This is a genomic window from Mycobacterium colombiense, from assembly GCF_001665835.1.
GTDB classification, from domain to species: domain Bacteria; phylum Actinomycetota; class Actinomycetes; order Mycobacteriales; family Mycobacteriaceae; genus Mycobacterium; species Mycobacterium colombiense_A.
In genome coordinates, this window is record NZ_LZSX01000025.1 from 115343 (window position 1) to 173013 (window position 57671).

The following is a 57671-nucleotide window of genomic DNA, read 5'->3' on the forward strand; positions in this document are numbered from 1 at the left end:
ATGGCATGTCGGCGGGGGTGATCTTCCTCGACATCCAGACGATGTACTTCGCCGCGCTGCAGAGGGCGGAAAACCCGCTGCCGCCCGCCCCGAGCCACCGCGAATACAGCGCGAATCAGCATGCGTACACCAGCGGACTGAACGAGGAGTCGCCCGAAATCCAGTCGTGGCGGGCTTTTCTCGCGGCGAATAATGGAGCACTCCCGAAATTCCCGCTGGAACTGGGTGAGTCGAACGCGGACACGCCGGGAGCCATCGACGTGTTCGACCTGATCGATGACGACCAGGGCCGACGGTTCGAAGCGGTGTGCCGTGCAGCGGGTGCGCGTTTCAGCGGTGGGGTGTTCGCCTGCGCCGCGCTGACCGAACACCGGTTAACCGGCGCCGCAACGTATTTCGGGCTCACACCATTCGACAACCGGCGGGAGCCCGCGTACGCCACCGCGGTCGGTTGGCTGGCCAGTTTCGTCCCGCTGGCGATTCCGACCGCCGGTGCGTCATTCGATGAGGTGGTCAGCGCCGCCCAGGCATCTTTCGACGGCAACACCGCTCTGGGCGCCGTGCCCTACTACCACCTGCTCGAATCGACCGACCCGTCGTCGAACCCCATCGAGGTCCCCGACCGTCCCGTCCCGATGTTGTCCTACATCGACATCCGCAAGTTGCCGTTCGGCGATTACTTCGATGGCCTGCGCGCCGGCGTCTGGGGAGATAACCGGCTGTCGGAGACGGTGTGCATGTGGGTCAATCGCATGCACGACAAGACGCAGTTGGTGGTCGCCTACCCGGGCACCGATGTCGCCCGCAGGTCCGTCCTGCGCTACGTCGAGACGATGCGTGCCGAGTTCACCCGGGTGTGCGATGCCGGACTGCGTATCGATGCGTGATGTAGTTCCCGTCGTGGCGTCGCCGGAGGTCTCGGTATGAGTGCCCTGGTGGCACTCACCCTGCGAACGGTGTCAGCCTCTCGGCGCGACGCCGACCTGCTTTTCGCGGCGCTGGCACCGGTGGGCTGTTTCCTGGGGTTCACCCTGGTACTCGGCGGCCTCATTCACACCGGTCCGATGCGCTATCCGCAGTACGTCGTTCCGGTGGTCATCGTGCAGGCGATGCTGTTCGGGGCCATGACCACGGCCGACCGTGCTGCACGAGACCGGTTGTCCGGCTTCGGTTCCCGGCTTCGCACCCTGCCGGTGTCCGCAGCGGTGCCGCTGGGCGCGCGGATGCTCTATTGCCTGGCACGCGCGATCATCGCGTTGATCGCGGCCATCGCGGTCGGGTGGTTGTTCGACTTCCGGATGGAAGGTGGCCCGGGTGACACGGTTCTGTTCGTGATCATCGCGGTGGCGTTCGCGATGGCGGTCTGTCTCGGTGCGGATGCACTGGGTTCCCGGGTCGGCACCGTCGAATCGTCGAGCCAATTGCTGCTTCTCCCCCAACTGGTCCTGGTCTTGTTGTCCACCGGCATCGCTCCGGCGGAATCGTTTCCGGCATGGCTCGGACCGTTCATTCGCAACCAACCGATATCTCAGGTCACCGAGACGCTCCGCGCCCTTGCCACCGGTCACATCACCGGCCGGGATCTGACGGTGACATTGACGTGGTGCCTTGGCTTGCTCGCACTTTTCGGCGTTCTCGCGGTGCGGATGCAGCGACGCGTCAGCGCTGGGAGTTCGGGCGCACCTCTGATCGTCCGCAAGGCAGGTCAAGACGAGTTGCCGGCGCGCGATGCGTCCACAGATCAGACCCAGGTGGTTGTTAGTGACGTTGCACGGCAAAAGATTCCGTGCAATACATCGCTGACCGCCTTTGTCAGTCAAAGCGCCTCGGAGGCGGGACGGCTGCTGCGCCGCTGGCGGCGCGACCCGATTGTCGCGGTGCAAGCGCTGTTGTTTCCGACCTTTCTCCTCATCATCTACAAACTGCTGGTCGGCAAATCCGTCCTGGCCGCCACCGGACACGACAGCCTGTACGGGCTGGTCCCGATGTGCGCGGTGGTCGGCGCGGTGTTCGGAACGCTCGGCACCGGTCTGGCTTTGCCGTCCGAACGTGAGTCCGGTGTGCTGACCAGACTGTGGGTGCAGCCGGTTCATCGGGCGAGCACCGTCGCGGGGCGACTGGTCGCCGAGGCCGCCCGAACCATCACGTCCGCCATTGTGCTCACTGTCTTCGGGATCGCCCTGGGTCTGCGATTCAACTACGGCTGGATCGCAATGCTGGCTTTCGTCCTGATGCCCGTGGCGGTTTCGGCCGGCATGGCGACATTGGTCATCGCCATTGCTGCCCGTGCGGACGGTAAGGCGATGGTGACCTGGCTGGGTGCGGGGTGCGTAGTGCTGCTGTTCCTGAACACCGGTGTAGCACCCGCCGAGGTGTTTCCGGGCTGGCTGCAACCGGTGGTGCGATTTTCGCCCATCTCTCCGACGATCGAGGTGATGCGCGCGCTCGCGGAGGGCGGTCCGGTGCTGTCGCCGCTGTGGCAGGCCGGCCTGTGGGGCGGCCTGCTGGTCGCGGTGTTCGCTCCGGTGGCGGTGCGCGGGTATCGGGCTGCGGCCGAGGCAGGGTGCTAGTGGCGAGGCTGGCCCTGCTTGACCAGGCCGCGTTCCTACGGCTGCGCGCCACCGGTCAGGGCAGCACCGTGCAATCCACGTGGATCTACGACCGCGACGTGAACCTAGATGAATTGCGGGCCTTCAACGACAATCTCGGTGCCGGCTTGCTCGGACGCCGGATCGAGCGTTCGCCGCTCCCGTTCGGGCGTCATCGCTGGGTGCTCGACAGCCGCTCGCCCGACATCGCATGGGAGCCACCACGACCGCGTGGTGAGATTGGTGCCTGGCTCGAACGACGCGCCCGGGTGGGCGTCGATCCCGAGCACGGCCCGACGTATCATCTCGGCGTTCTGCCGTTGGACGACGGCGGTGCCGCGGTCACGCTGGTGGCATCGCACTGCGTGGTCGACGGCCTCGGGCTGGTATTGGCCGTCGCCGAAGCGGTCAAGGGAGAACGACGCAATCTTGGCTATGCGCGGCCGCATTCACGCGGCCGGGGGCGCGCGGTGTTGGACGACCTGGTCGATGCCCTTCGTGCCCTGCCGGCGGCGATCCGCGCGCTCATCGCTACCCTGCTGATTTTGCTCAGGGTCTCGTCCGATCAGCGGGGTCGTTCACAAGCGCAGCGGCCCCCGGGGCCCGTGCCGATTGACGACGACCCGAACACCTCGCCGTCGGTGACGATCCAAACCGACGCCGAGGCGTGGGAGGCGCGAGCGCGTTCCCTCAACGGAAGCGGCAACGCACTTTTCGTCGCGTTCGCCACTCGCCTGGCTCACCGGATGGGCAGGGTGCTGCCCGGCGGAAACTCCGTGACGGTGGTGCTTCCGGTCAGCGACCGCACCCCCGACGACGACCGCGCGAACGCGCTGAGCTCGATCACCCTGACCGTCGACGGGGCCGCGGTGGCCGACGACTTGAGCGCCGTGCGCGCCGACGTCAAGAGATCGCTGACGGCCCTGGAGCAAGAGCCCAACGAAATGCTCGCCGGACTGCCACTCATTCCTTTCACGCCACGCTGGCTGGTGCGGCGCGCCGAAGGCATCGCCATGTCGTCCGGCCAGCTTCCGGTGGGGTGTTCCAACCTCGGGAGCCTTGACAGCGCCGTCGGCCGCATAGATGGCGCGGATGCGACCGAGGTCTCCATGCGGCTGGCCGAGCAGGGCATCACCCAGGCCCGCATCGAGCAGGCCCAGGGCCAATTATTCTGCGGCACAGGCACTGTCAACGGCAGCCGGTTTCTCACCGTCGTTGCGTACCAGAGCGGCGCCGGCAACACGACGGCCACGCGCGAGCTCGCGTGTGCCGCGCTGGCCGACCTGCAGCTGTCCGCCACCACCGTTTACGAGGGCCGGAACTGATGGTGGACCTGGGCGTTAAGGCGGATCCGCGTGCCCGGAAGCGCCTTGTGGGTATCGGCGCCGCGATCGCGGCGTGGACCGCACTCGTGCTGTGGTGCGCGATCAAGGTCGTTCCGCTCGACGTGTACTGGATGTCGTATTACGCCGCCGACTACACGCACGGTTTCGTCCGCCGCGGGCTCGCCGGTGAACTGGTTCGGTTGGTCCCGGGACACTACTTCGGGGCCACACTCGGTCTGCGCTGGCTGTCGACCGCAGTCTACCTGTGCGCCCTGGCCACGGTCGCGGGTGTGGTGCTCTTCAGCCGCTATCGATCTGAGCGCCGGCTGTTGGTTGCGATGGTGATTCCGTTGCTGCCCTTCGGTGTTCCGTTCGCGGCGTTCTCGGCCCGCCCCGACCTGTTCGGCGGGGCGGCCCTGGCGCTGCTCAGCTCGGCGTTGGTGTTCACACGTTCTCGTGCGGTGGCGACCGGTTGGTGCGCGGCCTACGGCGCCGCGATCGCGGTGCTGACGCTGATGCACGAGGCGATAGGGCTGCAGTTCGCTTTGGGCGCGGTGCTGGCGATCATCGTCCTCGGCGGTGCGCTGGACTCCTCTCGGCGCCTTGGCGCACTCGTGGCTGTCACACCGGGGGTCATCAGCACGGCCGTGGTGGCGGTCTTCGGTCGTCACGACATCGCCTCTCGCCTGTGCGCGGCCGTGCCGCATCACCTGATGCCCAACCCCTTCGCGACGGTGACGTCACCGGAGACGCTGCTGCGCTTCGTGATCGATGGACGGTCCAGTCAGACGGACTATCACGACTGGGTGTGCCGCAACGTGATGCCGAACTACGACAACGGAATCGTGGCTGCCATCCGCACCGTCGGCCATATCGGAGCACTCGGCCTCACGGTCTCGTTGATTTTCGGTGCCGCTGCCGTCGCGGTGACGCTGTGGGGACTCGGCGAGCTTTCCGGCGTACCGCTGCGTGCGTTCGTCGAGGCGTTGCAGGGTCGGATGACCTGGGTTGCCGCCGGCCTGCTGTTGGTCGCACCGGTTTTCCTCACCGGCTACGACTGGACCCGCTGGCTGACGATCGTCGCGTTCGATATCGCCATCGTGTTCATTCTCTTCGCCGCACGTCGACCGGAGATCGAACAAGCCCCCACACCAAAAACCCTGCGGCTGTTCATTCTTCTCGTCATCGCATTCGCATTGATCCCGGTGGGCGCCGTTCCAGGTTTCGGCGGCCCGCTGATGGCTTGATCGGCCATCCCCCTGCCTGGACATGTTTGCGGCCATGCACGCATTATGTTCCAATCCAGAAGTAGCACGGTGCATTCCAGGAATTACACCCCGCAAACGTTGCTGTCGCGCTTGGTGGTCATGTCGACCTGCCCGGCGCCCGGTGTGGGATTGACCATGCCCTGGGTGCTGGTTACGGCCTCGTAAAACCACGTCGCGCGCTCGTCCAATTCGATGTGGGTGTCGGTCTCCTGCGCAATGTGGAAATCGAAGCTCTTGTACCAGGATGTCCCCGGCCAATAGGCCTCGGCGAAGCGCGGATTGACCTGCAAGTTCCGGTTCATCAGCTCACCCATCGCCGCGCCCTTGAGCAGGACGGACTGCTGGCGCTCATCCGGGTCGAACCGCTTACCCTTCTCGATGCCCAGCGGCAGCAGCATCGCCATCCACGCCTTATCGACCGGTCGTACCGGCTCCTCGTTGACGATGTCCGACAACAGCTTCCAGTAATCCAGCCCGCGTGGCGCGGTGGCGCTCCATTCGACGTCCTTGCCCGTGATGAAGCGGCAGGTACCCTGCCGGCCGTCCAACCGTGCCATCATGTAGGCCGAGGCGAACTGGTCGAAGTAGCCCGGCGTGGTGTCTAGGATGCGCAAACCGATGAAGATGTTGTTCGTCGCGCTCTGGAAGACGTTCACCCCGGCGCGCTGATATTGGGTCAATCGTTGTCGGGACCGACAACGATGTAGGTGGCGCCGCCACCGTTGTCCGGTCCGGTCAACCCGAGATCGAAGACCGGGCGCTGCCAAAAGTCCAACACCCCGCCAGCGGTCTTGCCGGGCGGGTAGGTGATCTGCAGGGGACCGTCCTCAAGGCTGATGAAGTTGAAGATGTAGGGCGTCGTCAAGTTGCCGGTGACGATGCCCCGTTTCTCCGTCAGCGATTCCAGGACCACGAAGTCAGTCTCGTCCTCCACCCCGAAGGCGTTGCCCTGGTTGTTACGCCATGCGGTGATGCTCACCAGCGGCATGGCCCAGATGTATGCCTGGCGGGCGCGCTGGTAGTCCATCTCGTCGAACAACCGCTGCGACGCCTCGTCGTCGAAATAGTTGTCAATCAATCGGATGCCCCCGATGGGGGTCTGCATCATCTCATCGCCACGCAGCGTGGCCAGTCCAAGCGGGACCTCTTCCATTTCGCCGGTTTCGTCGCTCATCGTCGACTCCCTTCGGGGCCATCGACCAGTATCGCGCCCCGCCGACCTCATCGGGAAGCCACCGCCCGCCTTACCGACCGACGGCACCCCAAGACAGGTGGATCAATTTTGCAGGAACCGCAAAGGGTCAATATTTTACGATCCGGCTACCGCCCTGCCTCACCGCGGCGCCGGGCGCGCAGCAGCCTCTGCATCGTGCGTAGCAGGCCGCGTGCCGCGTAAATGGCGGACACGACGGAAAGCAGAACCATGACGATGAACATCAGCAGCCAGTTCGCTCGGTCGTGGCTGACGTTCCACCAGACGATCGTGAATAACACGGCGCAGATGAAAACCAGACTGTCGCGCCAGTTTCCGCGATAAGAGAAGGCCGCCTCGCGTAGGGCACGGCTCGTCTCATTTGCTGCAATCATGTCGTCGATACGGTCGTTGATGCTTTGCTGCAGTCTTTCGCGTCGGTCCGCCTGCTCCTGCGGAATCCTTTCCAGGAGGTCAAGATCCTGCTTGATCAGGCTGCGGTAGTCCGGTCCCTTCAGGCCGCCTGCGGCGATCCCGAGCAACGCTCCGCCGGCGATGGGGGCCGCCCCCAATGTGAGCGCAGCTATTCCAGGCATCGTTCTCCTTCATGGTTATCGGCCGAGTATCCGCCGAACCTGCTGCGTTGCGCCAACACTCCCGACGTCGCGTCGCCGGTGCAGAAGATCTCGGCACGGATTTTCAACGATCGGTTCCGGATGTTGGGGCGCCACTCCCTCCGAAAGTCGGACGTGCCGGGATAGTAGTTCAACTCGTCGCGGTCCTTGCAATCGCTGGATATCGTCCGGCAGGTGTCGAATAATGCGTAGGCATGGAATTCTTCGACGAGACGCAGCCCGCACCCGTTGAATCCGACTCCGATCACGACAACATTCACCCAAAGGTACGGCGCCGCCACATGCTGGGCGGCCTCGCGGCTTTAGGGGTGGGCAGCGCCGGCGCTTCTGCGGTGGTCGCGGGGTGTCACGGTTCGCATAGCGGGAATCAAGGCGCCGAGGGACCCCCGAGCTACGGGACCGGGATCAACGAGGGCTTCAACGGCAAGATTGAACTCGACGTTCGCGACTCCAAACCCGACTGGGGCCCATTCGAACTCAAGCACGCCCCCGACGATGCACCCAATGTTTTGGTGGTGCTGTTCGACGACACCGGGATGGCGTCGTGGTCACCATACGGGGGACGCATCGACATGCCGACCATGCAGCGCCTGGCTGATAATGGGCTGACATACACGCAGTGGCACACCACCGCGTTGTGCTCGCCCACTCGGTCATGCTTGTTGACCGGCCGCAACCACCATGTGAATCGCTTCGCCTCGATCACCGAAGGGTCCGACGGATTCCCCGGTGCCGCCGCCCGCCTCCCTTCCCAGTGCGCAACCATCGGCCAGGTGCTCCAAGACAACGGCTACAGCACCTTCTGGGTGGGCAAAGACCACAATGTGCCCGAGGAGGACGTCTCCAGCGGCGGCAGTAAATCCGAGTGGCCGCTGCAGAAAGGTTTCGACCGGTTCTATGGGTTCCTCGGCGGTGAGACCAACCAGTGGTACCCGGATCTGGCCGAGGACAACAAATTCATCGAGCAGCCCTACAGCCCCCAAGACGGCTATCACCTGTCGAAAGACCTCGCCGATCAGGCCCTCCGGATGTTGCGCGACCAGCGGTCCAGCAATCCATCCAAGCCCTGGTACATGTGGTTCTGCCCCGGCGCCAACCACGCGCCGCACCACAGCCCCACCGAATACGCCGCCAAGTACAAAGGGCAATTCGACGACGGCTACGAGGCATATCGCGAGTGGGTTCTCGGCCGGATGATTGACAAGGGCATCATGCCCAAGGGCACCCAGCTGACGCCGATCAACCCATTGCCCACAGACGTTGCGGTGGAAGCCGATTCGGTGCGGCCGTGGAATTCGCTCAACCCCGACGAAAAGCGACTCTTCTCGCGGATGGCCGAGGTCTTTGCGGGGTTCTCCGAGTACACCGACGCTCAGGTCGGACGGATCATCGACTACTTGGAGCAGACCGGACAGTTGGACAACACCATCATCTTCTACTGTGCGGACAACGGCGCATCCGGCGAAGGCTCGCCGAACGGGTCGGTGAACGAAAACAAGTTCTTCAACGGCTATCCCGACGATCTGGCCGAGAATATGCAATATCTGGAAAAGCTCGGCACCCCCGACACCTACAACCACTACCCGACGGGTTGGGCGGTCGCGTTCTCCACACCGTTCCAGATGTTCAAGCGTTACTCCCAGTTCTCCGGCGGCACCTGTGACCCACTGGTGATCCACTGGCCCAAGGGCATCAAGGCAAAACGGCAAATCCGCCATCAGTATCACCACGTCACCGACATCGTGCCGACCATCTTGGACGTGGCCGGCGTCAAGATGCCGGAGGAACATCACGGCGTCAAGCAGTATCCACTCAACGGTGTGTCGATGCGGTACAGCTTCGACGACGCCAACGCGCCCACCACCAAAAAACGGCAGTACTACGCCATGCTGGGTACTCGCGGAATCTGGGCGGATGGGTGGAAGGCGTCCTCACTGCATGCTCCGCTGGGCGGAAAGGGTCATTTCGATCAGGACAGGTGGGAACTCTTCCACGTTGACGAAGACCGCTCCGAGTCGAAGAACGTCGCCGATCAGCACCCCGACAAGCTCAACGAGTTGATCAACGCGTGGAACGAGGAAGCCAGAGACAACTACGTCCTACCGCTGGATGACCGCTCGGCGACCGAAATGATCACCATCCAGCGACCGCAGTTCGAACCACCGCGAAATCGTTATCTGTACTACCCCGACACGTCGCCCGTACCTGAAGGCGTGGCGGTCAACATCCGCGGCCGGTCCTACAAGATCATTGCCAACGTCGATATCACGAACCACGCCCAAGGGGTGATCTTCGCGCATGGCTCACGCTTCGGCGGACACGCGTTGTTCATCAAGGACGGCAAGCTGCACTACGTCTACAACTTCCTCGGCATCAAGCCCGAGCAGGACTTCGTCTCCGAGCGACTCACGCCCGGTAAGCATTCGCTCGGCATGGAGTTCACCCGCGAAAGCTCCGGCAAAAATGGCGAATCCATCGGCACTACAACTCTTTACGTCGACGACAAAGCGGTCACCAAAGGCCCGATGCGGGCACAGATAGGCAAGTTCACCCTCGCCGGCGACGGGCTGTGCGTCGGCTTCGACAGCGGTGACAGCGTCTCCCAGCAATACCGCACCCCAGGAACCTTCACCGGCGGAACGATTCAAGGCGTCGCGGTCGACACCAGCAAAGAAGCCTTCATCGACCTCCAAAAAGAAGCCGCAGGCGCCCTGGCACGGGACTAGCACACCGTCAGGCTGCTAATACCTAGAGCCGCTTATCAGATTCTCATCTTCATGGCTGATCCGCCATTTCGATGTCCACGAAGATGAGAATTCCGCCCTCACGGGTGGTTTCGTCAGTGTGACTTCTTTCCCAGGCCCCGCCCTGCGAAACGGTGCTCCGGCACGTGGCCGGCGCGCTGCGAGGTGGCCACACATGCCGTGCACGCCACCTCGTGCGTCGGTACTATCGCTCCAAGCGGTCATTCCGGCAGGGCGACGCAGCCTACGAACCGGGACTGAGGCCTTGATGCGGCTATCGAAATCTTTGCTCCTACTCCATTTTTCGTGAGGACAGTTATGTGCGATGAACTTTTTTCCGGCTTCAGTGAAACCGGGTGGGATGAGGCGCCCTGGGACGTCGAACCAACATTCACTGCTGAGGAGTTGCAGATCCTTCTCAACCCGGCGTTATCGGTCACTGAGGCCGCCGACCGCGTGGGTTGCGCCGAACACGACGTCCGACGATTACGTCGGGCGTCCTGAGACAGCGTTCGCGCTGGGCAAAGCCGCCGGGCAGAGGGGACAGATCGTGCGAACACCATTGAACCGCACCGGATCTAAACTCTAAGGAGACCAGGGCAACCAGGGCGGGTGGCCCACTGCATTGGACAGTCTCGTCGCGGTCAGGCGTTGGTGGCGGATTTGGCCGGCGTCGGCCAGGCCGAGGGGACCGGGCGTTGCCGCACTCGTTGTGGCCACCAGAACCACTTGCCCAGCAGCGCGGCGATCGATGGCGTCATGAGCGACCGGATAATCAGGGTGTCGAACAGCAGACCCAGTCCGATGGTGGTGCCGACTTGGCCGATGACCGTGAGCTCGCTGACCGCCATCGTCATCATGGTGAAGGCGAACACCAGCCCAGCTGAGGTGACGACCGAGCCGGTTCCGCCCATCGCTCGGATGATGCCGGTGTTCAGGCCGGCGTGGATCTCCTCTTTGAAGCGCGATACCAGCAGCAGGTTGTAGTCGGCGCCGACGGCCAACAGGATGATCACGGACATTGCCAGCACCATCCAGTGCAACTCGATGCCGATCAGGTGCTGCCAGATCAGTACCGAGAGGCCGAACGATGCGCCGAGTGAGAGCAAGACGGTACCCACGATGACCGCCGACGCCACCACGCCTCGGGTGATGAGCAACATGATGATGAAAATCAGGCACAGTGAGGAGATTCCGGCGATCAACAGGTCGTAGTTGGCGCCGTCTTGCATGTCTTTGAACGTGGCGGCGGTGCCCGCGAGGTAGATCTTCGAGCCCTCCAGCGGCGTGCCCTTCAGCGCTTCGTAGGCGGCCTTCTTGATCGCGTCGATGTGCGAAATGCCTTCTTGTGACATCGGATCGCCGTCGTGGCTGATGATGAAGCGCACGGCATGCCCGTCAGGGGAGATGAAGTTCTTCATGCCCCGCTTGAACTCGGCATTGTTGAACGTCTCGGGGGGCAGGTAGAACGAGTCGTCGTTCTTGGAGGCGTCGAAGGCCTTGCCCATGGCGCTGGAGTTCTTCTGCGCCTCATTCTGCTGATCCTGCAGACCCTTCTGGGTCGAATACATGGTCAGCATCGTCGTTTTCATGGCCTTCATGTTCTCGATCATCGACGGCATCAGCGCCACCATCTGGGGCATCAGGGTATCGAGGTGATCCATGATCGGCAGCAGGCTCTCGATGTCGTCGGTCATCGTGTCGATGCCGTCGAGGGCGTCGAAGACCGAGCGAAGCGACCAGCACACCGGGATGTCATAGCAGTGCTTTTCCCAGTAGAAATAGCTACGCATGGGTCGGAAGAAGTCCTCAAAATCGGCCATGTGGTCGCGTAATTCGTTGATGTCGATGGTCATGTCGTGCATCTTCTTGACCATCACATGCATGTCGTTGGCCATTTGAGCGGTGATGCTGGACATCTTTTCCATGCTGTCGATGGTCGTCTGCATCATGTCGGCCTGGTGCAGCATGTCGGCCATCTGGTCTGCTTGGTACTTCTGGTTCATCTGCTGGGTGACGCCCTGCATGCTGATCTGGAACGGGATCGAGGTGTGCTCGATCGGCGTGCCCTGCGGGCGGGTAATCGCCTGCACGCGGGCGATTCCCGGCACCCGGAAGACGGTCTTGGCGATTTTGTCGATCACCAGAAAGTCCGCGGAGTTTCGCAGGTCGTGATCGCTTTCGATCATCAGCATCTCGGGGTTCATCCGCGCCTGCGAGAAGTGCCGGTCCGCGGCCGCGTAACCCTCGTTCGCCGGCAGGTCCGCGGGCAAATAGTGGCGGTCGTTGTAGTTGGTCCGGTAGCCCGGCAGCGTCAGCAAGCCGACCAGTGCCAGTGCGATCGCCATCACCAGGATCGGGGCGGGCCACCGGACGACCAGGGCGCCGATCTTGCGCCACCCGCGAATCCGTTGCGACCGCCTGGGTTCGAGGGTCTTACCGAAACGCGATGCCACCGAAACAACGGCGGGGCCGAGCGTCAATGCCGCCGCCACCACGACCACCATGCCGATGGCCAACGGGATACCCAGTGTCTGGAAATACGGCAGGTTGGTGAAGTGCAGGCAAAAGGTTGCACCGGCGATGGTCATGCCAGACCCGAGCACCACATGGGCGGTGCCCTTGTACATCGTGTAGTACGCGTCTTCTCGGGACTCCCCCATAGCCCGGGCTTCCTGATATCGGCCGATCAAAAAGATCGCATAGTCGGTGGCGGCCGCGATCGCCAGCGTCACCAGCAAGTTCGTGGCAAACGTGGAGAGCTTGATGAGTTGGTAGTAGCCCAGGAAAGCGACCATGCCGCGTGCGGCGGCCAGCTCAAGCACCACCATCAGCAGAGTGAGCAGCACCGTGATGATCGACCGGTAGACCGCCAACAGCATGCCGATGATCACCAGGAACGTGACGCTCGTGATTAATTGCAGACTGCGGTCGCCGGCGATGTTTTGATCGGCCGACATTGCTGCAGACCCGGTGACGTAGGCCTTCACCCCGGCGGGTGTGGGCACACTTTCGACGATGTTTTGCACGGCTTCGACTGATTCGTTGGCCAGGGTTTCGCCCTGATTACCAGCCAAATAGACTTGGACGTAGGCGGCTTTGCCGTCGTTGCTTTGCACACCCGCCCCGGTGAGCGGATCGCTCCACATATCCTGAACGTGTTCAACATGTTTGGTGTCGGCGCCGAGCTTTTTGACGACCTGGTCGTAGTAGGCATGGGCATCAGCACCCAGCGGCTTTTGCCCCTCCAAAACGATCATGGCTGAGCTGTTGGACTTGTACTCGTGGAAAACCTCACCGACGCGCTTTGCCGCGACGACTGATTGCGCATCATCTGGACTCAATGACACCGAGCGCATCTTCCCCACAGCGTCCAGCTGCGGGACCACGATGTTGAGCACCGCGATGATCGCGATCCAGCCAAGGATGATGGGTACGGCGAACGTGCGGATCAAACGCGGGATCTTCTCACGCACCGGCTCGTTGGCAGCCAAGAACTGGTCGGTGCGGACCTCGTCGACGGTTGTGCTCATGCGGATTTCACCAAACAGAAGGTCAGGGCGTGCACGCCGTGGGTTACGTTCTGGTCCTTGACTTCGTCATCGATGGTGATGCGACAGCCGAGGGAGTCGCCGTCACTTTGCGCCGAGAGGTTCGGAAAGACCGAGGGGGCCGTCGTGCTGAGCACCAGGGTCCACGGCAGTGGCGCACCGTCGACCCGCCTCGGGTCGGCGGACAGGTCCAAGTAGTTCACATTGGCCTGACTGGCCGAGCCGAAGACCTCGTACTTGACGACCTTGGGCTTGAATGGCTTGGAATCATCCAGCCGAGGGCTCGTCATGACACCGGTGTCGTGAGCGCCGAAGAACGACTTGACCCGAACCACGGCAAAGCCGCCGACCACCACGACCAGCACGATCAGTAGCGGCAACCACGCGCTGCGCACCACTTTCGAAATCTGCACCCGCGTGCATTCCTTCCTGCTGCTCCCTACCACGCAAAGTGGTGATGGCCTGCGGGCGGGGGTAACGCCCTGAGGCGCACCCGGTCCGTGAGACATACTTCCTTGCAACCAATTTCGTAACGGCAACAAGCGTCGAGTGCCCGCGCCTAAGCCTAATACATACACTGCACACTTTGCAGACTGTGCAACTATGCGTGACCTAGATAACTCTTAGGCCGTCTTCGCGTAGATGCTCTTAACCAGTGCGGCCGCATGCTCGACGTAGGGCATCGGCGTGTCCTCGGCGCCATTAATGGGCTCACCCCCGGCCCAACGCTCAAAGCCCAAACGCACCGCCGCCGACGCCAGCGCGGAAATCAAGGCCGGCATCTCATCGTCGCACCGCATCCCTTGGCGTCGGGCAACGATCTCGGTCAACTGCATCTGAAACCGCTCCAAATCGGCGAGGAACGCCGCCAACACCGCTGGCGTAGATTTAGCGAGTTCCAGCATGCCGGCGACCCGTTCGCGTCTTGGCGCCATGCCACGAAGATGGCCGGCCGCCAACGCGATCAACTCCTCCAGCACCGCGCAATGCAGCCCGGGGCCACGCGCTACAAAGTCGGCGGCCAGATCAGCGGGGATATCAGAGGGCCCGTAAGCGATCGCGGACTCCTTGCTGGGAAAATAATTGAAAAAGGTGCGCGTCGAAACCCCCGCCTCGACACAGACTTCCTCGATAGTCACCTCATCGAACCCGCGTTCCAACACCAAACGCACTGCGGCATCCCGGATTTCCCCGCTGGTCTGACGGCGACGCCGCTCGCGAAGACCCCACCCATTCCCCATACGCCCATCTTGCACGCAGCGCACACATTGCGGTCAACCAGGCCCCGGGCCGATTAGGGCATGGCGGCGCGACATACCTCGGCGCGAGGTTGCACGACACGGTCACGATCGGTGATGGCCCCGCCCCCCCGTGTGTCGTGAGCAGCTAAAAGCCCGCTGCAAACAGGTACGCGCGGCGATACTGGCATTCCGCGACGCGGCCGCAACATCGCCGGCACGTAACCATCTCTGGCCGCCACCATCAACCTCTCGGCAGCGCCGCGTTATTACGCTCGTACACAACAGAATTCGCTATTGCCGAGCAGGTCTACTTAAAGCCACCGCCGAATGAGATTGCGCGAGCAGCACCTACAGCCCCGCTACACAAGCACCTTGGACAAGTGGATCGACAATCTCGAGAAATAAGGACGAGACCATTGCGATCACGTCGAGGAGATCTAGGAGCGTTTCCAGGAATACCTGACTAATGCGCAGATCTATTTCGCAAGAACTATACCGACGTCTGCCAATTCATTTGCGTGGGCATGGTTGGTGCCGATGGAGTAGCGTTATTGCGCATGCAAAGCAATCGCGGAGCAACGTGGCGACGGTTGTGAGTATGGCGGACGAGACAGAATCAGCGACGGCGATGGAGCCGCACTTCGAAGAGGTCCAGGCGCACTACGACCTGTCCGACGATTTCTTCGGAACCTTCCAGGACCCGTCCCGCACCTACAGCTGCGCGTACTTCGCCCGCGACGACATGTCGCTGGAGGACGCACAGCTCGCGAAGATTGATTTGTCATTGGGCAAGCTGGACCTGAAACCCGGCATGACGCTGCTCGACGTCGGATGCGGGTGGGGCTCGGCGATAAAGCGTGCAGTCGAGAAGTATGACGTCAACGTCGTCGGCCTGACGCTGTCCAAGAATCAGTGCAAGTTCGCTCAGAAGTTGCTCGATGGGCTGGACTCCGAGCGCTCGCGTCGCGTCTTGCTGCGGGGCTGGGAGCAGTTCGACGAATCCGTTGACCGAATCGTCAGCCTCGAGGCCATCGAGGCGTTTCCCCAGGAGCGATACGCGCCGTTCTTCAAGGCGTGCAGCAGAATGTTGCCCAGCGGCGGGCGGATGGTGTTGCAGGCGATCCTCGGACACCCGCTGAAGCGCTGGCCAGAAATGGGCATTCCTATCACGATGACCGACCTGCGGTTCATGCGGTTCATCGCCAAGGAGATCTTCCCGGGCGGGTCGATCCCGTGCGATGAGGACATCATCAACCTGTCGCAGGACGCCGGGTTCACGGTCGAGCAGAAGGAACTCCTGAGCGAGCACTACGTCCGCACTCTCGACCTGTGGGCCTCGGCACTGGAAGCCCACCACGACGCCGCGGTCGCCGCAACCTCCGAGGAGATCTACGAGCGGTACATGAAGTATCTGCGGGGCTGCAGCGACTTCTTCGCGCGGGGAATCAGCGAGTTGGGGCAGTTCACGCTGGTCAAGGGGTGATCACGGCGCACCGAACACCCACGCCGCGCTGTGTCGGCCGAACCCGAAGCTCCAGCAGGAACCGGGGCCCGGCTGATGGGGCCGCGCTTCGCGACAAGCAGGGCCGAGCCTCTCTGCAGCCCTGCGACTCTCCAGTCGGCGATGCTCACGTGCTGTCCATCGGTGTGAACGTCACAGAGTAGCGTCCACGATCACGGGTGTTCCGCCCTCCAGCCAGGCCGTGTGCAGTTCGATGATCTTGGTCCGGGTTGGTAACCCTTTGCGATGAAGCAGGTTCTCTCCATAGTCGAACGGGTGCGGGCTGCCGCAAAAGGCGTCATGGGCTGCTTGGCGTTCGGCGTCATTGCGCGGGTCGCGAGCAATTCCGGTCAGCGTGTCTCGCCGGAAACGCAGTGTCACTCTAGGGTGTGCGCGAATGTTCTTCAGCCACAGGGCATGTTCACCCGTAATGGAGACGAGATAGGACTTGCCGGCTCCCTCTACGGGCGATTCCCCGATTGTGGTTCGCGGTGTGGATGCCGACGAATGTCGCCGCCTTGACCACGACAGGACGAAAGTCCAGAAAACCGCGGACGACCTTCGTCCGCGCGTACCGTGACTTGCCGCTGCCGCAAAGCTGCCATTGACCAATGTCACCATTTGGTGTTGACTGCATTTTATGACGGACGGCGTTCCGGCTCGCGGGTCGTTGCGATCCCGCTGCGCGGCAGCGGTAAGTACGTACACCCTTCGGCCGATCACCAGCGTGATCCCGCCCGAACGGCCATGGGGGCTCTGGTTATCGCGCCAGATCATCGCCAGGATCATGGGGACTTTCGGCCCCTCGCTCGCGGGCACCCGCGTCGAATCGGTCGACGTCAAGCTGCCCGACGGCCGCCGCGTCAAGGGTGAATGGGTCTATGGGCCGCGAACGCCCACAAGCGAAACCGAACGCTCCTCAATCAGCCAAGGTGCGATCTACTATGTGCATGGCAGCGGGTACGCCGTGTGCTCGCCAAAGACGCACCGCCGCTTGACATCCTGGCTGTCGGCCCTGACCGGCCTACCGGTGTTCTGCATCGATTACCGACTCGCACCGCGTCATCGCTTCCCCACCGCGGCCGACGACGTCCGCACGGGCTGGGACTGGCTGGTCGAAACCTGCGGCGTGCCACCCAAACAGATTGTGATTGCGGGTGATTCGGCGGGCGGTCACCTGTCGGTGGACTTGCTGCTGCAGCCTGAGGTCGGTCACCCCGCCGCAATGGTGCTGCTCTCTCCCCTGTACGACCTCACGTTCGAGCTGTCGCTGGCGCGCGAACGGATACGCCGCGATCCCGCCACCCGGGCGGCGAGCGCGGGCCGCCTGGTCGGCCTCTACCACAGCGGCATCGACCTCACCCACCAACGGCTGACGCTCGACGTCCCGGGCGGCGGAGCGCTTCCCCCAACGCTGATCCAGGCCGGTGGTGCCGAGATGTTGCAGGAGGACGCGCGCCAACTCGCCGCCGACATCCGCACCGCCGGCGGCCGATGCGAACTGCAGATCTGGCCGCACCAAGTGCATGTCTTCCAGGCGTTGCCACGCATGACACCCGAGGCCGCCAAGGCCATGGCCTATGTCGCGCGATTCATCGCCCACGCCCTGCAGGATGCACGCGCCGTCGCCGAGGAGATCCACTGACCATGTTCGGCCCCGTAGACAGACTGCTCAACCGGTCGAAAACCAGCCGCGGCGCCTCGGCCGTGGTGACCGGCGCCGGAAGCGGCATCGGTGCCGCCTTCGCCATCGAACTCGGCAAGCGCGGCGGCGCGGTGGTGTGCAGTGACATCGACGAGACGGCAGCGCAGCGGACGGCCGACACCATCACCGAGCACGGCGCCAAGGCGGTGGCAATCCGTTGTGACGTATCGCGATTCGAGGACGTGCAGGCGCTCGCCGAACAGTCGCAGTCCTGGTTCGCGGCGCCACCCACGCTGGTGATCAACAACGCCGGCGTCGGCGCGGGCGGCGCCGCCATCGGCGAGGCGCCGCTGGACGACTGGCTATGGACCTTGGGCATCAACCTGTGGGGTCCCATCCACGGCTGCCACGTGTTCGCCCCGATCCTGCGCGAGGCCGAGCCGTCGCACGCGCCGCGGGGCATCATCAACGTGGCCTCGGCGGCGGCGTTCGGTGCGGCGCCCGGCATGGCCGCCTACAACGTCAGCAAGGCCGGTGTGCTCTCACTCTCGGAAACCCTCGCCGCCGAACTGGCCGGCACGCCGGTGCGAGTCACCGTGCTGTGCCCGACCTTCGTCAAGACCAACATCCTCGAATCCGGTCGCATCAGCGAACAATCCAGCGAGCTGGCCGGAAAACTGATGCGCTGGACGGGATTGTCCGCGGAGAAAGTCGCGCGCACCTGCTTGGACGCCCACGACCGCGGCGAACTGTACTGCATGCCGCAATACGACGCCAAGATCGGCTGGAACATCAAACGGCTTGCCCCGCAGACCTATACACGTGCGGCCGGCCTGGTGTCCCGCATCAACCTGCCCTGATCATCCGACGAAAGGAGCTACCGGTGGCCATCGACATGGAAGCCATGCTCGCCAAGATCAAGGATCGGCAGTGGGCGCTTGCCGACATCGATTGGGACGCGCCAGGCGCCGAAATGATTAGTGATGAACAGCGGCCACAGCTCAAGGCTTTCATGGCCGACCTGTGCTGGATCGAGAACATCGGCGCCAGGGGCTTCGCGGCGCTGGCGAAGAAGGCACCCACACCGACCATCGCCGAGATCTACCGATACTTCCACGCCGAGGAGCAGCGCCACGCCAACGCTGAACTGGCGCTGATGAAGCGCTGGGGCATGCTCGAGGACGGTGAGATTCCCGAGCCGAACGTGAACATCCGACTGGCGATCGACTGGTTGGACCGCTGGGCCGACGACATGCCGCTGTCTCTGCTCGGCACCGTCATTCCGATGCTCGAAGTCGCACTGGACGGCGCCCTGTTGAAATTCCTCCTCGACGAGGTGCACGACCCCATTTGCCACCAGGTTTTCGAGAAGATCAATAATGACGAATCACGCCATCTGGTGGTCGATTTCGAAGTTCTCGATATGATCGGGCACGCGAAGATCCGACGGCTGTTGATCGACTTCGTCGGTCACAATGCCACTCCGGGTCTCATCATCGGTGCGATCATGGGCGCACCGCTGATCAACAGGATCCGCAACGAGATCACCGCCATGGGTATGGAGCCAGAGCGGCTTTACAGGGCTGTGAAACGATTCAAAGAGCTTGGTGATCGCGGCGAACGGACCAGGCGGGTACCGACTTATCGTTTCCTGAGGCGCTACGCCGGAGTGGTCACAAATCCACGCCACCCGTACCACCTGCTGGCGAATTCGATGGTGTGGCTTTCCGACCGATATCCGCGGCTCCTGCTTCCGTCGGTACCGACTTGGGTTGCAGAACTCACCCACGAGCCGGCGGCGTGACCATGGCGAACAACCGCGCCCATGCGGCGCTCATCATCGGAGCCGGCTTCACCGGACTGGGGGCGGCGATCCGCCTGGCCGAAGCCGGAGTCGACGACATCGTGATGCTGGAGCGCGCCGACCGCGTCGGCGGAACCTGGCGCGACACAACGTATCCCGGTGCAAGCTGCGACGTCCCGTCGCTGCTGTACTCGTACTCCTTCGTCAAGAACCCGACCTGGTCACGTACCTACTCGCCCGCGCCCGAGATCTACCGGCATCTCGAGGACATGGCGAACAGGTTCGACATCCGCAGCCGCATTAAGTTCGGCCACGAGGTCAAGGACTTGAGCTTCGACGAGGAAGCCGGCGTCTGGACCGCGACCACCAAGAACCGCAAGAAGTTTCGCGCCCGCACCGTAGTGCTGGCCTCCGGCCCGCTGTCCGACGTCAGCTTCCCCGACATCCGGGGCCTGGACAGCTACCGCGGACACAAGATCCACAGCGCACGCTGGGATCACGACTACGACTTCACCGGCAAGCGCGTCGCGGTCATCGGCACCGGCGCCAGCGCCATCCAGATCATCCCCGAACTGGTCAAGCAGGCCGGGTTCGTCAAGGTATTCCAGCGCACGCCGTGCTGGGTGCTGCCGCGCCTCGACGTCGCCACCCCGCCGGCCGTGCAATCCCTGTTCGCCAAAGTCCCTGCCACCCAACAGCTTGCGCGTCAAGCACTGTACTGGGGCCACGAAGCCAGCGCGACGGCGCTGGTGTGGGACACCCCGTTGACGTCGCTGGTCGCCCGGCTCGGCCGGGCGCACCTGCGCGCCCAGGTCAAAGACCCGTGGTTGCGGCGGCAGTTGACGCCGGACTTCCGGCCCGGGTGCAAACGCATGCTGGTGTCCAGCGAGTACTACCCCGCACTGCAGCGCGACAACTGCAAGCTGATCGACTGGCCGATCGCCACGTTGAGCCCGGCCGGCGTTCGCACCAGCGACGGCATCGAGCATCATCTCGATTGCATCGTGTTCGCCACCGGTTATGACGTGCACCTGACCGGTCCGCCCTTCACCGTCACCGGACTGGACGGCCGGTCGCTGGCCACCGAATGGGCCGATGGCGCACAGGCTTACAAGAGCATCAACGTGCACGGCTATCCGAACCTGTTCGTCATGACCGGCCCCAACTCCGGGCCTGGCCACAACTCGCTGCTGGTGTACATCGAGGGCCAGCTGGACTACGCGGTACGCGGGATCACCACCGTCCTCAACGACGACCTGCGTTACCTCGACGTGCGCGACGAGGTCCAGCGTCGCCACAACGAGGGCCTGCAACGCCGACTCACCAAGACGACCTGGATGTCGGGGTGCCGTAGTTGGTACCTCACCAAGGACGGATTCAACGGGTCGATGTACCCCGGTTTCGCCACGCAGTATCTTCGCCAAATGAGGGATTTCCGGTACGAGGACTACCAGGCGGTGGCACATAACACCCAGACGCAAGCCTCCGCGTCGGCCTGAGATGCCGCACTGACATGGCCACCGACCGCGCATCGCGGCCCGAACCCGGCACCATCGCCAGCGTGCTGTACAACGTGCGGCGCGCACCCAAACGGGTTCGGCGCCAATCGCGGGAGTACCGCCAACTCATCGAGGGGGCGGTGTCCCAGCTTTTCGACGCGGCCGCCCGGCACCCGCACGGCGCCGCAAACTCCGGTGAGTACCGGATCGACGACCTGGCCCGACTGGCCGGCACCACCACCCGCAATATCCGCGTCTACCGGGACCGCGGGCTGCTACCGCCCCCACTGCGGGTGGGACGAATCGCGCTGTTCAACGACACACACCTGACCCGGCTGCGCCTCATCACCTCGATGCTCGACCGCGGCTACAACATCGCACACGTGCGAGAGATGCTCAGCGCGTGGGAGGAAGGCAAAAACCTCGGCGACGTGCTGGGCCTGGAAACCGCCATCGTTGGCACCTGGACCACCGAAAAGCCGGAGACGGTGGCGCTGGCCGACGCCCAGCGACTGGTCGACGACGCGCAAGCATTCGACCGCCTGGTGGCGCTCCAGGTGATCCGGATCGAAGGGACGCAAGCGACCATCACCCGCCCGAAACTCATCGAAGCGTTCAACGAAATCCGGGGCTACGGCGTCAAATTCGACAGGCTCATCGACCTCCACGAACAGATTGTCCCGGAGATCGACAAGATCAGCGACATGCTGGTGCGCGCCGGGGCCGAACACGTGCTGGATCGCATCAAGCCCGGCGAACCGCTGCCGGCCGACGCCGAAATCGCCGAGCTGATCACCATGCTGGTGCGCTTCCGGACTCAAGCCGTGGCGACCGTCACCGCCACGCTCGCATCGTCGATCGAATCGAATATCGAGTCGCTTGTCGGCCGCATCTTGGCCGACTATCTCGAATCGAGCTCTTCGGTCTGAGTCTGGTCGGCCGCCGGCACCTCGTGCGCTGAGCGCAACGCAAAAGTGCCGGCGTGCTAAGTGGTGACGACGGTAGCTATTGGCGCGCAATCAGATAGGGCGCGAGCGTGGACAGCTTTTCGCAGGTCTCTTCGAACTCGCGGTCGGGTGTGGACTCTTCGATGATGCCGGCACCCGCCCGCAACCACGTCTTTCCGTCACGTTCGTAGGCAGCCCGCAGCGTTAACGCCGCATCAAGCCCGCCGTCGGCCGAAAGCATCACCACCGCGCCCGAATACAGCCCGCGCGGTCCCTCGTCGAGGCGCATGATCGCTTCGACGCCACCGGCTTTCGGGATGCCCGACGCGGTGACCGCAGGGAACAGCGCTTCGAGCGCATCCATCCGGTCGTTGGATGTGCCCAGTTGGCCGCTGACCGTGGAGCCCAGGTGCTGCACGCTCCCCCGTTCCCGCACCGTCATGAAATCGGTGACGACGGCAGTGCCCGGCTCGGCGATCTCGGTCATTTCCTGCAGCGAGCTTCGCACCGAAATAGCATGCTCGACAATCTCTTTGGAATTCGACTCCAGGTCGTCGCGAGCCTGGCGGTCGCGCACCTCGCCACGCCCGAGCGCGCGGGTGCCCGCCAGCGGCTCGGTCACCACAACGCCGTCGTTATCGACGGCCGCGACCAGTTCGGGGCTATAGCCCACGGCTCGAATTCCGCCAAGCCGCAGCAGGAACGACCTCACCGGGGTGTTGTGCCGACGGGCCAGGCGGTAGGTGGACGGGAAATCGAGCGCGAAAGGCACTTCGAGAGAACGGGAAAGAATCACTTTGTGGTAGCGGCCGGCGGCGATCTCACCAACGGCCGACGCGACACGATCACGGTAGTCGGACGGGTCGGCGACGACGTCTACCGCCGAGGCCTCGCGCACATCGGGCACGCCGTCGCCGAGTACGCCGAGGACGTCGTCCCGGTGCCCGGCCGAGGCACCGAACAGCCGGACCTCATCCCGGGTCACCACGATGCGGCCATGCGGCCAAAACACTCGGGCCAGTGGGGTTCTCGGCGCCAGCCGCTGCTGCAGCCCATAGCGGTACACACCGAATTCGAAGGCGATCCAGCCGAAGAGCTGGTCGGTTTCCAGCAACAGTCGGTCAATGGCTTCACCGAGCACTGGGCCGGGCCTGCCCGACCATCGTTGGCTCTGGGTCACTCCGTCGCGGATCACTCGCAGCTCGTCGCTGTCGAGCTCGACCATCGCGCGCACACCGGTGGCCAGCACCCATGCACCGCCGCGCTCGTAGAGCAGATACTCTTCCCCGACGCGCTCGGACAGCACCACGGCCAGCTCGGCCGCCAGGTCCGCCGGATCGACGTGCAGGGGAAGCGGAATCGATGGCGACTCAGAGCCTGCGGAACTCGTCTCGACGCTGACCTCGGTCACGATTAGTAAATGTAGCCTAACCTATGTAGCTGCGCGCAACCGATCCCACGAACTTCCCCCTCGATTGCCGCATTCAGCTAAAACTCCCGCAGAGTTAAAGCGCCGACCGGCAGGGCGCGTCCGCTCGAAGCCTGGCGAGGCGCGACCCGTATAGACCTGTTTGTGCAGGTAGAGCCCGCTAAACTTCCGCAGTCGAGGTGCAGATCCCGCCGCGCGCTGTGAAGATCGCCACTCCAAAGGTTTCCCAACCGTTTACGTCGCGGTCGCACACCAGGCGCCTCCGGCAGCCAGACTTTTCCTAACGCCCACCGCCCGCCCGCCGACCCCGCTGGATTGGAGGAACACCGTGTTCATAATCCGGCTTTTCAACGGCGAGGAAGTGCACGCAAGCGAAGGCGACGAGCTCGAAATCAATCCACAGACCGGTGTGCTTTCGGTTTCGCGGGTCGACGGTTTCGAGGAAATCACGACGCATTACTCACCGTCGGCGTGGCTTTCGGTGACGCACCGCAAAAAGGGAGCAGGCGTCAGGCCCTCGCTCGTCCCGTCGGCGCGTTGACCCCGTATTGACTCCACAGTAAATGCACAGCACTTTCACACCAAACTAGGGGCAGCGATTGCGGGCCCGCGTACGGACTTTCGCTCGGGTGATTTCGCTGTGACCTGCAGGTTTGTCGCTTATCACCAGCCACGCGGGCGTCCGACACCCTGTGTGCTGCCAACTGGCGGCGGGCCCGCGGCGGGGATAAATTCTTGACGGTCGTCGGGATGTTTCGTGGTTGTTCCGCTTGCGGACGGTGCTTCCCCAGATCAGCGCTATAACCAACGGAGGCATCGATGCTGCAAGAGTTCTGGCACAACTTCACCCATAACTTGTTCAAACCGCTTCTGTTGTTCTTCTACTTCGGGTTCCTGATTCCCATCCTCAAGGTGCGGTTCGAATTCCCCTACGTCATCTATCAGGGCTTGACCATGTACCTGTTGCTGGCCATCGGCTGGCACGGCGGGGAAGAACTCGCGCAGGTCAGCGCGTCCAGCGTCGGGGTCATCGTGGGCTTCATGGCCCTGGGCTTCGTGCTGAACTGTCTGATCGGCGGCCTGGCCTACCTGGGCCTCAGCCGCCTGAAATCACTCCGAAAGGTCGACCGCGCAACGGTCGCCGGCTACTACGGGTCGGACTCGGCGGGAACGTTCGCCACCTGCGTGGCCGTCCTGGCCGCGGTGAACATCGCCTTCAACGCGTACATGCCGGTGATGTTGGCCGTAATGGAGATCCCGGGCTGCTTGGTGGCGCTCTATTTCGTTGCCCGACTGCGGCATCGGGGCATGGACTCCGCCGGCTACATGCCCGACGAGCCCGGTTACACGCCGCCGGTCAAGGTCGGGGTCGGCCCCGGAACCGCCGCGCGTCCGCCGCACGGGCAGAGTCTGGAGAGCCAAGAGGAAGCCGCCATCGAGCAGGAGCTGGAGCTCTCGCTGGAAAAGCTGGAGCACCCGGATTGGGAGCCCGACCAGAGCCCGGCGCGCCCCAAGGGCAAGAAGATGCCCATTTTCTCCCGGGAGCTGTTCCAGGAGGTCTTCCTCAACCCCGGCCTGGTCCTGTTGATGGGCGGCATCATCATCGGCCTGGTCAGTGGACTACAGGGACAGAAGGTCGTTGCCGACGACGACAAATTCTTCGTCATCGCCTTCCAGGGCGTGCTGTGTCTGTTCCTGCTCGAGATGGGGATGACGGCGTCGCGCAAGTTGAAGGATCTCCGCGCGGCCGGTCCCGGATTCATCGTCTTCGGTCTGGTGGCGCCGAATGTCTTTGCGACACTGGGCATTATCGTCGCCTGCAGCTATGCTTCGCTGACCCACACCGACTTCAAGACCGGAACCTACGTCTTGTTCGCGGTCCTGTGCGGTGCGGCGTCTTACATTGCCGTTCCGGCGGTGCAGCGACTGGCGATCCCCGAAGCGAGCCCGACGTTGCCGCTGGCCGCCTCACTGGGCCTGACGTTCTCCTACAACGTCACCGTGGGGATCCCGCTCTACATCGAGATCGCCCGCATCTTCGAGCATCTGTTCGGGGTCTGACCACGCTCAGAACACCGCTACCCCAATAGCGTTCGCACCACGGCGTCGGCCAGCAGCCGTCCCCGCGGGGTCAGGACCAGCCTGTCACCGTCGGACACCAGCAACCCGTCGGCGACCACGCCCTCGGCGCGCTCCCGCTCGGCGGGATTCAGCAATTCGACTGGGAGTCCTTGGCTCAGACGGGTTTTCAACAAAACGTCCTCGGTGTGCAAGGCGTCGGCATCCAGCTGCTCGAATCCGGCCACCGGCAGCGCCGCCGCGCTCAACCGTTCCGCATACGCGTTGGGGTGCTTGACATTCCACCAGCGCGTCGTACCGAGATAGCCGTGCGCGCCCGGCCCCGCGCCCCACCACTGGCCACCATCCCAGTAGCCGAGGTTGTGGCGGCACTCGCCGCCGGGCCGCGACCAATTGGACACCTCGTACCAAGACAATCCCGCCTGCGACAGCCGCGCATCCACCAACTCGTAGCGGTGGGCCAGCACGTCGTCATCGGGTGCGGCCAGTTCGCCGCGCCGGACTCGCCGGGCCAGCGCGGTGCCTTCCTCGACGACCAGCGCATAGGCGGACACGTGATCCACGCCGGTCTCGACCGCGGTCTCGACCGAGCACAACAGGTCGTCGTCGGACTCCCCCGGGGTTCCGTAGATCAAATCGAGGCTGACGTGCTCGAAGCCGGCGGCCAGCGCCTCGCGGGCGGCGGCCGCGGATCGGTTCGGCGTGTGGATGCGGTCGAGGACACCCAATACCCGCGGCGACACCGACTGCATCCCCAGCGATACCCGGGTGTAGCCGGCCGCGCGGATGGCGTCGAAGAAATCCGGCCATGCCGACTCGGGGTTGGCCTCGGTGGTGACCTCGGCATCGGGTGCCAGCGTGAAGTGCTGGCGCACCATGCCCAGCAGCGTCGCCATCCGCTGGCCGCCCAGCAGGGAGGGTGTCCCGCCACCGACGAACACGGTGTTCACCGGCGGCGCCTGCAACCTCGCGGCCGCCAGTTCCAGTTCCTGTCCCAGTGCGCTGAGCCAGGCGTCCGGATTGACGCCACCCAGCTCGGCCGGGGTGTAGGTGTTGAAGTCGCAATAGCCGCAACGGGTTACGCAGAACGGCACATGCACATAGATGCCAAACGGCTGCCCGGCGACCACCCCGACGTCGGGCAGGTCGACCGGTTCCTCGCGTATGGCCATGCCAAATGATCCCACGACGGTCCGGGCTACGCCGGGGCGTCGATCCCGGCCGCAACGACGACCGGCAGGCCGAGAGCGCGGTCTCATGAATTTCTCGGGCTTTGCCGGTGGATCTGCCAGGATTGGGCGGTAGTTTTAATCACCGTGAGCCAAGATTTGACCTGCTCGCATGGCCCTTCGGCATCCATGGCACAATGGTGGGCGTGATTGTCGACCGGCCCAGCCCGCACATTGTGCTAGTGGCTCGACGGCACATTGATCTCAAGCGCGTTTGCAGCTGTATCTGTCTGCCTTGACGTGGTAGACCCAGGCCCCCTGTGTCTCCAGCTGGCCGACGGTTCCGCGCCGCCCGAAAGTGCCGGTGAACTGTGCTGGCCGCGCTGGCGATCTTTTTAGAGGAGAGAACTTCCGATGACCACCGCCCGAGCCGCAAAGCCCCGTAACGAGGGCCAATGGGCACTGGGAAATCGTGAGCCGCTGAATCCGAACGAAGAGATGAAGCAGGCCGGCGCCCCGCTCGACGTGCGGGAGCGCATCGAGACCATTTACGCCCAGAACGGTTTCGACAGCATCGACAAAAGCGACCTGCGGGGGCGTTTCCGCTGGTGGGGCCTGTACACCCAGCGCGAACAGGGCTACGACGGCACGTTCACCGGCGACGACAACGCCGAGTTGCTGGAAGCCAGGTACTTCATGATGCGGGTGCGGTGCGACGGCGGCGCGCTGTCGGCGGCCGCGCTGCGCACCGTGGGCCAGATTTCCACCGAGTTCGCCCGCGACACCGCCGACATCACCGACCGCGAGAACGTGCAGTACCACTGGATCGAGGTGGAGAACGTCCCCGAGATCTGGCGGCGGCTGGCCGAGGTCGGACTGCAGACCGCCGAGGCGTGTGGTGACTGCCCCCGCGTGATCCTGGGCTCGCCGCTGGCCGGTGAGTCGCTCGACGAAGTGCTCGACCCGACCTGGGCGATCGACGAGATCGCGCGACGCTACATCGGTCAGCCCGACTTCGCCGACCTGCCGCGCAAGTACAAGACCGCGATCTCCGGTCTGCAGGATGTGGTGCACGAGGTCAACGACATCGCGTTCATCGGCGTCAACCACCCCGAGCACGGCCCGGGACTGGACCTGTGGGTCGGTGGCGGGCTGTCGACCAACCCGATGCTGGGCCAGCGCGTCGGCGCCTGGGTGCCGCTCGAAGAGGTACCCGAGGTGTGGCACGCGGTGACCTCGATTTTCCGCGACTACGGCTATCGGCGGCTGCGGTCCAAGGCGCGGCTGAAGTTCCTGATCAAGGACTGGGGCATTGAAAAATTCCGTGAAGTCCTGGAAACCGAGTACCTCAAGCGTCCGCTGATCGACGGCCCGGCTCCCGAGCCGCTGAAGCACCCGATCGACCACGTCGGCGTGCAGCGGCTCAAGAACGGCCTCAACGCGGTGGGCGTCGCCTCGATCGCGGGCCGGGTGTCGGGCACCATCCTCACCGCGGTGGCCGACCTCGCCGAGCGGGCCGGTTCGGACCGGATCCGGCTCACCCCCTACCAGAAGTTGGTAATCCTCGACGTGCCCGACGACAAGCTCGATGAGCTGATCGCCGGCCTGGAGGCGCTGGGCCTGCAGTCACGGCCGTCGCATTGGCGCCGGAATGTGATGGCGTGCACGGGTATCGAGTTCTGCAAGTTGTCCTTCGCCGAAACCCGGGTCAAGGCGCAGTCTTTGGTGCCGGAGCTGGAAAGCCGCCTGGCGGACATCAACGAGCAGCTCGACGTGCCGATCACCGTCAACATCAACGGCTGTCCGAATTCATGCGCCCGCATCCAGGTCGCCGACATCGGGCTCAAGGGCCAGATGGTCGACGACGGTGCGGGCGGCTCGGTCGAGGGTTTCCAGGTGCACCTGGGCGGCAGCCTGGGCCTGGACAGCGGCTTTGGCCGAAAACTGCGCCAGCACAAGGTCACCAGCGACGAGCTCGTCGACTACATCGAGCGGGTCACACGTAACTTCCTGAAATATCGCGGCGAGGGTGAACGTTTCGCACAGTGGGCTATGAGGGCAGACGAGGACGATTTGCGATGAGCGAACGAACAACCAAACTTCCAGAAGCCGAACTGCGGGCGCTAGCCGCCCGCGGGGCGGCCGAGCTGGAAGGTGCCAGCGCCGCCGACGTACTGCGTTGGACTGACGAGACGTTCGGCGGCATCAACGGACCACGCGGCTGGGCCACCTGCAACTACGTGGTGGCTTCCAGCATGCAGGAGGCCGTGTTGGTCGATCTGGCGGCCAAGGTGCGTCCGGGCGTTCCGGTGGTGTTCCTGGACACGGGTTATCACTTCGTGGAGACCATCGGCACCCGGGACGCGATCGAGTCCGTGTACGACATCCGGGTGCTCAACGTCACCCCGGAACACAGCGTCGCCGAACAGGACAAAATGCGTGGCAAGGACCTCTTCGCGCGTGACCCCGGTGAGTGCTGCCGGCTGCGCAAGGTCGAGCCGCTGGGCAAGACGCTGCGCGGATACTCCGCGTGGGTGACCGGGCTGCGCCGGTCGGAGGCGGCGACACGCGCCAACGCGCCGGTGGTCGGCTTCGACGAGGGCTTCAGGCTGGTGAAGGTCAACCCGATGGCGACGTGGTCCGACGAGGACGTGCAGAACTACATCGACGACCACAGCGTGTTGGTCAATCCGCTTATCTACGAAGGCTATTCATCGATCGGCTGCGCCCCCTGCACCGCCAAGCCGCTGGCGGGCGCCGACCCGCGCAGCGGACGCTGGCAGGGACGGGCCAAGACCGAATGCGGGCTGCACGCGTCGTAGCAACAGACGTGCGAGAGGACGAATCCGGCCGTCAGGCCGACGTCAGCGTGTTCTCGTCCTCGTCGGCCTGATCGGCGCGGCGGGCGGCGGCCGCGGCCTCGAGGGCGATCGGCGGAACCCGGGTGGCACGCACGTAGACGGTGTCCCCCTCGCGCAGTGCCAGCGCCTCGGCGTCGCCGCGCGTGATCTGGGCGGTGAAGAAACCGCCGGTGGCGGCGCTGGTCAGCTCGACCCGCACCTCGAAACCCAGCGTGACCACGCGGTCGACGACGGCGCGCACCACCCCGACGGACTCTGCGGTGCCGTCCCCGCCGGCGATCGCCATCTCGGGATTGCGCCCCACCCGGATATCGTGCGGGCGCACCAGGGTTCCGTTCAGGGTGGACACCGCGCCGAGGAACGACATCACGAACGCGTTCGCCGGGGCGTCGTAGACGTCGGTCGGGGATCCGATCTGCTCGACGCGGCCCTGGTTCAGTACCGCGATCCGGTCGGCGACGTCCAGCGCCTCCGCCTGGTCGTGGGTGACCAGCACCGTGGTCACGTGCACCTCGTCGTGCAGGCGCCGGAGCCACGCCCGCAGGTCCTCCCGCACCTTGGCGTCCAGCGCGCCGAACGGCTCGTCGAGCAGCAGCACCTGCGGGTCGACCGCCAGCGCCCGCGCCAGCGCCATCCGCTGGCGCTGACCGCCGGACAGCTGGTTGGGGTAGCGGGCCTGAAACCCGCTCAGCCCCACCACTTCCAGCAGGTTGTCGACTTTGGCTTTGATCTCGGCTTTGGGCCGCTTGCGGACCTTGAGCCCGTAGGCCACGTTGTCGCGGACGGTGAGGTGCTTGAACGCCGCGTAGTGCTGGAACACGAACCCGATCCCGCGGCGCTGCGGCGGCACCCGGGTCACGTCACGACCGTAGATCGTGACGGTTCCGGTGTCGGGCTGGTCGAGGCCGGCGATGGTGCGCAGCAGGGTCGACTTGCCCGAACCGCTGGGACCCAGCAGGGCCGTCAGCGAGCCGGTGGGCACGACGAAGTCCACGTGGTCGAGGGCGACGAAATCGCCATAACGCTTGTTGGCGTCACGCACGATGATGGCGAGGTCGTCGCGGTTGGTGCCGGCGTCAGTCACGGTCATTCCCCTCGTCAGGCCTGTCTGGCCGCTCGTGCGCGGCGGGCGTCGAGCACCACCTGGAAAACCAATACCAGCACGGCAACTCCCATCAACAGCGTGGACAGCGCGTAGGCGCCGTACTCCGCGCCGCGGTTGTAGCGGTCGGAGACAAGCAATGTCAGTGTCTGCGACTTCCCCGGCAGGTTCGACGACACCATGAGCACGGCACCGTATTCCCCCAGGGTACGTGCGATGGTCAACACGATGCCGTACGTCAGACCCCACCGGATGGACGGCAGGGTGATCCGCCAGAAGGTCTGCCACCAGCCCGAACCCAGGGTGGCCGCCGCCTCCTCCTGGTCGGTACCCAGCTCGTGCAGCACCGGCTCCACTTCGCGCACCACGAACGGCAGCGTGACGAAGATGCTGGCGAGCACGATTCCCGGCAGGCCGAAGATGATCTTGAACCCGAGGTCTTGCTCCACGAACCCCAGCGCACCGGCCGACCCCCACAACACGATCAACGCGACGCCCACGATGACGGGCGAGACCGCGAACGGCAGATCGATGACGGCCTGCAGCACGCCTTTGCCACGAAACCTGTTGCGCGCGAGCACCAATGCCGTGGGGATCCCGAAGACGACGTTGAGGGGCACCACGATGGCCACCACCAGCAGCGTCAGATTCAGCGCCGATATCGCGGCGGGGGTGCTCACCCAGGCGTAGAACTGGCCGAGCCCGGGCTGAAACGTCCGCCACAGGATCAGTGCCACCGGAACGACCAGCAGCACGAAGATGTATCCGAGCGCGATGAACCGCAGCCAATAGCGCACTCCCGCAGACGATGTCATGCGGACAGCTCCTCTCGCTTGGCCGCGTGTCCGCCCACGATCCGCAGGACGAGCAGCACGACAAACGAAATGGCCAACAGCACAATCGAAATTGCGGCGGCGCCGATGCGGTCGTCGTTCTCGATCAGCGTGCGTATCCACTGCGACGACACTTCGGTCTTGCCCGGCACCGCACCGCCGATCAGCACCACAGATCCGAACTCGCCGATCGCCCGTGAGAAGGCCAGGCCCGCACCGGATAACAACGCGGGCAACAGCGACGGCAGCACCACGGAGGTGAAGATCTTCGGGCCGCTGGCACCCAGCGACGCCGCGGCCTCCTCGGTTTCGCGATCCAATTCCAGCAACACGGGCTGGACAGCGCGCACCACGAACGGCAGCGTGACGAAGGCCAGCGCCACCGTCACACCCCATGACGTGTGCTGTAGGTGCAGGCCGATCGGGCTGTTGTTGCCGTACAACGCCAGCATCACCAGGCTCGCGACGATGGTGGGCAGCGCGAACGGCAGGTCGATGATCGCGTCGACGAGCCGCTTGCCCGGAAAGTCGTCACGCACCAGCACCCACGCGATCACCAGGCCGAAGACCAGGTTGAGCACGGTGACCCCGGCCGAGATCGTCAGGGTCACCCGGAACGACTCGACCGCGGCATTGGAGGAGACCGCCAGCCAGAAGGCGCGCCAGCCGCCGCCCGCGGATTGCCATGCGATCGCGGCCAGCGGCAGCAGCACGATCACCGACAGCCACACCGTGGCCGCCCCGACCCGAAGGGCGGTGGTCCCGCGGCCGCGCCCGGGAAGGGGCCCCGGTGGCGTATCACCGCTGAGTTCGGGCCGAATTGCCAGCGGGTCCGGCGTGATGGCCGTCATCAGGTGGCCTTCGTGTAGATCTTGGTGATGCTGCCGGTGTTCTTGTCGAACAGCTGCGGATCCGCGGTGGCCCAGCCGCCCAGGTCGGCGATGGTCCACAGCTTCGCCGGCGCCGGGTACTGGTTTCGGAAGTCGGCGGCGACGGCGGGATCGACCGGGCGGAAACCGGCCTGCGCCCAAACCTTTTGGGCCGCTGCCGTGTATTGGAAGTTCTTGAAGGCGACGGCGGCATCCAGGTGCGGGCTGGTGTTGACCACGGCCACCGGATTGTCGATCCTGAAGGTCTGTGGCGGGTTGATGTGTTCGACCGGCTTTCCCGCCCGCTCGGTGGCGATGGCCTCGTTCTCGTAGCTGATCAATACGTCACCGCTGCCCTGCACGAAGACATCGGTGGCTTCCCGCCCCGATCCGGGACGCAGCTTGACGTGCTCGGTCACCAGCTTCTTGATGAAATCCACACCGGCGGCGCTGTGGGCGCCGCCTTCACTTTTGACGGCGTACGGCGCGAGCAGGTTCCACTTGGCCGATCCGGAACTGAGCGGGCTGGGCGTGATGACCTCGACGCCCGGCCGCAACAGGTCATCCCAATCCTTGATGTTCTTTGGGTTACCCTTTCGCACCACCAGCGTGACCACCGAGCCGAACGGAATTCCCTTGGTGGCGTCCGTATTCCAGTCCTTGGAAACCTTGCCCGCCTTGACCAGTCGAGCGATGTCGGGTTCGACGGAGAAGTTCACCACGTCGGCCGGCTTGCCGTCGACGACGCCTCGGGACTGGTCGCCGGATGCCCCGTAGGAGGTGACCACCTGCACGCCCTTGCCCTCGTCGGAGGCGTTGAACGCCGGAATTACCTTGCTCCACCCCGGTTCTGGGACCGAGTAGGCGACCAGGGTGATGCTGGTGCGCGCGTCGGACAGCCCGCCGCCACCAACGGCATCGCTGGCCCCGCCGTGGCATCCGGCGATGAGGCCGGCAATCAGGGCAAGGGCAAGGACGGGCCGCCAGTGCAATGCGGTCCTGATGTCCATTGAGGGCCTTCCGACGCAGAACGTATGGGATTTCGGTCCCGTTTCTGCGGATAGGCACCTAGAACTTCAGGAGGGTTCGAAAACTCCAGACCAGACCGCGCACGGGTTTGGGAGTCAGCGACAACAGTGCACGAAGGCATAGCACCCCTGAATGCCAAATGCCACGCGCATGGCGGGAAGCCTAACAGGAATTGGGGTTGCCGCCACCGCGACGGTGGCTGAGCAAACAGCGATGCCGGCTAGTGGTGCATCAGGTAGGTCACCAACCACGTGACGACCACCAACGCCACCAGGATGACGAGAACCAGCGTCACGTGCGACCGGGGCATGGGCGTTACTCGGGCGTCCCGTCGGCGTGGCGGGCACGGCGCATCAGCTCGATGCCCTTGCCGAGCACGCCATCCAGCGCGGCCGCTGTGGCGTAGGCCACCACCAGCACGACCGGCACCACCACCATGGCCTGCAGGACGAAAGGGAGCCCCGAGAGCCACAGCTCGTTGCCGTCCCACCAGTTGAGGAACGCGTTCACGGGCTCACCCTATTCGGCCCTGCTGTCGAAGACCAATGTGTGAACCGCGGCGCACGGCTGCGGCTCCGGATGTCACGGCCTGCTGATTGCCGGGGTCGGACCGGCGGGCATGGTGCCCGGCCTGCTGTTGGCCCGCGCCGGCGCCAACGTCACAGTGATCGAAAAGCACGCCGACTTCCTGCGCGAACGGATAGGCGCACGCCACGCCAGCTAGCCGAAACGTTGGACGCGAGATCGCTGAGCAGCGATGATGTCCAGATGGTTCTGCACGCCCAACCCGAAGACCAGCCGGCCGACGCTATGCCCGAGGACGCTTATCAAGCCGCCTCCGCAGCGTCGATGTCGTCGTCCATCGATTTGCGCACGCCCGGGCCTCTCGCTCCCAGCGCCGCCTTACGCAACCCATTCCCGCCGATCGCCGACTATGCGTTCCTGTCGGACTGGGAAACCACCTGCCTGATCTCCCCGGCCGGGTCGGTGGAATGGCTGTGCGTGCCCCGGCCGGACTCCCCCAGCGTGTTCGGCGCGATCTTGGACCGCAGCGCGGGTCACTTCCGGCTGGGGCCCTACGGCGTCTCGGTGCCGTCGGCCCGCCGGTACCTTCCCGGCAGCCTCATCATGGAGACCACCTGGCAGACCCACACCGGGTGGCTGATCGTGCGTGACGCGCTGGTCATGGGCCCCTGGCACGACCTGGAGCGGCGGTCGCGGACGCATCGGCGTACCCCGATGGACTGGGATGCCGAGCACATCCTGCTGCGCACCGTGCGCTGCGTCAGCGGCACCGTCGAATTGATGATGAGCTGCGAGCCGGCGTTCGACTACCACCGCGTCGGCGCCGCCTGGGAGTACTCCGCCAACGCGTACGGCGAGGCCGTCGCACGTGCCACCAGGGAACCCGACGCCCACCCGACGCTGCGGCTGACCAGCAATCTGCGGATCGGGCTGGAGGGCCGCGAGGCACGCGCGCGCACCCGGATGAAGGAGGGTGACGACGTGTTCGTCGCCCTGAGCTGGACCAAGCACCCGGCGCCGCAGACGTACCAAGAGGCCGCCGACAAGATGTGGCAGACCACCGAGTGTTGGCGGCAGTGGATCAACATCGGCAACTTCCCCGATCACCCGTGGCGGGCGTACCTGCAGCGCAGCGCGTTGACGCTGAAGGGCCTGACCTACTCGCCCACCGGCGCGCTGCTGGCGGCCAGTACCACCTCGCTGCCGGAAACGCCGCAGGGCGAACGTAATTGGGATTACCGCTACGCCTGGGTACGCGACTCGACGTTCGCCTTGTGGGGTCTCTACACCCTGGGGCTGGACCGCGAGGCCGACGACTTCTTCGCGTTCATCGCCGACGTCTCCGGCGCCAACCACAACGAACGGCATCCGCTGCAGGTCATGTACGGCGTGGGCGGCGAACGCAGCCTGGTCGAAGAGGAGCTGCACCACCTGTCGGGCTATGACCACGCCCGCCCGGTGCGGATCGGCAACGGCGCCTACGACCAGATCCAGCACGACATCTGGGGCTCCATCCTGGATTCCTTCTACCTGCACGCCAAGTCACGCGAGCAGGTTCCGGAGACGTTGTGGCCGGTGCTGAAGAAGCAGGTCGAAGAGGCGATCAAGCACTGGCGCGAGCCGGACCGCGGCATCTGGGAGGTGCGCGGGGAACCGCAGCACTTCACGTCGTCGAAGGTGATGTGCTGGGTGGCGCTCGACCGCGGGGCCAAGCTGGCCGAGCGGCAGGGCGAGAAGAGCTATGCCAAGCAGTGGCGGGCGATCGCCGAGGAGATCAAGGACGACATCCTGATGCACGGCGTGGACTCCCGCGGGGTGTTCACCCAGCGCTACGGCAGCGACGCGCTGGATGCCTCGCTGCTGTTGGTGGTGCTGACGCGGTTCCTGCCGCCGGACGACCCCCGGGTGCGAAACACCGTCCTGGCGATCGCCGACGAACTCACCCAGGAGGGCCTGGTGCTGCGCTACCGGGTCGAGGAAACCGACGACGGGCTGTCCGGCGAGGAGGGCACCTTCACGATCTGCTCGTTCTGGCTGGTGTCGGCGCTCGTCGAGATCGGCGAGGTGCGGCGCGCCAAGCGGCTGTGTGAGCGGCTACTGTCCTACGCCAGCCCGCTGCACCTCTACGCCGAGGAGATCGAGCCGCGCACCGGCCGGCAGCTGGGCAACTTCCCGCAGGCGTTCACCCACCTGGCGCTGATCAACGCGGTGGTGCACGTCATCCGCGCCGAGGAGGAAGCCGACGGCTCCGGGATGTTCCAGCCCGCGAACGCACCGATGTAGAGAGTTGCATCGCGTAAGCCGCGTCAGCTGCGGGCGCTGAGTTTGTCCATCAGCGCGCGGGTGAGGTGGCCGACGGTGGTGTTGATGTCGCCGTTCCCCGCATCTCCCGGACTAAATATGGGCATGAACTCGACCGTGACCTCGACCAAGTAAGGCCCCTTGACGCCGAGGGCCCGAGCCGTGGGGATTGCGTTCAAAACTGAGTGTGGGCCGGATCCCATCGAAACCTTAGCCGCGACAACCGAATCCCGGACGCGTACGTCGGAAATGTCGTCCGAACCCCATGCATCGATGGGCTGCACGGTCAGTGTGGTCCCGTCGCACTTCTGCCACTGCGCGGTGGATTTGGCGAATAACGCGTTGGCGTCCGCGTCCGTCCGCAACGCGACGATGCCTTGCTGGACGCTGCCGACCTTCACGGAATCACCTTTGTGCACCCACATTTCGGTGGCCGGCGTGACGTCAGCCCAGGGCGCTGACTCTGTCCATCAGGGCGTGCGCGACGTCGATGGCGCTGGAATCGATGTTGGCCGATCCCGGGTCGGAGGACCGTCGTCCGCCGAAGAACACCACCTGAACCTCGACGAGGCAGTTCGACCGGATGCCGATCGCGCGTGCCTGCGGGGTGGGCCGCAGGGGCGGCATGTTGGGCAGGACCGACGTCGCGGTTTTGGTGGCCGCGATGGTGGAATCCGTGGTGCGGACATCGCTGATGACGTTCGTGGTGCTGATCGGGCCGCTCTGTTCCGACGTCGTCATGCCGTTGCACTGCTGCCACTGCTGGGCAAAGTGCGCGAACAGCGCCTGGGCCTGTGCGGGCGACGGAAGCGTGACCACACCCTCCTCGACCACGATCACCTGCGCCGGCTCGCCGTTGTTCCACCACGATTCCGACGCAACGTCTTTCACGTCGGCGGACTGGTACACACCCTGCTGCAGCATCGCCGTCACGCCCAGGCAACCGGCCTGCGACATCGATCGCTTGACCTGGTACAGCTTTTCGGGCCCGCCGAATTCGGCCGGATCCCGCGCCACGAACGGCTGATTGAGCATCCGCGACAGCGTCGGGCCGTCGAGAAGCACCTGTTTGACCGTCGCACCGCTGAGCGGTCGCGGCTTCAGGTTCGGCGCCGGCTTCGCCGTGCCCGCCACGACCCCACCGCAGCCCGTCGCCAACGCGGCGACCGCCATCAGCGTCGCCGCCATCGCCCGTATCCGCATGGTTACTTCTTGCCCTTGTCCCCCGCGGCGTCGGCGGACAGCGCCGCGACGAACGCCTCCTGCGGGACATCGACGCGCCCGATGGTCTTCATCCGTTTCTTGCCTTCCTTCTGCTTTTCCAGAAGCTTGCGTTTACGGGTGATGTCACCGCCGTAGCACTTAGACAACACGTCCTTTCGGATAGCGCGAATGTTTTCGCGCGCAATGATTTTCGATCCTATGGCGGCCTGGACGGGCACCTCGAACTGCTGGCGCGGGATCAGCTCTTTGAGCTTGGTGGTCATCTTGTTGCCGTACGCCGATGCCCCGTCCTTATGGACGATCGCGCTGAACGCGTCGACCGCCTCGCCTTGCAGCAGGATGTCGACCTTGACCAGCTGCGCCTCCTGCTCGCCGGCCTCCTCGTAGTCGAGGCTCGCGTAGCCGCGGGTGCGCGACTTCAGCGAGTCGAAGAAATCGAAGATGATCTCGCCCAGCGGCATGGTGTAGCGCAGCTCGACACGTTCGGGTGACAGGTAATCCATGCCGCCCAGCTCGCCGCGGCGCGACTGGCACAACTCCATGATGGTGCCGATGAATTCGCTGGGCGCGATGATCGTGGTCTTGACCACCGGTTCGTAAACGGTGCGGACCTTGCCCTCGGGCCAGTCCGACGGGTTGGTCACCACGATTTCGGTGTCGTCTTCCTTGACCACGCGATAGACGACGTTGGGCGACGTCGAAATCAGATCCAGGTTGAACTCTCGTTCCAGGCGCTCCCGGGTGATCTCCATGTGCAGCAGACCCAGGAAGCCACAACGGAATCCGAAGCCCAGCGCCACCGACGTCTCCGGCTCGTAGGTCAGCGCCGCATCGTTGAGTTGCAACCTATCCAGAGCGTCACGCAGAACCGGATAATCGGAGCCGTCCACCGGATACAGGCCCGAGTAGACCATCGGCCTGGGTTCGCGGTATCCGGTCAGCGCCTCGGTGGCGCCGTGCCGGGCCGCCGTCACCGTGTCACCCACCTTGGATTGGCGGACGTCCTTGACTCCGGTGATCAGGTAGCCCACCTCTCCCACGCCCAGGCCGCCGCTGGCCTTCGGCTCGGGCGAGACGATGCCGACCTCGAGCAGCTCGTGCGTGGCGCCGGTGGACATCATCGCGATGCGTTCGCGCGGCGTGATCTTGCCGTCCACCACCCGGACGTAGGTCACCACACCGCGGTAGATGTCGTAGACCGAGTCGAAGATCATCGCCCGCAGCGGTGCGTCGGCGACACCCTGCGGGGGCGGCACCTCGCGCACCACGTGGTCGAGCAGTTCGGCGACGCCGTCCCCGGTCTTGCCCGAAACGCGCAGCACGTCGCCCGGCTCGCAGCCGATGATGTGGGCGATCTCGGCGGCGTAGCGGTCCGGGTCGGCGGCGGGCAGGTCGATCTTGTTCAGCACCGGGATGATGTGCAGGTCGCGATCCAGTGCGAGGTAGAGGTTGGCCAGGGTCTGCGCCTCGATGCCCTGCGCGGCGTCGACCAGCAGCACCGCGCCCTCGCAGGCCTCCAGCGCGCGGGACACCTCGTAGGTGAAGTCGACGTGGCCCGGGGTGTCGATCAAGTGCAGCACGTAATCGGTGTCGCCGACCCTCCACGGCAGGCGCACGTTCTGGGCCTTGATGGTGATCCCGCGCTCTCGCTCGATGTCCATCCGGTCCAGGTACTGGGCGCGCATGGACCGCTCGTCGACGACGCCGGTGAGCTGGAGCATCCGGTCGGCCAGCGTGGACTTGCCGTGGTCGATGTGGGCGATGATGCAGAAATTCCGAATCTGCGCCGGCGCAGTGAAGGTTTTGTCGGCGAAACTGCTGATGGGAATCTCCTGGTGCACTGAAGCTTGCGTGGTGCGTCGCGGCCGTTTCCGGGGCGGTTCGCGGGTATGTCCAGCGTATCCAGACAGGGCCGCCGGAACCTACTTGGACACAATCGCAGCCCGCCGCTCGCGTCTATGCTGCGAATATGGCGTCTCCCCGGAAATCCCAGTGGAAGACGTTCCAGCGGTTCGCGGAGAATCTGGTGTTCAACGGGGCCCCGCGCCTGGTCCGGCAAGTGCAGAATTCGCAGACTGTGCTGCGCGAGTTACAGCAGGCCGTGCGGATCACCGCGAACGTCATCGCCGCGGTGGCGCCGCCCCCTGCCGAGGCGCCCGTCACCGGCCGGCCGGTGACCAGCGGCAGCCTCCCGACCGCGCACCGCGCCCGCAAACTGGTGTACGCGCCGAGCCTGGACGGCCGGGCCGATCCCGGTGAGATCGTCTGGACGTGGGTGGTCTACGAGGACGACCCCACCCGCGGCAAGGACCGCCCGGTGCTGGTGGTGGGGCGGGATCGCAGCGTCCTGCTGGGGTTGATGGTGTCCAGCCAGGAGCGTCACGCCGCCGATCACGACTGGGTCGGAATCGGTTCCGGCCCTTGGGATTACGAGGGCAGGCCGAGCTGGGTCCGGCTGGACCGGGTGCTCGACGTGCCCGAAGAGGGCATTCGCCGCGAGGGCGCCATTCTGGATCGCGAGATCTTCGATGCGGTGGCCGCCCGGCTGCGGGCCGACTACTCCTGGCGCTAGTGCGCCGACGAGCGTGCAGTCAGGGCGAGAAAACGCGAAAATCTTCGCCGTGAGTGCACGTTCGGCGAGTGGGGCTAGTCTGCCGCCGGGGGATCAGCCCTGGGTGATGTAGGACTGCAACTGCTGCTGCTCGGCCTCGAGCTCTTCCATCCGGGTCTTCACCACGTCACCGATGCTGACGATGCCGATCAGCTTCTTGCCATCCAGCACCGGCACGTGCCGCACCCGGTTCTTGGTCATCAACACGCTGATGGCGTCGACCTCGTCGGTCTTGCTGCAGGTGGCCAGCATCGACGTCATGATCTTGGACACCGGGCGGGACAGCACGCTGGCGCCATGCGTGTGCAGCTGGCGCACCACATCGCGCTCCGACACGATGCCGACCACGCCCTCGTCGCCCACCACGACCATGGCGCCGATGTTTTGGTCGTTCAGCCCCGCAAGCAGCTCGCGAACCGTCGCGTCCGGGTTGATGGTCACCACCGCCGCGCCCTTGTTCCGCAAGACGTCCGCTATCCGCATCGATGCCTCCAGCCGGGTCGTGATCCGCTTCACATCAGGCTACGGCTAACTCGCGCGGCGGAAAAGCCACTAAGAGAACCTGCAAACAGATCGTGTCCAAACGGTGAAAGCCGCGCGGATCGGCGGATTGGGCCACCACGGCCACCGCGGGCTTGCAAGATAGGCCCATGATCGAGGTCACGCTGCTGGGAACCGGAAGTCCGATCCCCGATCCGAACCGGGCCGGACCGTCCACGCTGGTGCGTGCCGGCGGGCAGACGTTCCTGGTCGATTGCGGGCGTGGCGTACTGCAGCGCGCGGCCGCCGTCGGGGTGGGCGCGGCCGGCTTGACGGCCCTGTTGCTGACCCACTTGCACAGCGACCACATCGGCGACCTCGGCGACGTCCTCATCACGCGGTGGATCAGCACCTTTACCCCCGATCCCGCGCCGCTGCCGATCATCGGACCGCCGGGCACCGCGGAAGTGGTCGCGGCGACGCTGAACGCATTCCGGCACGACATCAGTTACCGGATCGCCCATCACAGCGACATCAATGAGCCGCCGGCGGTGGACGTCCACGAATACACCGACGGCGCCGCCTGGGACCGCGACGGGATAGCCATCCGGGTGGCGCCCACCGATCACCGACCGGTCGCCCCGACCATCGGCTTCCGGATCGATTACCAGGGCGCCTCGGTGGTGCTCGCCGGGGACACCGTCCCGTGCGCCGGCCTGGACAAGTTGGCGGCGGGCGCCGGCGCGCTGGTGCACACGGTGATCCGCAAGGACATCGTCGCCAACATCCCCCAGCAGCGGCTGCAGGACATCTGCGACTACCACTCCTCCGTTGAGGAAGCGGCGGCCACCGCAGCCCGCGCGGGGGTGGGCACCCTGGTCATGACGCACTACGTGCCGGCACTGGTGCCCGGCCAGGAAGAACAGTGGCGGGCCCTGGCGGCCGCGCAGTTCGGTGGCCGCATCGAACTCGGTGACGACCTGCACCGGGTCCAGGTCGACGCGCCTGCGTGACGCCGCGGCTCACCGGGCTGCCGAATTTCGTTGTGCCGCAGGGGATAGCGCAACCGCTGCCACCATCAGCCAGGTCAGCGCCAGTACCCGCGCGATCGGCAGGATGACGCCCAGCGCCGGCCAGATCAGGACCGCCGTCGTCGCTTCGGCGAGGGCAGCCGTCACCAGACCGATCCAGGCGATCGGCCGGGGCAGCAATCTTTTGCCGGGCGCCGCGAGCGCACCGACCAGCAGGCCCAACGCCACGATGTGTCCTGGGCCGCCGGTGAGAAACACCAGCAGGTAGAGCGCCCTGACCACCGCCGCGTTCGCCGCGACGTCCCGTATCGACAACGCCCAACCCAGCAGCCCGGCCAGGCCGAGCGCACCGGCGGCCAGGGCGCCGCCGGTCAGTGCGACCGCGGCCGACCCGGCGCCCGCCCCGAGCCGGCGCAACCGCGCGGCCGCGATCGCGGTGTAGAGCGCCAGCGGCACCGACGACGCGAACGTCGCGACCGCGATGATGCGCACGGCTGTCGGCTGGGCGCGGACGTAGCTCACGACGGCGCTTGGCGGGCCGTAGGGCAACGGCATCACGCCGCCCACGGCGACCCCGATCGTGATGCCGCCGATGAGCAGCCCGATGCAGACCAGGGACAGCACGGCCAGGGACAGCACGGCCAGGGACGAGCCGCCCAGCCTCGGTCGGTTCACATCGCGCCGGGCCCCGCCGACGGCTGAATCGCTCATCCCTGCAACGGTATCGCTGCGGCTAGGCGAGCCGACGACGGCACGCACCCCGGCTAGGCGAGCCGGGTCACCTCCACGATCACGTCGAGGTCGGTGGCGCCCTCCCCGGAGTAGATGCCCTTCAATGGGGAGACGTCGGCGTAGTCGCGACCCGCGCCTACGCCCACATACTGCTCGGTGATGTCGGCGTCGTTGGTGGGGTCATAGCTCCACCACGCTCCCGTCCACGCCTCAATCCAGGCGTGGCTTCGCCCGTCCACCGTGTCACCCACGACGGCATCACGTTTGGGATGCAGGTAGCCCGAGACGTAATGCGCCGGAATTCCCATGCTGCGCAACAACATCAGCGACAGGTGGACGAAGTCCTGGCAGACACCCTTACCCTCTTTGAGCGCGTCCAGCCCCGACGAGGCCACGCTGGTGGTCCCGGGAAGGTATTCGAGTTCATCACGCACCCAATTGGCTGCGGCGACAACGGCTTCGGCCGGCTCGTGGGTCTTGCTGATCTTCTTGCCCACCGATGCCACCCGCTTGCTGGCCGGGGTGTGCTCGGTGGGGCGCAGCAGGTCGTAGTAGCGATCGATTACGGCGTCCGACTGCAGGTCGCTCCAGCCCACCTCCGCCGAGAGCGGCTCGGCCCGTTCGGTTTCGACGACGGAGGACGACATCACCGTGAGGTCGGTATGGGGAGCGTGCAAGTCGAACGCCGTGACCGCGGTACCCCAGTAGTCGATGTAACGGTAGGACCGCGTCGCCGGGATGGTCTCGACGCGGTTGAGGATGACGTTCTGCCGGGTGTTCGACCGCGGGGTCAGCCGGGCCTCGTTGTAGGAGGCGGTCACGGGCGACTGGTATGCGTATCCCGTGGTGTGCACCACCCGCAGCCGCCACATCAACCGTCCCCTTTCCTGCTGACCAGCCGGGCACGCTGGCCCGCGTCCGACCACGCTACCCAGGGCGTCACGTGGAAGTACTGCAGCGCCAACGCTTCTCCGACGTCATGGCAGGTGCTCTGCAGCCCCGCCAGGCGGCTCTCCAACGATTCCAGCAGCACGCCGGGCTGGACGAACTCCAACTCGCTGCGCGCCTGACCGAGCAGCCGCTGCGCCTCGGCCGTGGCCCCGATCCGGCTCTGCCGGTTGCGGACCAGTTCGTCGAGGTTGTGTTCGGCCAGCCGCAGCGAGTAAAACACCGAACGCGGAAATAGCCGGTCCAGCAACATGAATTCGACCACTCGGCCCGCGTCCAGCACACCGCGGTAGGTGCGCAGGTAAGTGTCGTGTGCACCCGCCGAGCGCAACAGCGTCACCCACGCCGGCGACGAAGCGCTGTCTCCGACCCGCGACAGCAGCAGTCGCACCGTCATGTCCACCCGTTCGATCGCCCGGCCCAGCACCATGAACCGATAGCCGTCGTCACGCGAAAGCGTAGAGTCGGCCAACCCGGCGAACATTGCCGCGCGTCGCTCGATGAACGACAAGAAGTCGTGTGGCCCAAGGCGTTTGGCGGCACTTTGGCGTTCGGGCAGGGCGTGGTAGGTCGTGTTGAGGCACTCCCAGATTTCGCTGGACGTCACCTCACGCGCCGACTTCGCGTTTTCCCGCGCGGCGGTGATCGCGTCGACGATCGAGCAGCCGCCTTGGGTGTTGGTGTTATAGGCCACCAAGTCGGTCAACGACCACACATCCAAGTCGTGATCCGGCGGGTCGATGCCGAGCACCCGCAGCAGCACGCGCGAAGCCTGGTCGGGGTCGACGCTGGAGTCCTCCAGCAGTTGGTGCAGTGCGACGTCCAGGATTCGTGAGGTGTCGTCGGCTCGCTCGACGTAGCGGCCGATCCAGTAGAGCGCCTCGGCGTTACGTGCCAGCATCAGCGCACCGCCTTTTGTTGTTGGTGTTGCTTGGACTTCTCGCGCTGGGGCTGGTCGGTGGGCTGCGGCTGCTGCGAGGTCACAGACGTCAGCCGCGGCGAGTCTTCCAGCGGGTCCGGCATCGAGTCGGGCAACGACCGCACCACCTCCGCCGCGCCGAGCTCATGGTCGCCCGCCGACGCCCGTGACGCCAACACCCAGGTGTCCTTGGACCCACCGCCCTGGCTGGAGTTGACCACCCGCGACCCCTCGACCAGGGCCACGCGGGTCAGCCCGCCGGGCAACACGAACACGTCGTTGCCGTCGTTGACCGCGAATGGCCGCAGATCCACGTAGCGGGGCGCCAGGGTGTTACCGATCTGCGTCGGCACGGTCGAGAGCTCCATCATCGGCTGCGCGATCCAGCTGCGGGGATCGTCGCGAATCTTCTTGGCGACGGCAGCGAGCTCTTTCGCCGACGCCTCCGGACCGAACACGATCCCGTAGCCGCCGGAACCCTCAACCGGCTTGATGACCAGCTCGTCGATGCGGTCCAGCGCTTCTTCACGCTCGTCATCAAGCCAGCAGCGCAACGTCTCCACGTTGGCCAGCAGTGGCTTCTCGCCCAGGTAGTACTCGATCATGGTGGGCACGTAGGTGTAGACGAGTTTGTCGTCGCCGACGCCGTTGCCGATGGCGCTGGAGATGGAGACGTTGCCGGCGCGGGCCGCGTTGACCAGACCGGCCACGCCCAGCATCGAGTCGGCGCGGAACTGCAGCGGATCGAGGAAGGCGTCGTCGATGCGCCGGTAGATGACGTCGACCTGACGCTCGCCCTCGGTGGTGCGCATGTACACCTGGTTGTCGCGGCAGAACAGGTCACGCCCCTCGACCAGCTCCACACCCATCTGACGGGCCAGTAGCGAATGCTCGAAATACGCCGAGTTGTAGACGCCCGGGGTCAGCACCACCACCGTCGGGTCGGCCTCGTTGGTGGCCGCGGAGTTGCGCAGCGCCCGCAGCAGGTGCGAGGCGTAGTCGTCGACCGCGCGCACCCGATGGGTGGCGAACAGGTTCGGGAAGACCCGCGCCATGGTGCGCCGGTTCTCCATGACATAGGACACACCCGACGGCGAGCGCAGGTTGTCCTCGAGAACCCGCCAGACGCCCTTCTCGTCGCGGATCAGATCGATGCCGGCGACGTGGATCCGCACGCCGTTGGGCGGGACGATGCCCATCGCCTGGCGGTGGAAATGCTCGCAGGAGGTGATCAGGCGACGCGGAATGACGCCGTCGTTCAGAATTTCCTGGTCACCGTAGATGTCATCGAGATACATCTCGAGCGCCCTGACCCGCTGGGTGATGCCGCGCTCCAGCCGGGTCCAGTCGGCGGCCGAGATAACCCGTGGCACCAGGTCCAGCGGAAATGGCCGTTCCTGGCCCGATAACGAGAAGGTGATCCCCTGGTCGAGGAAGGCGCGCGATAGCGCTTCGGCGCGAGCTTTCAGCTCCGAGGCGTCCGATGGCGCAAGCTCGGCGTAAATGCCCTTGTAGGGGCCGCGGACGGTGCCCTGGGCGTCGAACATCTCGTCGAACGCCATGTCGTAGGCGTCCGAAGACCCGTTGTAGCCGCCGAAAATGCGCTCAGAACGCGCAGCGCGAAGTCCCCGCTTGCTGTCGTCAAGCTGGTTCGTAAGACTCACTGTTCAGATGCTGCCTCAAGTCGACGTTCTGGCAGCCCAGGTGTTCCCGTTTTGGGAGAAAACGTAACTCACTGATAACCTGGGCAATCGCTGTGGTGTTATCCGGCGACCCGCAAAACGTCTAATCGAAGAAGGAACTCCCGCGTGGCCAACATCAAGTCGCAGCAGAAGCGCAACAAGACGAACGAGCGCGCCCGCCTGCGCAACAAGTCGGTGAAGTCGTCGCTGCGTACCGCTGTCCGCGCGTTCCGCGAGGCCGCCCACGCCGGCGACAAGGAGAAGGCCGCCGAGTTGCTGGTGTCGACCAACCGCAAGCTGGACAAGGCGGCCAGCAAGGGCGTGATCCACAAGAACCAGGCCGCGAACAAGAAGTCGGCGCTGGCGCAGGCCCTCAACAAGATCTAAAGGTCCTACCGGCCGACGCCGTCCCGTCCCTAGTGGCCGCGCTGGGCGGCTAGTTCGGCGACCTGCCTGACCGCGGATTCCAGGGCGTAGTCGGCGTCCACCACCGCCCCCTTGACGTTCGCATTGAGCGTGGCGACCACCTTCATCGCCGTCGCCACCGAGTCACGCGACCAACGCCGCGCCTGTTTCTGCGCCTTCTGCACCCGCCAGGGCGGCATCCCGAGCTGCGACGCCAGCCGGTAGGGGTCGCCCGACAGCGGGCCGACCCGGCCGATCGTGTGGATCGCCTCGGCCAGCGCATCGGCCAACACCACCAGCGGCTCGCCCCGCATCATCGCCCAGCGCAGCGCCTCGGCGGCTCCCTCGATGTCTCCGGCCACCGCCTTGTCCGCGATGTCGAAGCCCTTCACCTCGGCCTTGCCGCTGTGGTACCGGCGCACCGCCGCGGCGTCGACCACCCCGCCGGTGTCGGCGACCAGTTGGGAGCAGGCAGAGGCCAGCTCCCGCAGATCGGAACCGACCGAATCCAGCATCGCAGTCACCGTGTCCTCGTCGGCCTTGACCCGCAGGCCGCGAAATTCCTTGCGGACGAAGTCGATGCGTTCGCTGAGTTTGGTGATCCGCGCGCACGCATGCACCTCGGCGCCGAGGGACTGCAGCTCGGTGGCCAGCGCCTTGGCCCGCCCACCGCCCGAGTGCACCACGACCAGCACCACACCCGTCGGCATGTCGTTCGCGGCCGAAACAATCACCGCGGCAGCGTCTTTGCCCGCTTCGCCGGCGGCCTCCAGCACGACGATCCGCTCGTCGGCGAACAGTGACGGACTCAGCAGCTCGGCGAGCTCATAGGTGCTGACGTCGCCCGCCCGCATGCGGTTGATCGGAACGTCGTCGGTGCCGGCCCGTTTCCGCGCCAACCGCAGCACGTCGGCCACCGCCCGATCGACCAGCAGTTCCTCGTCTCCCAGGACCAGGTGCAACGGCGAAACCTCGCTCACCCCACGATGGTGTCACGCCGCACCGACTGCGCCGCTCGGGGATCCGGCGGGACGACGACCTGCCCTAGCCCAGTCCGGACAGTGCCCAGGCCAGCCCGGCCAGCGCCGCCACTCCGGCCGCGAGGCGGAATGGCCGCCACCGCCACAGCACCACCGCCAGCACCGTGACACCGCCGACGATCAGCGTGCCGGGCAGGCCCTCCGGGACCGGCAGGGTCGCGCCAGGCAGGTTGGCCGCCCGGCGGGCCACCGCGTCGACCCACCACAACTCGGGACCGGTGAAACGGATCAGCAGCCGCGCGGCGGCCGGCCACACCGCGCAGAGCGCCGCCGCCGCGGTACCGAGCACCGTGATCGGCGCGATCACGGCGGCCACCACGAGGTTCGCGAGCGCGGCAACCACGCTGAATCGGCCCGAGATCGCCGCGACCAGAGGCGCGGTCACCACCTGCGCGGCCCAGGCGACGGCGAGCGCGTCGGCCAGCGGCTTGGGCCACCCCTTCCCCACCAGCCGCCGCGACCAGACCGGCGCGACGACGATCAGCGCGGCGGTGGCGACCACCGACAGCGCGAACCCCACGTCGACGGCCAGCGCGGGGGTGACGGCCAGCAGCACCAGCACGGTGGCGGCCAGGGCCGGAATGGCTTGGCGCCGACGCGAAGACAGCATCCCCACCAGTGCGATGGCACCCATCACCGCCGCCCGCACCACACTCGCCGTCGGCTGCACCACGATGACGAAGGCCACCAGCGCCAGCGCGGCAAGGGCGACGGCAGCGCGGGGACCGACCAACCGGGCGGCGAACAGCACGGCGGCGCACACGATCGTCACGTTGGCGCCCGACACGGCCATCAGGTGCGTCATGCCGGCCGCGCGAAAGTCGCGGCTGGTCTCGCTCGGCACCGCCGAGGTGTCGCCGAGCACCAGCGCGGGCAGCATCGCCGCCTGCTCGCCGGGCAGCGTGTCGCGGACGGCGGCGGCGAATCGGCTGCGCACCCCGTGCGCGGCGCGCTGCACGGCGCTCGCGGTGCCCATGGTCGGCCGGCCTGACGCGTTGAGCACCGCGACCGTCAGGTCGCGACGGGCCGGCCGGGTGATCCGCGCGGTGAACTGCACCGGCTGGCCCACCATCACAGCGCCGAAGTCCGAGGCGCGCGCGAACACGACGACCCGGCCCGATGTTTGGGCGTCGCGCAGACGTCGCAGGGAGGCCTTGAACATCAACCGGCCGGCGCCCAGCGACGCCGGGCTCTCGGTGGGCGTGACGGTGACCGGAGCGCTGCTGCCGAACGCCGCGGTGATCGGGTGGTGAACGACAGCGTCGGTGCGCAGCCCGATGGCGAAGCCGTATCCCGCACCAACCACGCCGACCGCGGCCACCCCGGCGCCGATCGCCCGCAGCCGCGCTGTTCTGCCGGGCCGGTGCGCGGCGCGCCATGCCAGCACACCGGACGCCGCGGTCAGCGTGAGGCAGCACCAGGCGAGGATTCGGCCGGCCGGCCACCAGATGCCGGCGGCGGTCACCGCCCAACAGGTCAGCGCCGCCGGCACCAGGCGCACATCGACATGCCCGGAAGGCGATACGCCCGGCCCGGGAGGAACCACCGGGGTCAGACACGGACCAGGGCGCGCAGCTTCTCCAACCGCGCCGGTCCGATGCCCTCGACGTCGGCGAGCTGGTCGACGCTGGTGAACTTGCCGTTGGATTGCCGCCACGCCACGATCGCGGCGGCGGTGACCGGCCCGACGCCGGGCAGCGCGTCGAGTTCCTGAACGGTCGCGGTGTTCAGGTCGACCGCCTGGCCCGGCTTCGGCTTGACCGATCCCGGCGTCGGTGTCGGGGCCTTCGACGTCGGCGTCGTTCCGGCGGCCACCGAACTGCCCAGCGCCGTCGGCTGCCCGGGAGCGGGCGCGAGACCGACCACGATCTGTTCGCCGTCACCGAGCGGTCGGGCCATGTTCAGTCCGATGGTGTCCGCCCCGTTCACCGCGCCGCCGGCGGCCTGAAGCGCATCGGCGATACGCGCGCCCGGCGCGAGGGTCACCAGGCCCGGGGTGTGCACCAAACCGACCACGCTGACCACCACCGGGCGGTCGGGCTCCGGCGGTGGCGCGGCACCCGGACTTGCCGACGACCTGGGGCCGGCCGTCGACACCTTCTCCACCGGTGGCAGCTTGGCCGACATCACCGGCGCCGGCCGATCGCGCAGCAACGTGAAGACCGTGACCAGCACAGCCAGCGCCGCCACGATCGCCAGCCCGATGGCGCCGGCGCGTCCGGGGTCGGCGCGCATCCTGGCCATCCAGCCCCGGTCCCGCGACGCGTCGGGAAGCCACCGCGGCAGCAGCGAATTCTGGTCGTCGTCGGGGGCGTCGCCGGTCGGGGCCGACCCGGCGTCCTCGGGACCGGCGTCCGCATCGGTCTCCGGTTCAGCGTTGAGCCGTCGCTGCAGGCGCTCCGCCGGAAGTTCTGTTCGCATGGGCCGACGGTAGGTCCGCGGACCGCCACAACGGCCCCGCTCAACGGCGCCGCGGGGCCGATCTGTGGATTAACCCGAGGCTGTGCATGGGGCCCGCGAGGGATGGGTCAAGATGGAAGTCGAGCGAACGACCGGCACCGCCAGAAAACAGCTCTGGGCGCTGCGTCGTCACGGTCACCCCGAAACGACAGGAGGCTGCCATGCAACTGGCGCTCACGCCCGAGGAAGCCGCGTTCCGCGACGAACTCCGCACCATCTACACGACCAAGATCCCCGAGGAGCTGCGCGACCGGGTGCGCCGGGGCTCGGCGGAAGTGAACCACGACGACATCGTCGCCAGCCACAAGATCCTGCACGAGCACGGCCTGGCGGTACCGAACTGGCCGGTCGAGTGGGGCGGCAAGGACTGGACGCCCACCCAGCATCAGATCTGGGCCGACGAAATGCAGCTGGCGTGCGTCCCGGAACCGCTGAACTTCAACACCAAGATGGTGGGCCCGGTGATCGCCGAATTCGGTTCGGAGGAGGTCAAACAACGCTTCTTGCCCCCGACGGCCAGCCTCGACATCTGGTGGTGCCAGGGATTCTCCGAGCCCGAGGCCGGATCGGACCTGGCGTCGCTGCGCACCACCGCGGTCCGCGACGGCGACAGCTACGTCGTCAACGGCCAGAAGACCTGGACCACGCTCGGGCAGTACGCGGACTGGATCTTCTGCCTGGTCCGAACCGACCCGCAGGCTCCCAAACGCCAGGCCGGCATCTCGTTCCTGCTGTTCGACATGAACACACCGGGCATCACCCTGCGGCCCATCAAGACGATCGACGGCGGCCACGAGATCAACGAGGTCTTCTTCGAGGATGTCCGGGTGCCCGCCAACCAGCTTGTCGGAGAAGAGAATCAGGGCTGGACGTACGCGAAGTACCTGCTGGGCAACGAGCGCACGGGCATCGCCGGAGTGGGGCGGACCAAGGTGCGCCTCGCCGAGGTGAAGAAGCACGCGGCCGCCACCGGGGTGCTCAACGACCCGCTGTTCGCGGCGCGGCTGGCCGAGGCCGAAAACGAGCTGTTGGCACTGGAACTCACCCAATCGCGGGTGGTCACCGACTCCGCGGACGGCCAGCCCAACCCGGCGTCATCGGTGCTCAAGCTGCGCGGCAGCCAGCTGCAGCAGGCGGCCACCGAACTGCTCGTCGAGGTAGCCGGGCCGGATGCGCTGCCCGCCAACGGCGAAGACATCGCGTCACCGTCCTGGGCCCAACACAGTGCGCCGCACTACCTCAACTACCGCAAGACCTCGATCTACGGCGGTAGCAGCGAGGTGCAGCGCAACATCATCGCGTCGACGATTCTGGGATTGTGAGGCAGCCATGGACTTTCAATTGAGCGACGAGCAAGCCCTGCTCCGCGACACCACCCGCGACCTGTTGTCGCGCACCTACGACCCGGAAAGCCGCAACAAGATCATCGGCTCCGATCTCGGCTGGAGCCGAGAGGTGTGGAATCAGCTCGCCGACACGGGAATTCTCGGTCTGGGTTTCGAGCCGGAGGAGTCCGGCCAGATCGAGATCATGGTGGTGCTCAACGAGGTCGGTCGCCGGCTGGCCCCCGAGCCGGTGCTGCACGCCGCGCTGGGGCCCGGTGCGCTGATCGCCGAGCTGGGCAGCGCCGAGCAGAAGCAACTGCTCGACGAGGTCGCGGGCGGGCAGCGGCTGCTGGCGTTCGCCCACCTCGAGCCGGGCCCGCGCAAGCCGGCCGCCGACGTGAGCACCAAGGCTGAGCAGCAAGGTGATTCGTGGACAGTGAGCGGCCGGAAGAACCCGGTGCTCGCCGGGGACTGCGCCGACACCTTGGTGGTCAGCGCCACGCTGCCGAACGGCGGCACCGGGCTGTTCCTGGTCGACGCGGCAGCGGTGACCAGGCACCCCTACCGGACGTTCGACGGACAGCGCGGCGCGCAGATCGACCTGGACTCCACCGCCGCCGAACCCCTGGGCGAGGCGGTCGACGCCTCGGGCGCCATCCGCGACGCCCTCGTGCGCATCCAGTCGGCGCTGTGCGCCGAAGCGCTGGGGGCCATGGAGGAATCGCTGCGGCTGACCACCGATTACCTCAAGACGCGCAAGCAGTTCGGCGTCACGCTCAACAAATTCCAGGCGCTCACGCAGCGCGCTGCCGACATGTACGTGTCACTGGAATTGGCCCGCAGCATGACGCTGTACGCGGCGATGTCGATCGCCGACGGCAACATCGACCCGGTGATCGCCTCGCGCGCCAAGCTGCAGATCGGCCGCTCGGGCCGGCACATCGCACAGGAGTCGGTGCAGATGCACGGCGGCATCGGCGTGACGGCGGAATACCCGGTCAGCCACTACGCCGCCCGGCTCACCGCGATCGAAAACACTTTGGGCACCTCGGGCGAGCACCTGCACAATCTCATTGACCACCTCGGCGACTACGACCTGGCCCGTCTGTAACGCATGGCCGAGCCCGCGGAGCTGACCGAGAAAGTCATCGAGTTCCTGTCAGCCGGCACCCGTACCGGGATGCTGGGCTACCTCGCCGCCGATGGCCGCCCGCTGGTCGCGCCGGTGTGGTTCGTGGTCGATGACGGACAGCTGGCGTTCAACACCGGGCGTGACACGTCGAAAGGCCGTGCCCTGGCTCGTGATTCGCGAGTCGTGATCTGTGTCGACGACCCCCACCCGCCCTACTCGTTTGTGCAGGTGCAGGGGGTTGCGACGGTGACGGAGGATCCGCAGGACGTGCTGCGCATCGCGACCCGCACCGGCGGTCGCTACATGGGCGCCGAGCGGGCCGAGGAGTTCGGCCGCCGCAACTCCGCACCCGGCGAACTATTGGTACGGGTCCGTCCAACCAAGGTCATCACCGGATTCGACATCAGCGCCTGACATCAGCGGGACTCTGGCGCGGCAATCGATTCCGCCTCGCCCGGCTCTGAGTCCGCGTCGGACAGCTGACCCACGAGATATTCGGCAAGGCCCCCGATGGTCGGATAGTCGAAGACCGCTGTCGCGTTGATCGTGAACTTGCCGCCGAACTGACTGTGCAGCCGGTTGCGGAGTTCGATCGCCATCAGTGAATCCGTACCCAGGTCCAGGAACCGACTGCTTGCGGCAGGCGGCGACGCGAGTCGCAGGAAGTTCTGCACCTCCCGCTGAAGGAATTCGGTCACGAAGCCGGCGCGCTGCGGCACCGGAATCTCCATCAGCTGCTTGAGCAATTCGCTGTCACCGGTCACCTCTCCGACGGCACTGGGCAACACGAGGTCGAGGATCGGTGGGCGCGAACTGCCCAGCACCTTCGCGGCACGCTGCCAATTGGCCTTGAGCACGGTGGCCTGGCCCGTTCCATTCGCCACGACCTCGACGAGGGCACCGAGCGCGGCCGACGGTTCCAGCGGAATCAGGCCCTGCGCACTGATATTGGCGGTTGCGGCCTCCGAAGAGGCCATGCCCCCCTGGGCCCAGGGACCGAAGTTGACACCGGTGGCCGGCAAGCCTTGCGCCCTTCGCCGCGCGACCAGGCCGTCGAGCAGGGCATTGGCGGTCGCGTAGTTGGACTGACCGGGCGAACCGAACAAGCTCGACACCGAGGAGGACACGATGAAGAAGTCCAGATCATCGTCCCGCGTCAATCTGTCCAAATGGCACGCGCCGAACGCCTTGGGCATCAAGGTTGTTCGGAATCGCTCCAGGCTCTGCTGGGACAGCAGCGCATCATCGAGCACGCCCGCCAAATGTGCCACACCGGCCAACGGGGGCAACTCCGCGCGGATGCGCTCCAACAGCTTCGCGACGTCGGACTCCGAGCCGACATCGGCGCAGAACACGTGGATGCGGCACTTGTAGCGCTCGGCGATCTCGTCGATTGCCTGTTGCACGTCCGCACCGGGCGCGCGCCGGCTGGACAACACGATGTCACCCGCACCGAGTTGAGCCAGATACGACGCGGTGTGCAGACCGATCGCACCGAGTCCGCCGGTGATCAGGTAGCTCCGATCCGCCTGGGGCTGAAGCGGATTCGGTGTCTGAACCACGATCTTTCCGATGTGCCGCGCTTGCTGCATCCGGCGGAATGCGGCCCTCGCCTCGGTCAGCGGGTAAATCTCGGCGGGCAGCGGTGTCCACTCGCCCTTGGCCAATCCTTCGGAGACCTCCGTCAGCAAGTTCCGAATACGTTCGGGCTCCTGGAAGGTCACGGTGTCCAGTGCCACGATCTCGTAGGCGATGTCGGGACGGGCCTGTGCCATCTGCTCAGGCGTCCAGATGTCACGCTTGGCGATCTCGGCGAAGCGGCCGTTGTGGGCGGTGGCCCGCACGGTCGCTTCGAGGAATCCCTCACTGGTCAGGCTGTTGAGCACCACGTCGACGCCGGCACCATCGGTATCAGCCAGGATCTGGTCTGCGAAATCCGTTGTGCGCGAGTCGTAGACGTGCTCCACACCCAACTTGCGCAACGTCGCGCGTTTGAAGGTGCTGGCCGTGGCGAAGACGATGGCACCACGCTGCTGTGCCATCTGAATCGCCGCCAGGCCGACACCACCGCTGGCGGCGTGGATGAGCACACGCTCGCCGGGCTTCAGCTGCGCCCAGTCGAACGCGAGCCGAACCGTCAGCGCCGCAGCGGGAATCGTCGCCGCCTCGACCGCGCTCACCCCGTCCGGGATCGGCGCCAGCAACTGGGCAGGCACGTTGAACCGGCTGGAGAACGCACCCTGCATGAAGCCGTAGACGCGCTGGCCCACCTCGACTCCGGCGACGCCCTCGCCCAGCTGGGTGACGACACCCGCGAAGTCTCCGCCGATCGGCCCGGGGTCGCCCGGGTAGAGGCCGAGGACGTTGAGCACATCGCGGAAGTTGAGGCCCGAGGCCTCCACCCGGACCTGCACGTAGCCCGCGTCCGGGGGCGCCACGTCCACTTCGGTCAGCCGCAGGTTGTCAATCGCGCCGCGTTCGGTGGGTGCCAGGACGTAGTCGCCTGCACGCGGCACCGTGAGATGACCGCTGCGCGACCATGGCAATAACCGGGAGGCCAGCAGCTTTCCTTGTCGCACCGCGAGTTCCGGTTCGTCAACCGGGGTCGCCAGCAAGTTGGCCAGTGCCTGCACGGCCTCGGGTGACCCGTCGCAATCGACCAACTTGGCGCGCAGTACCGGTTCCTCGTTGATGGCGGTGCGCCCGAATCCCCACAGTGCCGCCTGCACCGGGTCTACCTGTTCGCCGGATTCGGTGGCCACGGCCCGTTCGGTGACGATCCACAGTCCGCCAGGCAGTTTCACCGCGCCGCCTTGCACCGCGTGCACGGCGCTGAGCAGATTGGTGATTTCCGTTTCGAGGCGGCCGGCCCAGTTTTCCGAGCCGGCGCCGTCTTCTTTGTTCGGTCCGCTGCTGCGCCAGACGACGCCGGTGAACGGCAGCCCGCGTTCGGCAGCCTGCGCCAGCACCTGTCCCAACGGCTCCGGATCAATGTTCCGGTCGAGCGGGACGCAGCCCGGCACCGTGGCCGCCAGTTCGTCGAAGCCGGCGATCAGCCAGGTGCCGGTGACTTCTGCGGCTTCTTCGCGCGATGGCGGCGGCACCTCGTGCCAGCCAAGGCTGTACAGCAACCGGGTGGCATCGCCGCCGAGCCCGCGCAGCAACGCCTCGCGCGGTGCGCGTTTGACAGTGAACTCGCGAATCCCACCCAACTTGCGACCATCCCGGTCGACGAAATCGAGGTCGAAGACCTGGGTTTCGCTGTTGAGTTCGCTGCTGTGCCACCTCGCACGGCAGTAGAACCGCCGTGGCATTTTCTCCCGCAACATCACTTGCCCGTACCGCAGCGGCAGGAACAGATCGTTGACGCCCTGTTCGGCCGCGAGAAGCGCCGGGAACGCGGGGAAAGCGACTCCGGTGCACAGATCCATCAGCACCGGGTGCATCGGCTCGCTGCCGAGTTGTTCGGCGAGTTCTTCGCCGACGAGGATGTCGCCGATCGCTTCGCCCTCGCCGAGCCACAGCGACTTCAGGGAACCGGACCAGGTCGGTCCCCAGGCCAGCTCCAAGTCGGCGAAGGTCTCGAACAACTCCTGAGGACGCATGCGGTTCAGTCGCTCGAGCGTTTCGTCGACCGGATCACCGTCGGATACCGGTTCGTCACCGATGTCATCCACGCCGGCGACCACGGTGCCTTCGGCGTTCAACGACCATTCGGCGCCACGCTCGCCGTACGGACGGCTGTGCACTTGGAATCTGGACTCTCGGCCGTCCTGTATCGGATGCAAGGTCAGCTGTACTTCACGAGAACTCTTTTCGGGCAGGATGATCGGCTCGTAGAAGAAGACATCCTTCGCCCGCGCCGGAGTACCGACCGCGGCCAATGCCATTGCCGCGTAGGTCGCCCCAGGCACGACGACCGTGCCGTAGATGACGTGATCGGATAGCCAAGGCTGCGATTTGACGGACAACCTGCTGGTGTAGACGGAGTCGCCCGAGGCGAGGTCTTTCGCATTACCGAGGATTCCCGATACGGCCGGACCGTCGACCGCGATGCCGGACGTCTTAGGCCAGAAGCGACGGCGCTGGAACGGATAAGTGGGCAGTTCGATTCTGCGACAAGGCTGATCATGCAGCGCAGCGAAATCGAGACGATGGCCGCCGACGTAGGCCGCGGCCAGCGCGTCGGCGATCTGGCGCCGATCGCCGACGCCCTTACGCAGCGAGACAATCGCCCGCGGTGCGGCAAGGTGCTCTGGCCAAACCTGTACCGCTGCACCGGTCAGCACCGGTTGCGGGCCGATCTCCATCAACACCGAGCAGCCCAGCGCCGCCACGGTGCGCACACTTTCGGCGAACTGCACCGGCTGTCGGGAATGCCGCCGCCAGTACGGGGCGTCGAGTGGGGTTTGGCTCGTGAGCACGGCACCGGTGCGGTTACAGACCAGCGGCATGCTCGGCGCGGCAAATTGCAATTGCGCGGCGTACGCCTCGAATTCGTCGAGCACCGGGTCCAACAGCTCGGAGTGGAAGGCGTGGCTGGTCTGCAGCCCGGTGCAGCGGAATCCCTCGTCACCGAACTTGGCGACGATCTGCTCCACGTCCTCACCCGGACCCGAAAGCACGGTGTTGGGTCCGTTGTACGCAGCGACCGACACTCGCGGAAATTCGCCCGCGACCTCCTCAACGTGCTTGGCGTCGGCGAACACGGCCACCATGCGCCCGCCTTCGGGCAGGCTGCCGAACATTCGTCCGCGCTCGGCCATTAGCCGGGCGCCGTCCTCGAGACTGAACACGCCTGCCACACATGCGGCTGCGTATTGACCCACGCTGTGCCCCAGCACCACGTCGGGCTGGATCCCCCACGACTGCCACAGCCGGGCAAGGCCCATCTCGACGGCGAAAAGCGCCGGCTGCGCAAACGAGGTGTGCCGCAGCCTTTCTCCGGCTTCGCCTCCGGTTTCGCGATCGGTGGCGAACAGCACCTCCAGCAACGGATTCGGCAATATGTCATTGACCGCATCGGCACAGCGCGTCACGGTTTCGGCGAAAACCGGTTCGGTGTCGAATAACTCATGCGCCATCGCCGAATACTGGCTGCCCTGGCCGGTGAACAACCATGCGGTTGTCGGGTGGTGCGCGTGCTCGCCACGTACGACACCGGGCCGCAGGCGGTTCTCAGCCAGCTCGGCCAGGGCGTCGCGCGCGCCCGCGACCGAGTCCACGACCAGCGCGGCGCGATGCTCGAAGTGTGAACGGCCCGTTCCGGCGGTCAGGCATACCTCGGCGAGGTCTGCATCCGGGTGGGAGCTCAGCCAGGCCTCGTAACGCTGCGCCAACGCCATCAGTGCTTCCGGTGACCGCGCGGATAGCGCCAGCACCCTGACCTGTTCAGCGCGAGCTTGCGACGCCGACTCCGTCGCGACATTGTCGGCGATGTGCACGTCGGCGGACACAGCTCGCGCCGGCGCCTCCTCAACCAGCACGTGCGCGTTGGTACCGGTGAACCCGAAGGAGCTCACGCCGGCGCGCCGCGGTCTGCCGT

At 65.7% G+C, this 57671-nt stretch carries 49 protein-coding genes and 2 pseudogenes (2 of these 51 running past the window's edge); 25 read left to right on the plus strand and 26 right to left on the minus strand.

Translation table 11 applies throughout. The annotated features are described in order from the left end of the window. The 4 genes in view from A5760_RS04965 to A5760_RS04980 are tightly spaced (at most 36 nt apart) and all read left to right on the plus strand, a layout consistent with a single transcriptional unit that may run on beyond the window. A protein-coding gene (locus tag A5760_RS04965) for a condensation domain-containing protein (protein ID WP_064878238.1) crosses the window boundary here: on the plus strand, positions 1-887 show its 3' portion. The gene continues 505 nt to the left of window position 1, outside the view; only the last 887 of its 1392 coding nucleotides appear in the window; its start codon lies off the left edge, out of view; it ends in the stop codon at positions 885-887. A 36-nt stretch (positions 888-923) separates the two neighbouring features. Beyond that, positions 924-2570 (plus strand): ABC transporter permease, encoded by a 1647-nt coding sequence (locus A5760_RS04970; RefSeq protein ID WP_064878241.1) that lies wholly within the window; start codon positions 924-926, stop codon positions 2568-2570. Beyond that, positions 2570-3913 carry a hypothetical protein gene (locus tag A5760_RS04975; RefSeq protein ID WP_064878243.1) on the plus strand — a complete coding sequence of 448 codons (1344 nt, stop codon included), beginning with the start codon at positions 2570-2572 and terminating at the stop codon, positions 3911-3913. Before A5760_RS04970 ends, A5760_RS04975 begins: the two co-directional genes overlap by 1 nt. Next, on the plus strand, positions 3913-5160 hold the full coding sequence (locus A5760_RS04980) for a hypothetical protein (protein WP_064878245.1): 1248 nt from the start codon (positions 3913-3915) through the stop codon (positions 5158-5160). Before A5760_RS04975 ends, A5760_RS04980 begins: the two co-directional genes overlap by 1 nt. A gap of 83 nt (positions 5161-5243) precedes the next feature. On the opposite strand, the gene A5760_RS26935 is transcribed toward A5760_RS04980, so the two are convergent. From A5760_RS26935 to A5760_RS04995, 3 genes are all read right to left on the minus strand, one after another. After that, positions 5244-5861: a hypothetical protein gene (locus A5760_RS26935; RefSeq protein ID WP_196771991.1), complete on the minus strand. Its 618-nt coding sequence runs from the start codon at positions 5859-5861 to the stop codon at positions 5244-5246. Continuing rightward, positions 5858-6355: a DUF1254 domain-containing protein gene (locus tag A5760_RS26940; RefSeq protein WP_064878249.1), complete on the minus strand. Its 498-nt coding sequence runs from the start codon at positions 6353-6355 to the stop codon at positions 5858-5860. The genes A5760_RS26935 and A5760_RS26940 overlap by 4 nt, the downstream gene beginning before the upstream one ends. A gap of 146 nt (positions 6356-6501) precedes the next feature. Next, positions 6502-6969, minus strand: a complete 468-nt coding sequence (locus A5760_RS04995; protein ID WP_064878251.1) for a hypothetical protein — start codon at positions 6967-6969, stop codon at positions 6502-6504. A 320-nt stretch (positions 6970-7289) separates the two neighbouring features. Between A5760_RS04995 and A5760_RS05000 the strand changes: the two genes are divergently transcribed. Both A5760_RS05000 and A5760_RS25985 read left to right on the plus strand, forming a co-directional pair. Further along, a complete protein-coding gene (locus A5760_RS05000; RefSeq protein ID WP_196771994.1) occupies positions 7290-9734 on the plus strand; it encodes an arylsulfatase in 2445 nt (814 codons plus the stop codon). Between the two features lie 336 nt (positions 9735-10070). Beyond that, positions 10071-10256 carry a hypothetical protein gene (locus tag A5760_RS25985; protein ID WP_082279338.1) on the plus strand — a complete coding sequence of 62 codons (186 nt, stop codon included), beginning with the start codon at positions 10071-10073 and terminating at the stop codon, positions 10254-10256. 140 nt (positions 10257-10396) lie between these two features. On the opposite strand, the gene A5760_RS05005 is transcribed toward A5760_RS25985, so the two are convergent. The 3 genes from A5760_RS05005 to A5760_RS05015 form a co-directional block, all read right to left on the minus strand. After that, positions 10397-13285, minus strand: a complete 2889-nt coding sequence (locus tag A5760_RS05005; RefSeq protein ID WP_064878255.1) for an RND family transporter — start codon at positions 13283-13285, stop codon at positions 10397-10399. Continuing rightward, positions 13282-13716, minus strand: coding sequence for an MmpS family transport accessory protein (locus tag A5760_RS05010; protein ID WP_269198627.1), 435 nt, complete (start codon positions 13714-13716; stop codon positions 13282-13284). Before A5760_RS05010 ends, A5760_RS05005 begins: the two co-directional genes overlap by 4 nt. Positions 13717-13926: 210 nt before the next feature. Next, complete coding sequence (locus A5760_RS05015) at positions 13927-14544, minus strand: TetR/AcrR family transcriptional regulator (RefSeq protein ID WP_064878257.1); 618 nt, start codon at positions 14542-14544, stop codon at positions 13927-13929. A gap of 598 nt (positions 14545-15142) precedes the next feature. Between A5760_RS05015 and A5760_RS05020 the strand changes: the two genes are divergently transcribed. Then, on the plus strand, positions 15143-16027 hold the full coding sequence (locus A5760_RS05020) for a cyclopropane mycolic acid synthase family methyltransferase (protein ID WP_082279339.1): 885 nt from the start codon (positions 15143-15145) through the stop codon (positions 16025-16027). A 171-nt stretch (positions 16028-16198) separates the two neighbouring features. On the opposite strand, the gene A5760_RS25990 is transcribed toward A5760_RS05020, so the two are convergent. Beyond that, a complete protein-coding gene (locus A5760_RS25990; RefSeq protein ID WP_231122545.1) occupies positions 16199-16834 on the minus strand; it encodes a nitroreductase/quinone reductase family protein in 636 nt (211 codons plus the stop codon). On the opposite strand from A5760_RS25990, the gene A5760_RS05030 reads away from it, so the two are divergent. The 5 genes from A5760_RS05030 to A5760_RS05050 are packed head-to-tail and all read left to right on the plus strand — an operon-like array spanning position 16833 to position 21922. Beyond that, entirely contained in the window at positions 16833-17690 is an 858-nt protein-coding gene (locus A5760_RS05030; protein WP_269198629.1) for an alpha/beta hydrolase, read from the plus strand. The two genes, A5760_RS25990 and A5760_RS05030, sit on opposite strands and share 2 nt — an antisense overlap. A gap of 2 nt (positions 17691-17692) precedes the next feature. Next, a complete protein-coding gene (locus A5760_RS05035) occupies positions 17693-18550 on the plus strand; it encodes an SDR family NAD(P)-dependent oxidoreductase (protein WP_064878263.1) in 858 nt (285 codons plus the stop codon). 23 nt (positions 18551-18573) lie between these two features. Next, a complete protein-coding gene (locus A5760_RS05040; protein ID WP_064878265.1) occupies positions 18574-19494 on the plus strand; it encodes a hypothetical protein in 921 nt (306 codons plus the stop codon). 2 nt (positions 19495-19496) lie between these two features. Further along, complete coding sequence (locus tag A5760_RS05045; RefSeq protein ID WP_419538219.1) at positions 19497-20993, plus strand: flavin-containing monooxygenase; 1497 nt, start codon at positions 19497-19499, stop codon at positions 20991-20993. A gap of 14 nt (positions 20994-21007) precedes the next feature. Beyond that, positions 21008-21922 carry a MerR family transcriptional regulator gene (locus A5760_RS05050; RefSeq protein WP_064878269.1) on the plus strand — a complete coding sequence of 305 codons (915 nt, stop codon included), beginning with the start codon at positions 21008-21010 and terminating at the stop codon, positions 21920-21922. A 76-nt stretch (positions 21923-21998) separates the two neighbouring features. Here A5760_RS05050 and A5760_RS05055 read toward each other — a convergent pair whose 3' ends face one another. Next, positions 21999-23351 carry a salicylate synthase gene (locus A5760_RS05055; protein WP_064878271.1) on the minus strand — a complete coding sequence of 451 codons (1353 nt, stop codon included), beginning with the start codon at positions 23349-23351 and terminating at the stop codon, positions 21999-22001. Between the two features lie 346 nt (positions 23352-23697). Between A5760_RS05055 and A5760_RS05060 the strand changes: the two genes are divergently transcribed. Together A5760_RS05060 and A5760_RS05065 are read left to right on the plus strand one after the other, a co-directional pair. Further along, complete coding sequence (locus tag A5760_RS05060; RefSeq protein ID WP_007769888.1) at positions 23698-23910, plus strand: hypothetical protein; 213 nt, start codon at positions 23698-23700, stop codon at positions 23908-23910. Between the two features lie 278 nt (positions 23911-24188). Further along, complete coding sequence (locus A5760_RS05065; protein ID WP_064878273.1) at positions 24189-25430, plus strand: sodium-dependent bicarbonate transport family permease; 1242 nt, start codon at positions 24189-24191, stop codon at positions 25428-25430. Positions 25431-25447: 17 nt separating this feature from the next. Here A5760_RS05065 and hemW read toward each other — a convergent pair whose 3' ends face one another. Next, entirely contained in the window at positions 25448-26620 is a 1173-nt protein-coding gene (gene hemW / locus A5760_RS05070) for a radical SAM family heme chaperone HemW (protein ID WP_064878275.1), read from the minus strand. Between the two features lie 194 nt (positions 26621-26814). Here hemW and A5760_RS27755 point away from each other — a divergent pair, with 194 nt between their 5' ends. The 3 genes from A5760_RS27755 to A5760_RS05080 all read left to right on the plus strand — a co-directional run bounded on the left by A5760_RS27755 (position 26815) and on the right by A5760_RS05080 (position 29439). Next, a complete protein-coding gene (locus A5760_RS27755; RefSeq protein WP_419538221.1) occupies positions 26815-26916 on the plus strand; it encodes an Ms4527A family Cys-rich leader peptide in 102 nt (33 codons plus the stop codon). 115 nt (positions 26917-27031) lie between these two features. Beyond that, positions 27032-28699 (plus strand): nitrite/sulfite reductase, encoded by a 1668-nt coding sequence (locus A5760_RS05075; protein WP_064878277.1) that lies wholly within the window; start codon positions 27032-27034, stop codon positions 28697-28699. After that, positions 28696-29439, plus strand: a complete 744-nt coding sequence (locus A5760_RS05080) for a phosphoadenylyl-sulfate reductase (RefSeq protein ID WP_064878279.1) — start codon at positions 28696-28698, stop codon at positions 29437-29439. Before A5760_RS05075 ends, A5760_RS05080 begins: the two co-directional genes overlap by 4 nt. 31 nt (positions 29440-29470) lie before the next feature. Here A5760_RS05080 and A5760_RS05085 read toward each other — a convergent pair whose 3' ends face one another. From A5760_RS05085 to A5760_RS05105, 5 genes are all read right to left on the minus strand, one after another. Continuing rightward, a complete protein-coding gene (locus A5760_RS05085; protein WP_155764207.1) occupies positions 29471-30568 on the minus strand; it encodes a sulfate/molybdate ABC transporter ATP-binding protein in 1098 nt (365 codons plus the stop codon). Between the two features lie 8 nt (positions 30569-30576). After that, positions 30577-31395 carry a sulfate ABC transporter permease subunit CysW gene (cysW, locus tag A5760_RS05090; protein WP_064878287.1) on the minus strand — a complete coding sequence of 273 codons (819 nt, stop codon included), beginning with the start codon at positions 31393-31395 and terminating at the stop codon, positions 30577-30579. Beyond that, the gene (gene cysT / locus A5760_RS05095) at positions 31392-32264 is read right to left on the minus strand and encodes a sulfate ABC transporter permease subunit CysT (RefSeq protein ID WP_064878289.1); all 873 of its coding nucleotides are present in this window, start codon (positions 32262-32264) and stop codon (positions 31392-31394) included. The genes cysW and cysT overlap by 4 nt, the downstream gene beginning before the upstream one ends. Then, a complete protein-coding gene (locus A5760_RS05100) occupies positions 32264-33292 on the minus strand; it encodes a sulfate ABC transporter substrate-binding protein (RefSeq protein WP_064878291.1) in 1029 nt (342 codons plus the stop codon). The genes cysT and A5760_RS05100 overlap by 1 nt, the downstream gene beginning before the upstream one ends. 334 nt (positions 33293-33626) lie before the next feature. Further along, positions 33627-33821 (minus strand): hypothetical protein, encoded by a 195-nt coding sequence (locus tag A5760_RS05105; RefSeq protein WP_064878293.1) that lies wholly within the window; start codon positions 33819-33821, stop codon positions 33627-33629. Positions 33822-33900: 79 nt separating this feature from the next. Here A5760_RS05105 and A5760_RS27760 point away from each other — a divergent pair. Next, positions 33901-34032: pseudogene (locus tag A5760_RS27760) on the plus strand (FAD-dependent monooxygenase); the annotation flags it as partial. 47 nt (positions 34033-34079) lie between these two features. After that, positions 34080-36119: a glycoside hydrolase family 15 protein gene (locus A5760_RS05110; RefSeq protein ID WP_064878295.1), complete on the plus strand. Its 2040-nt coding sequence runs from the start codon at positions 34080-34082 to the stop codon at positions 36117-36119. A 23-nt stretch (positions 36120-36142) separates the two neighbouring features. Here the strand turns inward: A5760_RS05110 and A5760_RS05115 are convergent, their stop codons facing one another. The 3 genes and pseudogenes from A5760_RS05115 to lepA form a co-directional block, all read right to left on the minus strand. Beyond that, complete coding sequence (locus A5760_RS05115) at positions 36143-36562, minus strand: sensor domain-containing protein (protein WP_082279342.1); 420 nt, start codon at positions 36560-36562, stop codon at positions 36143-36145. A 19-nt stretch (positions 36563-36581) separates the two neighbouring features. Beyond that, positions 36582-37340, minus strand: a complete 759-nt coding sequence (locus tag A5760_RS05120; RefSeq protein WP_064878298.1) for a sensor domain-containing protein — start codon at positions 37338-37340, stop codon at positions 36582-36584. 2 nt (positions 37341-37342) lie between these two features. Then, positions 37343-39298, minus strand: a pseudogene (lepA, locus tag A5760_RS05125) (translation elongation factor 4). 32 nt (positions 39299-39330) lie between these two features. On the opposite strand from lepA, the gene A5760_RS05130 reads away from it, so the two are divergent. Beyond that, positions 39331-39933, plus strand: coding sequence for a type II toxin-antitoxin system PemK/MazF family toxin (locus tag A5760_RS05130; RefSeq protein WP_064878302.1), 603 nt, complete (start codon positions 39331-39333; stop codon positions 39931-39933). A gap of 93 nt (positions 39934-40026) precedes the next feature. Here the strand turns inward: A5760_RS05130 and A5760_RS05135 are convergent, their stop codons facing one another. Next, a complete protein-coding gene (locus tag A5760_RS05135; protein WP_064878440.1) occupies positions 40027-40455 on the minus strand; it encodes a CBS domain-containing protein in 429 nt (142 codons plus the stop codon). A 167-nt stretch (positions 40456-40622) separates the two neighbouring features. On the opposite strand from A5760_RS05135, the gene A5760_RS05140 reads away from it, so the two are divergent. After that, the gene (locus A5760_RS05140; RefSeq protein WP_064878304.1) at positions 40623-41465 is read left to right on the plus strand and encodes a ribonuclease Z; all 843 of its coding nucleotides are present in this window, start codon (positions 40623-40625) and stop codon (positions 41463-41465) included. Between the two features lie 9 nt (positions 41466-41474). Here A5760_RS05140 and A5760_RS05145 read toward each other — a convergent pair whose 3' ends face one another. The 4 genes from A5760_RS05145 to A5760_RS05160 all read right to left on the minus strand — a co-directional run bounded on the left by A5760_RS05145 (position 41475) and on the right by A5760_RS05160 (position 45746). Continuing rightward, positions 41475-42050 (minus strand): hypothetical protein, encoded by a 576-nt coding sequence (locus A5760_RS05145; protein WP_155764210.1) that lies wholly within the window; start codon positions 42048-42050, stop codon positions 41475-41477. Between the two features lie 197 nt (positions 42051-42247). Beyond that, on the minus strand, positions 42248-43087 hold the full coding sequence (locus A5760_RS05150) for a transglutaminase family protein (protein WP_064878306.1): 840 nt from the start codon (positions 43085-43087) through the stop codon (positions 42248-42250). Beyond that, positions 43087-44064 carry an alpha-E domain-containing protein gene (locus A5760_RS05155; protein ID WP_064878308.1) on the minus strand — a complete coding sequence of 326 codons (978 nt, stop codon included), beginning with the start codon at positions 44062-44064 and terminating at the stop codon, positions 43087-43089. The genes A5760_RS05150 and A5760_RS05155 overlap by 1 nt, the downstream gene beginning before the upstream one ends. Continuing rightward, positions 44064-45746 (minus strand): circularly permuted type 2 ATP-grasp protein, encoded by a 1683-nt coding sequence (locus tag A5760_RS05160; protein ID WP_064878310.1) that lies wholly within the window; start codon positions 45744-45746, stop codon positions 44064-44066. Before A5760_RS05160 ends, A5760_RS05155 begins: the two co-directional genes overlap by 1 nt. 144 nt (positions 45747-45890) lie before the next feature. Here A5760_RS05160 and rpsT point away from each other — a divergent pair, with 144 nt between their 5' ends. Beyond that, on the plus strand, positions 45891-46151 hold the full coding sequence (gene rpsT, locus A5760_RS05165) for a 30S ribosomal protein S20 (RefSeq protein ID WP_007769864.1): 261 nt from the start codon (positions 45891-45893) through the stop codon (positions 46149-46151). 29 nt (positions 46152-46180) lie between these two features. Here rpsT and holA read toward each other — a convergent pair whose 3' ends face one another. The 3 genes from holA to A5760_RS05180 all read right to left on the minus strand — a co-directional run bounded on the left by holA (position 46181) and on the right by A5760_RS05180 (position 49630). Continuing rightward, positions 46181-47149 carry a DNA polymerase III subunit delta gene (gene holA, locus A5760_RS05170; RefSeq protein ID WP_064878312.1) on the minus strand — a complete coding sequence of 323 codons (969 nt, stop codon included), beginning with the start codon at positions 47147-47149 and terminating at the stop codon, positions 46181-46183. 64 nt (positions 47150-47213) lie between these two features. Next, positions 47214-48710 carry a ComEC/Rec2 family competence protein gene (locus tag A5760_RS05175; RefSeq protein WP_064878314.1) on the minus strand — a complete coding sequence of 499 codons (1497 nt, stop codon included), beginning with the start codon at positions 48708-48710 and terminating at the stop codon, positions 47214-47216. Between the two features lie 50 nt (positions 48711-48760). After that, positions 48761-49630 (minus strand): ComEA family DNA-binding protein, encoded by an 870-nt coding sequence (locus tag A5760_RS05180; protein ID WP_064878316.1) that lies wholly within the window; start codon positions 49628-49630, stop codon positions 48761-48763. Between the two features lie 200 nt (positions 49631-49830). Between A5760_RS05180 and A5760_RS05185 the strand changes: the two genes are divergently transcribed. From A5760_RS05185 to A5760_RS05195, 3 genes are read left to right on the plus strand one after another with little or no spacing between them, the layout of a single operon-like run. Next, on the plus strand, positions 49831-50991 hold the full coding sequence (locus A5760_RS05185; protein WP_064878318.1) for an acyl-CoA dehydrogenase family protein: 1161 nt from the start codon (positions 49831-49833) through the stop codon (positions 50989-50991). A gap of 7 nt (positions 50992-50998) precedes the next feature. Continuing rightward, positions 50999-52105 (plus strand): acyl-CoA dehydrogenase family protein, encoded by a 1107-nt coding sequence (locus tag A5760_RS05190; protein WP_064878320.1) that lies wholly within the window; start codon positions 50999-51001, stop codon positions 52103-52105. 3 nt (positions 52106-52108) lie between these two features. After that, entirely contained in the window at positions 52109-52540 is a 432-nt protein-coding gene (locus tag A5760_RS05195; RefSeq protein ID WP_064878322.1) for a PPOX class F420-dependent oxidoreductase, read from the plus strand. A 2-nt stretch (positions 52541-52542) separates the two neighbouring features. On the opposite strand, the gene A5760_RS05200 is transcribed toward A5760_RS05195, so the two are convergent. Continuing rightward, positions 52543-57671 carry the end of a type I polyketide synthase gene (locus tag A5760_RS05200; RefSeq protein ID WP_064878324.1) on the minus strand. It continues 5917 nt past the right edge of the window, so the window shows 5129 of its 11046 coding nt (coding positions 5918-11046); its start codon lies off the right edge, out of view; the stop codon is at positions 52543-52545.

What these genes read in the sequence shown, in the direction of transcription:
- A5760_RS05030 (WP_269198629.1), top strand. Translation starts at nt 16,833, where the DNA reads ATGGGGACTTTCGGCCCCTCGCTCGCGGGCACCCGCGTCGAATCGGTC.
- A5760_RS05130 (WP_064878302.1), top strand. Translation starts at nt 39,331, where the DNA reads ATGGCGTCTCCCCGGAAATCCCAGTGGAAGACGTTCCAGCGGTTCGCG.
- A5760_RS04995 (WP_064878251.1), bottom strand. Translation starts at nt 6,969, where the DNA reads ATGCCTGGAATAGCTGCGCTCACATTGGGGGCGGCCCCCATCGCCGGC.
- cysT (WP_064878289.1), bottom strand. Translation starts at nt 32,264, where the DNA reads ATGACGGCCATCACGCCGGACCCGCTGGCAATTCGGCCCGAACTCAGC.
- cysW (WP_064878287.1), bottom strand. Translation starts at nt 31,395, where the DNA reads ATGACATCGTCTGCGGGAGTGCGCTATTGGCTGCGGTTCATCGCGCTC.
- A5760_RS26940 (WP_064878249.1), bottom strand. Translation starts at nt 6,355, where the DNA reads ATGAGCGACGAAACCGGCGAAATGGAAGAGGTCCCGCTTGGACTGGCC.
- A5760_RS05065 (WP_064878273.1), top strand. Translation starts at nt 24,189, where the DNA reads ATGCTGCAAGAGTTCTGGCACAACTTCACCCATAACTTGTTCAAACCG.
- A5760_RS27755 (WP_419538221.1), top strand. Translation starts at nt 26,815, where the DNA reads ATGGTGGGCGTGATTGTCGACCGGCCCAGCCCGCACATTGTGCTAGTG.
- A5760_RS05115 (WP_082279342.1), bottom strand. Translation starts at nt 36,562, where the DNA reads ATGTGGGTGCACAAAGGTGATTCCGTGAAGGTCGGCAGCGTCCAGCAA.
- A5760_RS05135 (WP_064878440.1), bottom strand. Translation starts at nt 40,455, where the DNA reads ATGCGGATAGCGGACGTCTTGCGGAACAAGGGCGCGGCGGTGGTGACC.
- A5760_RS05050 (WP_064878269.1), top strand. Translation starts at nt 21,008, where the DNA reads ATGGCCACCGACCGCGCATCGCGGCCCGAACCCGGCACCATCGCCAGC.
- A5760_RS05185 (WP_064878318.1), top strand. Translation starts at nt 49,831, where the DNA reads ATGCAACTGGCGCTCACGCCCGAGGAAGCCGCGTTCCGCGACGAACTC.
- A5760_RS04980 (WP_064878245.1), top strand. Translation starts at nt 3,913, where the DNA reads ATGGTGGACCTGGGCGTTAAGGCGGATCCGCGTGCCCGGAAGCGCCTT.
- A5760_RS05110 (WP_064878295.1), top strand. Translation starts at nt 34,080, where the DNA reads ATGGTTCTGCACGCCCAACCCGAAGACCAGCCGGCCGACGCTATGCCC.
- hemW (WP_064878275.1), bottom strand. Translation starts at nt 26,620, where the DNA reads ATGGCCATACGCGAGGAACCGGTCGACCTGCCCGACGTCGGGGTGGTC.
- A5760_RS05020 (WP_082279339.1), top strand. Translation starts at nt 15,143, where the DNA reads ATGGCGGACGAGACAGAATCAGCGACGGCGATGGAGCCGCACTTCGAA.
- A5760_RS05120 (WP_064878298.1), bottom strand. Translation starts at nt 37,340, where the DNA reads ATGCGGATACGGGCGATGGCGGCGACGCTGATGGCGGTCGCCGCGTTG.
- A5760_RS05080 (WP_064878279.1), top strand. Translation starts at nt 28,696, where the DNA reads ATGAGCGAACGAACAACCAAACTTCCAGAAGCCGAACTGCGGGCGCTA.
- A5760_RS04970 (WP_064878241.1), top strand. Translation starts at nt 924, where the DNA reads ATGAGTGCCCTGGTGGCACTCACCCTGCGAACGGTGTCAGCCTCTCGG.
- A5760_RS05085 (WP_155764207.1), bottom strand. Translation starts at nt 30,568, where the DNA reads ATGACCGTGACTGACGCCGGCACCAACCGCGACGACCTCGCCATCATC.
- A5760_RS05045 (WP_419538219.1), top strand. Translation starts at nt 19,497, where the DNA reads ATGGCGAACAACCGCGCCCATGCGGCGCTCATCATCGGAGCCGGCTTC.
- A5760_RS05195 (WP_064878322.1), top strand. Translation starts at nt 52,109, where the DNA reads ATGGCCGAGCCCGCGGAGCTGACCGAGAAAGTCATCGAGTTCCTGTCA.
- A5760_RS05190 (WP_064878320.1), top strand. Translation starts at nt 50,999, where the DNA reads ATGGACTTTCAATTGAGCGACGAGCAAGCCCTGCTCCGCGACACCACC.
- A5760_RS05075 (WP_064878277.1), top strand. Translation starts at nt 27,032, where the DNA reads ATGACCACCGCCCGAGCCGCAAAGCCCCGTAACGAGGGCCAATGGGCA.
- A5760_RS05000 (WP_196771994.1), top strand. Translation starts at nt 7,290, where the DNA reads ATGCTGGGCGGCCTCGCGGCTTTAGGGGTGGGCAGCGCCGGCGCTTCT.
- A5760_RS05150 (WP_064878306.1), bottom strand. Translation starts at nt 43,087, where the DNA reads ATGTGGCGGCTGCGGGTGGTGCACACCACGGGATACGCATACCAGTCG.
- A5760_RS05100 (WP_064878291.1), bottom strand. Translation starts at nt 33,292, where the DNA reads ATGGACATCAGGACCGCATTGCACTGGCGGCCCGTCCTTGCCCTTGCC.
- A5760_RS25990 (WP_231122545.1), bottom strand. Translation starts at nt 16,834, where the DNA reads ATGATCCTGGCGATGATCTGGCGCGATAACCAGAGCCCCCATGGCCGT.
- A5760_RS25985 (WP_082279338.1), top strand. Translation starts at nt 10,071, where the DNA reads ATGTGCGATGAACTTTTTTCCGGCTTCAGTGAAACCGGGTGGGATGAG.
- A5760_RS05035 (WP_064878263.1), top strand. Translation starts at nt 17,693, where the DNA reads ATGTTCGGCCCCGTAGACAGACTGCTCAACCGGTCGAAAACCAGCCGC.
- A5760_RS05015 (WP_064878257.1), bottom strand. Translation starts at nt 14,544, where the DNA reads ATGGGGAATGGGTGGGGTCTTCGCGAGCGGCGTCGCCGTCAGACCAGC.
- A5760_RS05005 (WP_064878255.1), bottom strand. Translation starts at nt 13,285, where the DNA reads ATGAGCACAACCGTCGACGAGGTCCGCACCGACCAGTTCTTGGCTGCC.
- A5760_RS05140 (WP_064878304.1), top strand. Translation starts at nt 40,623, where the DNA reads ATGATCGAGGTCACGCTGCTGGGAACCGGAAGTCCGATCCCCGATCCG.
- A5760_RS05155 (WP_064878308.1), bottom strand. Translation starts at nt 44,064, where the DNA reads ATGCTGGCACGTAACGCCGAGGCGCTCTACTGGATCGGCCGCTACGTC.
- A5760_RS05180 (WP_064878316.1), bottom strand. Translation starts at nt 49,630, where the DNA reads ATGCGAACAGAACTTCCGGCGGAGCGCCTGCAGCGACGGCTCAACGCT.